The organism is Frankia sp. Mgl5, assembly GCF_023242985.1.
GTDB lineage: Bacteria > Actinomycetota > Actinomycetes > Frankiales > Frankiaceae > Parafrankia > Parafrankia soli.
This window is the reverse complement of record NZ_JALKFY010000010.1, coordinates 88,792-133,847: the sequence shown is the minus strand read 5'-3', so window position 1 is coordinate 133,847 and position 45,056 is coordinate 88,792. Positions and strand designations below refer to the sequence as shown.

The following is a 45,056-nucleotide window of genomic DNA, read 5'->3' as shown; positions in this document are numbered from 1 at the left end:
GCGTTGCCGAGGATCGCCGGATCCAGAGTGCGCGGATCACTCAGCGTGAGGATCCGCCCTTCGCCGCCCGCCACCGGTTTGGCGGAGACGCCCGTGGACGGGCTGGTATCACCGCCGCCGCCACATGCGGCCAGGAGGAGCGCCACACAGCATGCGACAGCGGTGACGAGTAATCGCGTCTTACGAATCATCAGGGGACCTTTCATCAGTGTTCGGGATCGGTAAAGCGGCAAAGGGCGCGGGGACTGGGGACGGCTAGCTCAGGTGGCGCCCGGCTACGGGCGGGTGGTCAGTCGTGCAGAGTGTGGCCGAACTGGTGGCGTGGTCGCCTGTTTCGTTGAGCGCGAACACGGTGAAGGAGATGACGGGGGGCGGGACGAACACCATGTGGAGGGCATCGGTTATCGCATCCTTGCCATCGGAGATCATCCCGCCCCAGCTCGGCTGCAGCGGCGGAATGCCCATGCCCAGGGAGCTGAACGGCCCCTCGGCCACGATTGGGGCGGCCATCACGATCGGCCGGTAGGCCCCCAACGGGGGCGACAGGTTGGGCAGGATCTCCCTTGACAGGATCCGCCGGCGGCTCTCGCCCATGTTCCGCTCGGCCATGACGAACTCCCGCGACGACCAGGCGAGGGTGGGACCACCCCGTCACCGCAGCCGGCCAAGCTGCATCGCAAAGACGTAGGTCAACACGGGACCCGCAATGAAGGCGGGTACCGAGAGGACCCGAGGACAGTGCGGTGATCGCCCGATCGATCGCCGTCCCGGGCCACGTCGCGGACACCACGGCCAGCGCCCCGGCGACGAGGAGAGCAAAAACAAGTGCCAACGCCGCCAGTTCCAACGTCATCGGCAGCCGCTCGACGATCGCCTCGACGACGACAGGTTGCCCGGTCACCGGCGAGGCGCCCAGGTCACCGCACACCGCATCCCAGAGCCAGTTCAGGTACTGCGACCACAGCGGTTTGTCCATGCTCAGCTTCGTGTTCAGTGCTGCGATCGCCTCCGGGGTCGCGTTCTCGCCGAGGATGACCGAGACCACCGAACCTGGCGCCAGGCCCGGCAACGCCACCGCGCCCATGGTGACGAGTAAGATCACCAGTAGGCTCCGTCCGGCTCGTCTCGCAGCAGTGAGCACGACGCAGCTCGCTTTCTTGGTCCTGGAGAGGGCATGACAACGACCGAATCGGTCCGTGCAGCGTCACTAGCAGCGAATACACCGAGATCTCTCAGAGAGGGTTATAGCCGCTGATCATGACGTTGCCAATGTTTACTCGGGAGTAGAACGACTCGCCCCTCGGCCTCGCGCCCCACTCACCCGACCACCACCAACCAGGCCAGGCCCGGCCACCAGCCCCACACAGGGTATTTATACTCAATTATCACCCAAATAGAGACATACAGAACATTCCGTCTCGCAGCCGGTTGGCAGAAATGGCTATAGCGGTTCCACTGACAAGGCTGGGAACCGCACGGTGGAGCGGCTGATGGGCGAGTTGGACCTGGTCGGCGCGGTCCGCGGTGACCACAAGCGGCGGACCCACAAGCGGCGGACCACGGTGTCGGATCCGGCGGCCGAGCGGCTCGCGGACTCTGATCCGACACAACTTCGCCGCGGACCGGCCGAACCGGCTGTGGGTAGCCGATAGGTCGCACCGATAATCACAGCTCCGTCCGAGGCTCCGTATCTAGACGCGACGGTGGCCTACTCGCTGCCCCGCGGGTGAGCGACGGCGAGCACCAAGCCGTCACGGTCGACGACTCGAACCGCGTCGATGGCATCCGCTGGGATCGAGCTCGCTCCGACGACATCAGCCTTCGTTGTCGGCGTCGACGACCAGCTGGCCGCTCGTTCCGTCGTGCCGTCGACGCTGGCGACCTCCGGTGCGAAGGGGCCGCTGCCGGGAAGGCTGTCGAACGCGACGGCCAGCGACGTTCCCCATGGTTTCGTGATGAGCGTGGCGCGGCCAGTGATCGCCGTGCCCGTCGCGGCGACGAAGGAGGTGGAGGGCCCACTCGGTGCCCTGGCAAAGGGACTGTTCACGACGAGACCGATTCCGGCGCACAGGACGAGCACAGCAGCGACCGCCGCGAGGCGCCGGGAGCGGGTTCGGTGAACCGACCGTCGTCGGCGCGCACCCGCTGGAGCAGCTTGTCCAGAGGGTTCACCGGCCCCCGCAGTGCCCGGCAGACGCCGGAGCAGCGTGGGAACCGACGCCGTCTCGTCGAGTTCGGCACGGCATCCGGCGCAGCCGGCGAGATGGGCTTCGACGGCGTTCCGGTCGTCGACGTCCAGACCGCCCAGGACGAAGGCCCCGAGCAGGAACCGGACCTCGTCGTGCTCGGGTGTCATCGACCGACCCCCATCTCCTCGGAGGCGTCACGCAGCGCGCGGATCGCATATTGACGGTGCCCTCTGGCAGTGCCAGGCGGGCTGCCGCCTCGCGTACCGACCTTCCCTCGTAGTACAGCTCTTGGACGACAGCCCGGTGCGCGGGCGAAATACGACCTAGCGCCTCCGCGACCACCCACTCCTCGATGGCCTGGCTCACGTCGTCGACGGCGGGGGCGGCCGCCACGACCTCGCCGCCGTCGTCGCCGAATGACGGCCGTCGCCGCTCGGCCCGCCAGGCGTCGGTGATGACGTTTCTGGCGATCGTGAACAGGTACGAGCGAACTCCGTCGGGCCGGAGCGACACGTTGCGGGATCGCACGCCGCTGGGCCAGCCCTGACCGCGCAAAGTGATCAGCAGCTCACCGATGTCGACCTCGCTGCGGTCATGGCCGGCCGGTGACCCCACATCGACCGGTCCTGATCCGGTCCTGACAAGCTTTCGGACGTTCTGCCCCTACTTGCCGAGGAGCGCCGGCGATGCAGGAACCGACATCGGAGCCCGACGGTACGAACCCGACCAGGCCGGTCTGCGGGAACGAATCCGGTGGCGAGCCGGCGGTGTCCCGTCCGGCCGGTGATCCTCCGGGTGGGCCGTCCTTGGCTGAGGTGGAAGATCCGCGTCAGGACCTGTCCTCGCCGCCGGGGACCGACGACGAGACGGGGCGCGGCGGCTACCTGCATCCATCCGAGGGGTATCCGCTCGGCGAGGACGAGCGCGCCCAGCCGTCGGTCGTCCCGCCAGCGAGCCCGGGGCCGGATGCGTCCGATCCTGTCAGCGGGGCCGCCGTGGGCCCGGGATCGGGTCCCAGCCGGCGCCGTAACGTTCTGCTTGTGGTGGCGGCCTGCGTGGCCGCTCTGATCATCGCGGTTCCGGTGGTCGTCTGGACCTCGTCGGGGTCGAACGGTTCGGGGTCGAACGGTTCGGGGTCGGCGGGTGGAAATCTCCGTGACGCGGACGGAGAGATCGTGGAGGGGCCGAAGGGGGTCCGTCCGGAACAGGACACGGCGGGATCCGCGTCCCAGCAAGTCGGCGTGGCAGGCAGCTCCGTGGCACCGGTCGCCCCGGAGGCCGGCGGGGAACCGTCGAGGCAGGTGCCCACCTCGGGTCTCGGTGGTTCGGGGTCCAAGCCCGACGGTTCGGGGTCGCTCGCGCCCGCCGACGCGCCCGCGCCGACGGTTCCGCCCGCATCCCAGGGTGCACGGGCCCCCGCGCCTCCGGCCGCGCCGGCTCCCGCTCCGGCACCTGCGCCTACGTCCGCACCCGCACCCGCACCCGCACCCGCACCGAAGCCGAATCCGTACTCGGCGACGCAGGTGTGTGGGTCGGGGTATTCGCAGATCGACCGGCATTCTCTGGCGGGTGACACGGCGGTGATCTATCTGCTGTACAACGGTAGTCGGAACTGTGTGGTGACGTTGAAGTCGGGGTCGGGTGTGGGGGTGGCCGAGTCGATGGGTGCGTGGGTGCAGGTGGAAGGTAGTTCGGCGCGGCAGTCTGATTCGGGCAGTTTTCAGTACTACGCGGGGCCGGTGTACGTGTACGCGCCGGGGAAGTGTGTGAAGTGGGGCGGTAGTTACGCTGGCTCGTCCTGGGGGAGCGGCTGGGAGCACTGCGGCTGAGACCGCCACGGCCGGGACTGCAAAGCGAAGTACGTCTCCCTGGCCTCGACGAGGGTGTTCAGCCGGCCGAAGAGCTCGAAGTTCACCGCGCCGAACAGGTGAATCCAACCGATGACGCCCCGCGCCAGCATGGATACGGGCAGCTCGGGGGTTCACCCGGCCGTTCGTCCTCGACTCGACCGCCACCATCGCCGTCTTCGGGCGCACCCCGAGGCCGGTCGACGAGGCGCTCTGCGAGGCGGCGCGGCACCTGCGCTGCTGAGGGCAGCACGCGAAGTCGGGGGGCAACGCCCGCGGATGGCGTGAGCCCCGATCGTGATGTTGGGGTCGTCGTTTGCAGGCGGTGGCTCTTTGGAGGGCTTCACCCCCTGTCTATGGGCGGCGTGAACGGAACGGCCGAGAGGCTCGCCGATCTCGCCCGGTTCGGTCTCGTACACGTCCCATGCGTCATGGAGATAGCCAGCCAGCCGATCCCCGACCCTGACCGCCTCCTCGACGACGTCGAGGAACTCGGCGGTCGGCGGCCGGACCGCGACAATCTCCAGTTCCGCCAGCATCGCTCGGCCCGCTTCGACCAGATGGTGCAGATCCCATCGCGGATTGCTGTCCGGGATCGCGCCGGCCTCCCGCACAAGCCGGCGAACCCGCACCAGTTCCGCGGGATCCGCCGGGTCGAGCCGGCCGGCCTGTCTCAGCAGCCTGGCCGCGAACAGCCGGTCCTCGAGAGCCCGAGCCGCGACGAGCTGAATCAGCTCGGCCCGGGTAAGAGCCGCCGCGGCCTCCTCAAGGAGGCGTTCCGCCAAGGACAGCTCGAGGATCGATATCACCTGCCGAAAGCGACCTGGCGTCGAGCCTGAAAGAACTGCGGCGTTCAGAGCGAGGTCCAAGCCTCAGCACCACAGCCGGTGCGTGGACGTCGCCCGTAGGCGTCGGATCGAGCGCGGCCGGATCGTGTTCCGGTGGGACGGTTCTGCTTGGCGCATTCACAGATCCGCGCGGTTCAGGCGGTCGAGGAGGCTGGGTTTGCGTGCATGATCCTGCCGGAGGGCCGCGCAGCGTAGGGCGAACTCGTCCAACCGGAAACTGCGTTGAGCCAGGATCCGCAGGTCGGTGAGGAGCGTGACGGCGGCAGCGTACCCGGCGGGCTTACGCTCGGCGATCAGCGCCTCGACGTGGGCCCAGGTGGCTTCTTCGTCGTGGGCGAGTTCGTCTAGCCGTCGCTCATAGGCGAGCGCCCTGGCTCGTTCGCGGCGGGATTCCTCCTCGGCCCGCTCCGCGACCTGGCGGCTCTGCCGTTCGGCGCGCCTGTGCGCCATCCCGTCGAGAAGCTCGGCCACCGTGCGCCGCGGCGGATCAGCGGCGACGCTCGGGGCCGTTTCGTCGTGGAACCGGCGCAGCATCTCCATCCGCACGGCTGCGGCCTCATCCTGGACGACGCGCAGGAGCAGCCTGTCCCTCTCCGCGGTGGACAGCATCGCCACCCAGGCCGCAAGGTGCGTGGGGTCGTCGACGGTCCTACCCAACGGACAGCGAGCCCTGCGGCTCGTAGTCCCAGTCGCCGGAGTCGTCCTCGCTCGTCAGGGCGAGGACGAGATGCCTGCCCGCGGTCCAGGCCATGACGTGGTCACCGACACAATACGGCTCGGCCGCATCCAGATCGAGCAAGCTGCGCGGCAGGCGGAACATGATGCGCCGCGTTCCCCAGTTGGCCAGGTAGAGGTGCGCGTCGTAGTAGCGCCCCATCAGCCGGTCCGGATCGCCGCGGAAGTCGCCCCAGTGGTACTCGTCGACGAAACTGCTGGCGGTGATCCGCGCGCGGGTGGACAGCGCGCGAATCTCGGCCTGCGCCCGTGCGTCGAGCGTCCGGTCGAGGGCAAGAAACTCGTAGTACTGGTACTGGCTCACTGCCAGTCCCGCGGGTTGGTGTGGGAGAACGGTGTCGCGCGGAACGCCGAGTCGTCGCCCCTGTGGATGAACAGGTGCCCGCTGAGCACGTCGCCGTCGCCCAGCACGGCCCAGCCGCGCCCACTGATCTCATCGCCTTCGTCGTCGCCGTCCCAGCTGAACTCGACGAGGGGCCGGCCGTCGCGCGTGCCCCAACGACAGTCCATCCAGCCGCGAACGGCGATGAACCCGAACTCGCCGGTCCCGTCCCGGTCGACCTCGATGTACCCGGGGCCGACGAGGTCGATGGCATCCTGGTCCCACAGGTCCATCTCCACGATCCGCCACCGCCCGGTCAGACGCTTCATCCGATCCTCCGCCCTCGCCGTGGTCGCTCTGTCGGACTGGTCCGGGTCGTGGGTCTGGTGGTGGTTGCCGTAGTGGCTCCCGACCGCGAAAGCCCACAGCCCCGACGGCCGTAGCGGACGGGGCGCTTACCGAAAACCCATCCGCGCAGGCCAGAGAGGTGAAAGTCCACCCACGGCGACGTCCTTCGTGGCTCGGGCCGGCGGCGCCGGATGTGGCATCATGATCTGCCGTGCTGCTGTGCCTGACCTATCTCGCCGTGATCCACACCTTTACGCTGCTACACCTCCTACCCATGAGCGATCGGAAGAAGGACACAGAGATCCTGGCGCTGCGGCACCAACTCGCGATTCTGCAGCGCCAGGTGGACAGGCCGGCATTCACTCCCGTGTGGACCACTTTCAGTGGTCAGTTGATTTGCCGGTTGCTGGTTCGCCGTGGAGCAGGGCGCCGAGTTGGGCACGGGAGGAGAGATCGAGTTTGGTGAAGATGTGAGTCAGGTGCCGTTCCACGGTTCTGGCGGAGAGGAAGAGTTCGGTGCCGATCTGCTTGTTGGTTCGTCCCGCTGCGACGAGCTCGGCGATGTCTCGTTCACGTGGGCTGAGCACCTCGACGCCTCGCCCACCACTGCCACGTTGCGCGCTGTGTCCGGCCTTCATGCCGATCTTGGTAAGTTCGCGCACCGCCTGGTCGTGGCCGCGCCAGGCGCCGGCCAGATGGAGTTCGGCGCGGGCCCGGTCGAGCATGTCGGTTGCCGCCGCATGCTGTCCGGCCGCGGCGAGGGCACGTCCGGCGAGCAGGCGGGCGCGGGCGGCGTCGAGGCGGGCGCGGATGCGGTCGGCCGTCCGGGCGGCGGCCAGCGCTGCCGTGGCGGCCTCCTCGTGATGTTCCTGCGCGAGCAGGACGTGACCCCGGGCGTAGTCGGCCAGCGCGGCGGGCATGCTGGGCGTGCCCAGCCGGGCTGCTGCTTGTTCGAGCCGCGCCAGCCACGCCTGGGCGTCGTCATACAAGCCGCGGTCGGCGGTGGCCCGGGTGAGCACCTGCCAGGTGTGACATCGATAGCCGGGTGTCATGAGTTGGGCTTCGGGACCGCCGACGGTATCGAGGATGACGGTAACGCTGCGTGCCGGGTCACCGGCTTCTAACAGCGCGTCGCCGAGTGCCCAGCCGGAGGCGGCGGCGACGGAGGACGGCCCGAGGCGACCCGAGAGGACGAGGGCGTCCTCTGCGGTCGCCACCGCCTGCTGGACGTCACCACGCCCGAGCGCGACCCAGCTGTCGGTCAGCAGCGCGAAGGCCAGAAGCTGGTCATGGCCGGCGAGCCGGGCGCTGTCCACGGCTTCCTGGGCAGCCTCCGTCGCTTCCCACAGGCGCCCCAGCTGGCGCAGGGACATGGCCTTGTTGATCAGTGTCATGACGAAGAACTGGCCCTGTCGGGACGTCCGGGCGACGGCGAGGCCACGGTCAGCGTGCCGGACACCCGACTCCCACCGTCCCAGCAGCCACTCGGCCCCGGCCAGGTAGTAGGTGGCGTCCAGCCGAGCGGACAGCTCAAGGTCAGTCAGCCCGTCGACGATTGTGGCGGCGGTGTCCAGTGATTGCACGCCGCGTTCGGGCTCGCCGTCGGAGTACAGGCCGACCGCGGCCAGGGAGTGGGCCGTCGCGGCGGCGGCGGGATCGTCGAGGCTTTCAGCCAGCGTGAACGCCTCCGTGGCGCGCTCGCGCAGGGCCGGCCAGTCCGCGCGCCAGAACCCGTCGCCGGCGAGCTCGATCAGCAGCGCGGCAGCTTCGGTGGACCGGCGCGAGGGCAGCTGGTCGAGCGCGGCCCGTAGCCGGTGATGGGCGTGGTCGTGTAGACCGAGGAAGTGCTCGACCCCGGCGCAGAAGGCTTCGAGCTGGACCCTCGTTCCGATCTGCTCCGCCGGCAGCTGCGCGAGCGCTTCCAGCAGTGCGCGGCGGCTGTCCTGGAAATGCCCGGCGGCGCCCAGCGAGGTGGCCAGGGGTACGAGCAGCTCCAGCCGCTTCGTCGTATGGCGATCGCCCGTGGGCGTCAGGCGGAGCGCGGCGTCGAGGCGACGAGCGGCCAGCAGCGGCGCTTGGCTGGTCACAGCGTGGCCGGCGGCGGTCAGGATAGCGATCGCGTCGTCGTCACCGGGCTGCGCCGATGCCTCCACGTGGTGAGCGAGCTCCACTGGTGGCGCCCCGCGGAGGCGCAGCGCCTCGGCGAGGCGGCGGTGCGCCCCGATGCGCCAGCCTGGCCCGGCCGACTCGTACACGGCGCGGCGGACCAGCGGGTGGCGGAAGGTAAACCGGCGCGGCACGTCGGTCGGCTGGACCAACCCGGCCGCCGCCAGCACGTCGACCAGGCCAAGTGCGTCCGCATCGGATATTCCCGCGGCCAGTGCGGCAAGCTGGACGTCGAACGGTTCCCCGGCGACCGCCGCACCCCATGCCAGGGTGCGTGCCGCCTCGGGCAGGGGGTTGATTTCCTGCCTGATCGCGGCGCCCACGAGCCGCGGGATCTCCCCTGCGCGCAGGCCGCCGCCGGGGAGGTGGCTGCCGCGGTCGGCCGCGCGCGCGAGCTCCAGCAGGTAGAACGGGTTACCCCCGGACTCTGCGTACACGGCCTCCACGGCGCCCGGAGGAGCCGTGTCCCCGAGGAGGAGCTCGGCGTCCGGTCGGGTCAGCGGGCCGAGTTCGATGGTCTCGACCTGCCCCGCCGAATGGCCGCGATCGAACGCCGCCCGTACCCGATCCGACAGCTGAGCCGGCCGGTGAGCGGCCGCGATCATCACCGGTCCAGGCGGGGGATGCGCCAACAGGTAGGTCAGCAACTCGCCTGACGCCGTGTCAGCCCAGTGCACGTCGTCCAGCATCAGGACCAGCGGCGCCGATTCGGCCAGCAGGCCCAGCAGCGTGCGGACCGCCCGGTGGATGCGGTACCGCTCAGCGGCCACGGCAAGCACCGGTCCGCCGGCCCGCCGTTCCAACGCTGGGACGACGGCCGCGAGATACGCGAGGGCGGCGGGCTCGAGCCGTTCGAGCCCGCGGCCGTCGAGCCCGACTAGATAGTCATCCAACGCATCCGCGAAGACGGCGAACGCTACGTCCTCCTCGAACTCCGAGGCCGTCCCCTCCAGGACGAGGAAGCCCCGCTGGTCGGCGCGTCCGGCCGCCTCTGCAAGCAGCCGCGACTTACCGATACCCGGTTCGCCGATGACCTGCATGACCATGGGAGTACGCGTCGCCTGTGCCGGCCCGCCAAGTTCCGCCAGGATGCGTTCGATAACAGCAAGCTCGCCTTCGCGCCCTACTAGCGGCATGGCCACCCGTCAAGGGTAGTGGCGGAGGTCCGCCAAGAACATGGCGGGCCTTCCCCATCAACCCGTACGTATGTGGCGGACTCCCCCGATGCCGGGCTTGCTCGCCATGGCACATGATCGTGAGCATGGCCAACTTCCGGCTCAGTCACCGGCACACCTCGCAGGAGTGTCGGGCGGCATTCGCCTGCTGGCGCGGTTTCGCTAGTCCGCTGCGCCATCACCCCACCACCGGAAGCTGCCACATCGACGACCACCAGCTCTGGTGGGACGTACAGGCAGACAACGCCGATGCGGCCCTCGCCCTGCTGCCTCCTTTCATCGCGCAGCGCACCAAGGCGACCCCCACCGGACAGGTACCAATCCCATGAACGGAGGCGGGTGTGCCACGGGGGGCCACATCCGCCTCGGTCCCGGCCGGTGACCCACGCTCACGCCGTGCCAGCTCCCATCGATGGCGAACACGGGTATGTCGCCGGGCGGGTCGGCGGCGGCCAGCCAACCGACGGGAACGGGAGACGACCGACGAGCGTACTGGAGATCCACGGCACGGCGGACAGCGAAGTAGCTTACGGCGGTGGGCCGCTCTCCAGCCGTGGCGGTGTGTCGGGTGTTTGGTAACAGCGACGTGTTGATGCTACGGCAAGGAAACCGGGGGTAATCGTGGTGGCGGGTGAAAGCCGCGTTCCGTTGCGGCCTTTGCAGGCCGCGGACCCGCAGATGCTGGGACGCCACCGGCTGGTCGGCCGACTGGGCGGTGGTGGAATGGGTGTCGTCTACCTGGCTGAAGGGCCGCAGGGCCGGGTCGCGGTCAAGCTGATCCGCGCCGATCTCGTCGACGATCCTGACTATCGGCTGCGGTTCCAGCGTGAAATACAGGCGTGTTTCCGGGTCTCCAGCGCACACACGGCGCGGCTGGTTGATTTCGAGCTGGAGGCGGACCGGCCATGGCTGGCCACCGAGTTCGTCGACGGGACGGACCTCCACCAGCGGGTGCGTACCGACGGCCCGCTGTCCCAGACCGCCCAGCTTGCCCTGGCCGTAGGGCTCGCCGAGGCACTGGCGTCCATCCACGCGGCCGGACTGGTTCACCGCGACCTCAAGCCGTCCAACGTGTTGTGGACAGCGAACGGCCCGCAGGTCATCGATTTCGGGATCGCGGCGACGGCCGACGCCCGCCCGTTGACCGCCGTCGGCCAGTTCATCGGCACCCCCACGTGGTTCTCCCCGGAGCAGGCCGCCGGCGGCGAGGCCACCGCCGCCGCAGATGTGTTCGCCTGGGGCGGACTGCTCTGCTTCGCAGCGACCGGCGTGCCACCGTTTGGCACCGGCCAACCCGAGGTGGTGCTTAACCGGGTCCGCTTCGCCCAGCCCGACGTCGACTACGACCGGGTCGCTCCGCCGCTGCGTGCCCTTGTCCGCCGGACCCTGGCGCGTGAGCCGGAGCGGCGGCCGTCGGCCCAGACGCTCCATGACAAGCTCGCCGACAGCGCCGAGGCAACCGCATCGACGGTCCGTCGGGTCGGCTTCGCCACCGCCGTTACCCGGGTGCCGCCACCCGGGCAGGTAGTCCCAGTCGAACCGTCCCCGCCGGCCCCGGCGATCCGCCCGGCCCGGACGCGTCGCCGGGGCCGGCGGTATGCGGGTTATGCGGTCGTGGCGACGGTGGTCCTCGCCGTGGCGGGAATTGTGGCCGGAACCCTCGCTGACGCGGGCGGAGACAGCTCGGACGGGAGCGGCTCCACGTCAGGGTCCTCGGCGCTTGAGGGCACTTACCAGGCGGATGGGCCGTGGCGGATCGTCATCCGCGACACGATCCAGAACACGGACAACAGCTGTGAGGTCACGCTGAAGAACGCCGACACCGGCGAGCAGATAGGGCAGGCCGTCGACCTCCAGGGGACGTGGTCCTTCCAGGTGTCGGCCAGCGGCAGCTACCGGTGGTACAAGAACGACCCCGATTGTCTGGTAGAAGCGCGTGCGGGCACGGGCACGGCGACGTTGCCCTTCACCCAACAGGCGAACACGGGTGACACCGACGCGTTCACCGCCCCAGCTCGAGTAGCGGTCGAGGTGATTGACTTCAACGGCTCCGAGGAGTGTTCACCCACGCTGCACGACGCCACAAATGGCGAGGTGCTGGACTCCGCATCGGTCAACCACGGTGGTGCCGGTCCGTTGTTGTTGGACCCGAAGGGACGCACCCAGGTGTTTCTCAACGACTCGAGTGATCATGCCTGTGGTATGCGGGTATCGGCAGCCACGGCCTGACCGATACACCCTGGTCGGGTGGCCCGGGGGCGCGATCCCCCCGGGCCACCCGACCAGGTGGAAGACGATGGCCTATGCCGCCCGGCACCTCCGTACCGGGCGGCACCAGAGTCTCGGGGGCTCCCCCATGCGTGGCTGGCTGATCGGTCTGGGCATCGCCGCCGTGGCAGTCCTGACCACCTGGGGCCTGCTCGTGCCGCTCGCTCGTCGGCTCCCACCAGATCTGGCCCGCGATCTGGCCGCGTTCATCCCCGGCTGCCTCACCACCGTGCCGTCACCTCGGCGGGGGTGCCCGCGGCAGCAACGTTGTCGACCATCTACTTGAAGTCCTCGCTGAAGCTGCCGCCCATGGTGCGGGCCGCCTGCTCCCGAGCCCGGTCACCATCGCGGTCGACGTTGACGAAGATGAACGCGTACCAGCCGAAGCCTTCGTCGGTAGACGTGAACAATCCCGAGGGACCTACCCCTCCATCGGGGAGTCACCAGGAGCGCGGGCCCCGCCCCTTCATCGCATCAACGCCGATGGCCCAGTTCTGGCACCCCGCAGGTGCTGTCGACGCCGTCCACGCCCGCGCGTTCTCGAATGGCAGACCCCGTTCATACGTGCCAGCACGACCATGAATCAATCGCTCACGGTATTTGACTGCTCCGATAGGTGGTCGTAGACACCTGCCCGGCCTGGTCGATATGGACAATAGTCAACTGGCCCCCTGACGGGTAGGGAGGCGGCGGGAAGGTTCCTGGCACAGATCGAACATTGGTCCGCACCCATCGTCAGGGTGGCCTGTTGGATTCCCTGTTGGTGCATGATGGCAGCGGCATGACCCTCGACGTGGGTGGCGATGTTCCCTTGGCTGGGGCTGCCCCCGGTGAATGCCTCGCCCCTCCCCCGTGGAATGCCGCCCCGCCGAGTGCCTCCCCACGGACCGTATGGGTGCCCGACACCTGTCCGCAGGGCTGGGGTGCGGAAATCTCCGCCAGCGGGTGAGCACGGCGGCCGGGGCGAGGAATCCGATCGAGGGCCCCGCCTGCCTACACGAAGCCGATCTTCATCTGTGCCGTTCGTTCGGTCAGCGCGCAGACCGCCGGAGCGGCAGACTATGTCAAGGCCAGCACCTACCGAAACGAGGACACAGATGCCGATAACAACAGGATTCAACCACATTGCCACGATGACGGCTGACCTGGACAGGATCGTGAAGTTCTATGTCGATGCGTTCGGGGCCACGGTGACCTTCGAGATGGCAGCTCGGGAAGGCCATCCGCGCATGACGATTCTCGACCTTGGCGGGGGCGCGGCGCTCAACGTCTTCGAGGTGCGGGACACGGACATCATCGGAGACAGGCGCCGCCAGGGCGGTCGTGGTCCTATCGACCACTTCGGCCTGGCTGTGGACTCCCTGAAGACTCTCGAAGCGACCCGCGACCGGCTGCGCGAACTCGGCGCAGACATCGGCGAGATCCAGCGACTCGGCTCCGAGTGGTCGTTGTTCTTCCGTGACCCGGACGGCATGGAGCTGGAGGTCTGCTGCCACGCCGGTCAGTGATTCCCGCCCGTACTCGTCCAGGTGATCGCTACCGGTGGCGGGCGCGGCGACCCAGAACCCATGCATCGCCGGAGTCACAGCCTCGCCACAGAACGCCAGGCCATACTGGCACCGCGCCATCGCCAGCTCAGTACGGCGCATCCCGCCAGTTTTCGACGGCCAGCAAGAAAACTGCCGAGCGCAGCACAGAAAAACCACCCACCAGGCCACGGAAAACCGCCCTGCCAGACAAATGATAACTATGGCTCCCACGCTCGCGCACCACCTACGAACAGGCAGTTCAGCATTCCGCACCAGCCTCAATTGCTGTACTCGGCACTGAATACGCCGCCCGTGGACGACGAACTCCTCGACGGCGCCGGGGGCATCCTCACCACCCTCTGCCTCGGCGGGCCCGCCGAGGACATCACCGACTATCCCGCCGCACCCGAAGTAATCAACCAGTACCTCACCATCGTCACCCAACGGCCTCCCACCGTCATCCGGGTCGCCGTCGTTCTGGAGCTGGCCCGCTTCATCACCTCCGACAACGCCATGAGCCTGAACTGGACGGACACCACCCGCGCGCGATTGCGCCGCACCTGCGACCGGCTGGTCGAGCGACCCGACTGGCTGTTCGCCGTCGACCACGCATTGGACAACCCGGACCTGTCCCAGTTCCGACGAGCGATCTGGCCAGCTCAGCGGCTGGGCATCCCGACCCGCACCCGCATCCGCGCCCGCGTGCACGCCCACCCCGAGGATGGCTACCTCTGGCAGGCACTCATCGACGACATCGATGACGTCCTGGTGTTGGCACCCCAGTTGCTGCCTCTGGACCGCCTCGGTGGCGGGCCCACCCTCGACATCGGGCTCGACGCCAGCCAACCGCACCACATTCTCGACCTGATTGTCAGCCGCCTCGACGCCCATCCCGGCAAGGGCTGGCCGCTGATCAGAATCGCATTGGCAAACCCCACCATCCGCAACCGCAACATGGCCATTAATGCCCTCACCGCCTGGCCCCAGGACACCATTCAGGACCACGTCATCGCCGCGCTTCAGCAGGCGATCACGCTCGAACCAGACCCCACCGTCCGCGACCGAATGTGTCAACTAATCGCCACCCGACAGTAAGCCATTTTCCTGGCCGCAGGAAGGCCTCCTGATGGTCCAGAATGCAACCGCCACGAGATGCCGACGCCGTGTGGCGGGAAGATCCGTGTCACAACGATCGCCAGCCAGAGAAACGAGAGGATGCCAGCGGGCACGGTCGACAAGGTTCTCATTCAAGTTCAATATTGCCGCATTCGCGGAAGAGGAACCGGATGAACGCGCGCCGCACGCCGACCCGACTCTCCCGATCCACCATGAATAGCAATTCACGTATCACCGATGCTCCGCGCAGCGCCAGAAAAAGCTGCCCATCGGCCAAGTTCGACGAGACCGGCACGGACGCGTTACCCAGCACCACCAGACTCCGCGCCCCTCGCGAACTAGTCTCCATCCACAGAAGGCCATTCTGCCTTCACACGGCGCCGTTATCAACGTGGTACAGCGCACCCGCCGAAGTTTCGACCGCCAGCAAGAAATCCCCGCTGCTCAGCGCTCTAATATTCACGGCCAGGCAGCTGATAACTATGCGCCCGACGCTCGCGCACCACCTGCGAACAGGCAGTTCAGCATTTCGTACCAGCCCCAATTGCTTCTAAGTACTGGGTCGCAGTTCGATCCCTGCCAGGACACTGCCGGGCGCACTGCCGGGCGCACTGTGTGATGTCTCAGGACATCGGCGCCCGAGTGCCCGTGCTGACGACATCTGCCGTGACCAGGAGTTGAAGGAGATTCAGATCCCGACCATGTGCGTCGCCGACATCGAGGTCGAGGCGGGCCCGATCGCTCATGTCCGTCCCGTTGGTCGGTCGCGCCCGGCCCCTGGCTGCCGCGTGCGGGCGGTGATGTCGGGCGGGCTCACGGCAGCGGGGACAGGGCGGTTGCGGCGATCGCGTCCAGCGCACCGGCGGTGCCGCCCCCCTTGCCCAGCGCCTCGATCCCGCGCGGCACAGCCAGGACGAGCCCTTCCCGTGCGACGGTGCGGGGGCGTACGGAGGGGAGTTCACCGGTCTCCTGCTGTCTGAATCGAGAGGATCAGGCAAGAGACGCAGAGGATCGTTCTTTCCGTAGGCCCGGCGCGGCGGTTGTCTGGGAGTGACGCATTCGTCGGAACTCCCAGACTCCCCAAGCCCAGGAGGCTTCACTGTGAAGGTAGCCGTCGTCACCGGCGCAAGCTCCGGCATCGGCCAGAGCGCGGCCCTCCAGATCGCCCGGCGTGGCGTCGGCGTCGTCCTGACGTACAGCTCGAACGAACAGGGCGCCAAGGACACCGTCGCGCAGATCGAACAGCAGGGCGGCACCGCCGCGGCACTGCGCCTGGACCTCGGCGACACCTCGGTCTTCCCCGCCTTCCGGGAGGCCGTGGCCGCCACGCTGTGCGAGACCTTCCAGCGGGATTCCTTCGACCACCTGGTCAACAACGCCGGATTCGCCGGCATGGCAATGATCGAGGACACCCGGGAGGAGGACTTCGACCGGCTCACACGCGGCCTGTTCAAGGGCCCCTTCTTCCTCACCCAGACCCTGCTGCCGCTCCTGGCCGATGGCGGCGCCATCGTCAACCTGACCAGCAACTCCACACTGCCCCAGGTGACCGCGCCGGGATACTCCGTCTACGCGGCTCTCAAGGGCGCCGTAGTCGTGCTCACCCGGTACATGGCCAAGGAGTTCAGCGCCCGCGGCATCCGCGTGAACTCGGTCGCTCCGGGAGCGACCATCACGCGTTTCGCCGATGACGCCTTCGGGAAGAACCCCGAGATCATCCCGGAGCTGGCGAAGACGTTCGCTCTCGGACGGGTCGGCGAACCCGACGACATCGGCATGGTCATCGCCATGTTGGTCTCCGAGGAAGGCCGGTGGATCACCGGCCAGAACCTCGAAGTCTCCGGCGGCCAGAACCTCTGACCCCGGCCCCGTGGTGAGCAACGACAAAGGCGTTCCCCCGTCGTGCGCCCGCCGCCCGCCGGGCCCGCGCAGAGGCCCGGGGGGCGGCTGCTCACCACGGCGTGCAGGATTCACGAGCCCGTGCACAATCCTGCTGCCATGAAGGTAGAGGTTGGCGCCCCGTGCAAGGCTGACACCGTGCCTCCGTTGGACGAGATGCGCGATCTCCTGCTCCGGCACGCGCGCCCCGACATGATCACACCGATCGACGGTATCCAGGCATGCAGGTTCGACCATCCAAACGCTCCCACGGCCGGCATGTCCGGGACCGTGCTCGCAGTGATCGCTCAGGGCGGCAAGCGTCTCGCCCTGGGCGAACGACTCTACGACTATGGGCCCGGCCAGTACCTCGTCGCTTCTGCCGATCTCCCCGTCACCGGGCATGTCCTCGACACCGGGCAGCCCACCCTCGGCTTCGGCATGACCCTCAGCCCCGCAGCCATCGCCGAGCTCCTCCTGGAAGCCAACCCCCACGATCTGCCGGCCCCCGCGCGCACCGCCCCGGCCGGCATCGCGGTCTCCACGGCCCCGCCCCCGCTGCTGGACGCCGTCGTGCGCCTGTTGCGGCTCCTGGACCGGCCCGCCGACCGTAAGATCCTCGCTCCCATGGTGAAACGCGAAATCCTCTGGTATCTCCTACGCGGCGAGCAAGGAGCCGCCATCCGTCAGCTCGGCCTCGCCGACAGCGGCCTGACCCACATCAACCGCGCGGTGCAGCAGATCCGGGAGAACTACGCCACCGCGTTCCGTGTCGAGGAGCTGGCAGGGATCGCGGGCATGAGCGTGTCCGCGTTCCATCGCAACTTCCAGACGGTGACCGGAATGAGCCCCATCCAGTTCCAAAAACACATTCGCCTGCAGGAGGCCCGGCTCCTTCTCGCCAGCCGCCCATCCGACATCACCGGTGTCGCCCTCAGCGTCGGCTACGACAGCCCCTCCCAGTTCAGCCGCGAGTACCGCCGCATGTTCGGAATACCCCCCAGCAAAGACGCCAGACTCCGCACTGCCTCAGCGTAAGTGTTGGTGACCCCGTGGCCTGGCAGCCAGCCGAGAGACCCCTTCAAGCGTGGAGAGCACGTACGCCGGCTCGAGTTACGTAAAGCTGGATCCTCTACTAATTGAAGTGGCCGATTCCTATCTGATCCTCCTGACGTTCGCATTGCCAACACAACCTGCCCCGCAGATCTTGGAGTGGGTGGGTTCGACGGACACGGTCGGGCCGGTTACCTGCAGGTTCAGGTTCGCATTAGTGCTGGTTGGGTGCACAAACCCCTGTGTCGCAGCATCTTTCACCTCGGCAGACCGTCGCCGTGAGCCCGATGGCGGCGCAGACAGCTGGTAATTATCCGTATCCGGCGGCGCCCGTCGCTCGCCCGCGTGACGGATGGAGACGCGGACGGACCGGAACGTCTCCGCCTGCACCTGACAGCGCCGGGCCCGGAACACATGCCGCAGCGCCTCAGCCTGCTCCGCCCACCGCGCCAGAGTCTGACCCGGCAGCAGCTTCCACCCGCAGCACGTCCACCGACCGCGACGAACAGATCTTCCGGATCCGCGGGAAATACTCGTCGAAGATCGACCTGGCCACCGGTCGACGTCGGCATGCGGATCGCCATCGTGTTGCCGGATCAGGCCAGCTGACTGGCCGGGTCGCGGCCTTTTCTTTTACACGCCTGTAGATGTTCGGGGGACGTGCGTGATCTACAGGAGACTCACAGCTTGGCCGCTGCTGTTTACCTAATCTTTGGACCTTGGAAATCCTATCGACCAGCTGTGCGCGGGAATAGGGTCCTACGTTCTTGACCCATGCCCGTGAGTCCTTCAGGTGAAGTAATCGGGTTTTTCGGCAAATCTCGTCGGGATATGACCATCGCCGAGTAGCACAAGTGGCTGCAGACGTACCTCCGCCGACGCCCGGTCAGCCGGCGCGGCCTGCTTCTCGGTGGCCTGGCTGGCGCCGGGGCCGCCAGCCTGATCGGCACGCCGTTCGACCTTGCCACCTACGCGGCGACGAACACCGACAACCCGCTGGTCATCGGTGGCCGGCACACCGCCTTCGGCGCTGATCCCTCCCACCAGCTTCGTCTCGCGGCGCAGCTCTCCCGCGACCCGGGATGATCCAGGATCCTGGTCGACTTCGGCACCGACCGCCGGCTCGGGCACACCGTCGAGGCAGAGGTCCGCCCGCTGCTCTCCGCGACCGCGGTGCAGTCCGTTCGCACCGGCCACCGCAAGGGACGTGACGACGTTTCTTCCACACGGGTGTAGAAGTTTCCGAATGGCCGTTACGGGCCGGGCTGACCCGGCCTGACCTGCGGGACCCGTTTCCCAGCCGCCGCGCCGGGAAACGACGGAAACGACGTCCGATATTTACCTGTGCGTCACCTCGCGATGATGGCGGGTGAAATAGACGTAATCTATTTGCCGGCACGTCCCCATTTACCCACTGACCGCACCGGAAGATCTCCTTAACCTGGCTCTCCTTGAAAGCACAAGGGCTCCTTCCTGCCCGGCTATCCCACGGAGGTCCGCCAGTGTCCGTACCTGCTGGAATCAGACACCCGCGCCTGGCGTTGGGCGCGCTCGCCGTCGTCGTGGCCCTGGCCGCGTCGTTCGGCGTGTGGCGTGCCGCGCCCGCCCGCGCGGCGTCGCTGCCCACCCCCGACCACGTCGTCGTGGTGGTGTTCGAGAACCACGCCTACTCCCAGGTCATCGGCAGCTCCAGCGCCCCGTACATCAACTCTCTGAAGACCGGTGGCGCCAACCTCACCGCGTCCTACGCGATCACCCACCCCAGCCAGCCCAACTACATGGCCCTGTTCTCCGGTGGCACCCAGGGCATCACCAGCGACAGCTGCTACACCCCGGGCTTCAGCAGCGCGGCCAACCTCGGCTCCGAGCTGATCGCCGCCGGTAAGACCTGGGGCAGCTACAACGAAGGCCTGCCGTCCACCGGCTCGACGGTCTGCACGAACAGCGCCACGAAGTACGCCCGCAAGCACAACCCGTGGTTCGGGTTCAGCAACGTCCCGACGAGCACCGCCTACACGTTCACCCAGTTCCCGACCACCTACGCGAACCTGCCGAAGGTCTCGTTCGTCGTCCCGAACCTCTGCAACGACATGCACGACTGCTCGGTGTCCACCGGTGACACGTGGCTGCAGAACAACCTCAGCGCCTACGCCACCTGGGCCAGCACCCACAACAGCCTGCTCGTCGTGACCTTCGACGAGGACAACTCGCTCAGCGGCAACCGCATCCCGACCGTGATCTACGGCCAGCACGTCACCGCCGGCAGCTCCTCGTCCACGACCTACAACCACTACAACCTGTTGCGGACCCTGGAGGACCTGGCCGGTCTGACGACGCACGCGGGCAGTGCCGCGAGCGCGTCGGACATCACCGGCATCTGGAGCTAGCCGCCCGTGTACCTTGCGGACGCGCGCACTGTCGCCAGACCTGCTGGCCCGGGTTCCGACCCGGGCCAGCAGGCCCCGGCCACCTCGCCGACCATCCCGGCGCCTGTCACGCCTGTCACGCCTGTCGCCGCGTCGACCTCGGCGCCGGGCACGGCTGGCCGCGGACGGCCGTTTGTCCGAGGCTCGCTCCTGCGGGCCGTGCCGGGCACCGTCCTCGTCCTGGGCACCGTCAGCCTGATCACCGACATCTCGTCCGAAATGATCACTGCTGTCCTGCCGTTGTACCTGGTGACCGAGCTCGGCCTCTCCCCGCTGGGTTTCGGCCTTCTGGACGGCGTCTACAACGGGGTGAGCGGTGTCGTCCGTCTGGTCGGCGGCCACCTCGCCGACCGTGGCCGCCGCTACAAGGCGATCGCGGCGATCGGGTACGGGCTGTCCGCGCTGTGCAGGCCGGCGCTGCTCGCAGTGCACGGCATGATGTCGATCGGCGTCGTGCTCGCCACGGACCGGACAGGCAAGGGCCTGCGAACCGCGCCCCGCGACGCGATGATCTCGCTCGCCTCGCCGTCCGACACCCAGGGCCGCTCGTTCGGTGTGCACCGCGCGATGGACACAGCCGGCGCGTTGCTCGGCCCGATCATCGCCTTCTTCGTGATGCGAACGACCGTGGACGGCTTCGACGCGGTGTTCACGGTGAGCTTCTGCGTCGCCACGACGGGTGTTGTGATCCTGCTGTTGTTCGTCCCGGGCCGCGATCACGCGCTGAGCGGGACGTCAGAACAGGCGGAACAGATAGAGCAGCCGCAAGCGCCACAAACGCCGGAGGAGCCGGAAGCGGTGACGGTCTCCGCCCGCGCCGCGCTCGGGTTGCTGCGCGGGCGCGAGCTGCGCCGACTCACCGTCTGCGCCGCGCTGCTGGGCCTGGCGACGGTCAGCGACTCGTTCCTCTACCTGTTGCTGCAGCATTCCCTGGGCGTGCCCGACGAATGGTTTCCGCTGCTGCCAGTCGGAACGGCCACGGCCTTCCTGCTCTTGGCGGTTCCGGTCGGGCAGGCCGCGGATCGTTTCGGCAGCTGGCGGGTTTTCCTGGTCGGTCACGGCGGGCTCCTGGCTGCCTACGGGCTGCTGCTGCTCCCGGTGCACGGCGACGGCCTGCCGATAGTGGTGCTCCTGCTGCACGGCGCCTTCTACGCCGCGACCGACGGGGTGCTCATGGCCGCCGCGGCGGTCTCGGTTCCGGTACCCCTGCGCTCCAGTGGGTTGGCGCTGGTCCAGACCGGGCAGGCCGCGACCCGTTTCGTGTGCTCGCTGCTGTTCGGCGCAGCCTGGACGGCCTGGGGCGACCGGACCGCGCTCACCGCCGCCATGGTCGCGCTGGCAGCCTGCGTCGCGCTGAGCGCTGCCCTGCGCCCGGTACGTCCGGTGCGCCCCGTACATCCGGTGCATCCGGGCCGTCCGGAGAGGAGTTCGGTATGAGCACGCGCGGTCGACTGGTGGTACTGGTCATCACGGTTCTGGTGCTCAGCGGGGTCGCCGTGGGTTCGGTGATGCACGCCTCCGCGCGGGCGGACCAACGGGACCACCAGCAGGACGGTGGCCCGCCGGTGTCGGCCGGTCCGGTGACGCTCGGCGTCTCCGGTGTCTCCGGTGACTCAGCTAGCTCAGGCGGTCCGGGTGATCCGGCGCGGCGGCTGGTGTTCCGGAACATGCTCTGGGGACCGCACCGGGACGAACTGGTGTCCGTCCCCGCGGGGGAACCTGCTGGCGCGCGGACCGCATCCGGCGTGCGCTGCCTGCGCTTCTACGCCGCCGGCGGCGAGGGCATCTGCCTGCAGCGGGTGTCGGGCGTGCTACAGGACACCTACCGCGCCGTCGTCCTCGACGCCGACCTGCACGAACGGCGTCACTTCGCGCTCACCGGCATTCCGACCCGTGCCCGCGTGTCGCCCAGCGGCCACATGATGGCCTGGACGGTCTTCGTGAGCGGTGACTCGTATGCCGGAGGCGTCTTCTCCACCCGCACCTCGATCCTTGACACCAGGACCTGGACCCTGGATCAGTCCCTGGAGGACTATCAGGTGATCAAGGACGGCGCGCAGTACCGCAGCGCCGACATCAACTTCTGGGGCGTCACGTTCGCCGACGACGATCACTTCTACGCCACGCTGGGCACTGGCGGCCGGACGTATCTGGTCCGCGGGGACGTGCGGGCGAGGTCGGTGACCACGGTGCGGGAGAACGTCGAATGCCCCTCGCTCTCCCCGGACGGCACGCGGCTCGCGTTCAAGAAGCGGATTCCGGACGCACCGGCGGACGCCCCGTGGCACGAGTACGTCCTGGACCTGACCACGATGCGCGAGACGGCACTCGCCGAGCAGCGCAGCGTCGATGACCAGGCTGTCTGGCTTGACGACCACACCGTCGCCTACGCCCTCGCCGGCGACTACGGCAGCGATCTGTGGACGGTTCCCGCGGACGGCAACGGCCGTCCGACCCAGCTGGCCATGGCCGCGCTCGCGCCGGTGGTGGTGGTGGTCAGCTGACCGGAGCGGCCCGGCCCGCCCGCGGGTGAGGACTCGCCTGCCGGGCGGAACGCTCACCTGCCGGGCCCTGATGGCAGCACGTCTGAGGATGGTCCGACGGCCAGCCCGTCGCCGATCGATGAGATCGTCCGCGAGGGTGCTCGGCGGATGCTCGCCGCCGCGTTGGAAGCCGAGGTCGACGCCTACATCGCCGAACTCGCTGACCAGCTGACGCTGGCGGTGGCCACGGTGAGGCCGGTGGCACCTGCCGCGCGTTGCAGGTCGGCGAGCTGCGGGGTCTTGTGGGTCAAGGAAGCCGCCGCCGAGGATCCGGACGACAGCGTCCTGCGGGTAGCCCAGGTCGCCTGGACGTCTCTCCCGGCATGTGACCGACAGGCCGCCTCGACCGCACCCACGAGGCGCACCCCCGAACGGGCCACCCGCCGGCCACGTCCACCCCAGACATCAACAAGCAACACCCCTGTGACTGTCCGGTCACAGCCGATGCTCCAACCAATCAGTCGGTCGTCCGGAGGCCAGGATTCGCGAAGGAGTCCGGCAACACCGACACGACCGGCAGGCGGACGATCGCCTGACCGGGCTCCGTCCAGGGAGGGGCACCCTCGGAGTCGTCGTCGCGGAGGATCTCCTCGGTACGGCGCTGCTCGATCTGGTGTCGCTTGCCGGCATAGAAGCAGGCTTCCAACTCGTCGAGCGCGATCGTGGACACGCCGCGGCCTCCCGGCTTGCGTTGCCACGGAAGCCAGCTGCGAGTGGTTGCCCACGTGGCGAAGCGATCAACGGCGCTGAGGAGAATCAGGACACAGACGAGTCCCGGAATGGTCATGAACCACACAAGCGCCACAGCCTGAAGACGATCCCAACCATCGCCTGGTTCCCGATGTTTGGACGCCTTCCGCCAGCCGTACCGGCTGTGGTCAGGAGACCGGCTCCTAACCGATTTTCCTGGCGTTGACATTACCGGCGTAGTCCGCTCGGCGGATCTTCAGAACCCGATGCGGCGATACCTACCCCGATCCTCATCGACGGGCCCGGGTCGCCCCTTCGAGGATTTTGGCGATCTTCTCGACGGAGTCGCATGTGCCGGACGCGATACTCATGACGAGGTCGTAGGCATCGTCGTTGGTCAGCGTCAGACGGCGGCCATTGACGCCGTAGAAGGCGATCAGACCGGCGAGAGCGAGTCGTTTGTTCCCGTCGACGAGAGCGTGGTTGCGGGCAAGCGAGTGCAGGAACGCGGCGGCCTTGCCGTCGAGAGGGGGGTAGGCGTCACGCCCGAACACTGTGGCCCGTGGGCGGGCAAGAACGGATTCGAGCAGGCCGTGGTCCCTGACCATCGGTTCGGAGCCGAGGGTCCGTTCGGCGATGTGCAGCAGTTCACGAAGCGTCAGGTAGATCATTCGCCGAGCCGTCGAAGCGCCTCGGCGTACCGCGGCAGCTCCTCGTCCAGCACCTGATCCAGCAGCTCCGCCCGGCTGTGTGCCTCGATATAGTCCCGGATCGCCTGCCGGGCGATCTCCTGCATCGACCGCCGCTCCAGCTCCGAGCGCAGGCGCAGAGCTTCCGTCTCGTCGTCGGTCAACCGCAGTGTCATCGCCACGACCCGATGGTATCAGCGCCGATACCACCAGGGTCGTATGCGGTTACATGCCGTCATCGCGCCGATCAACCACTATCTGATCTTCCTGGCGTTCGTGTTGCCGGCGTAGCCCGCCCGACGGATCTTCGCGTGGGCGGGTTCGACGACCACGGTCGGGCCGATGACCTGCAGATTCAGGTTCGCATTAAGTGCGAACCTCCATAGCGTGACCTTCCACATGCCGCGCGGGGCGGTCGACCCGACCGTGCTGCGCAGAGATGGAGCGCTGGTTCGACGCGGGCACCCGCGGTACGTACTCGACCGGCGCGTCGAACCTCCGTCAGTCCGATCGGCGTGGTCGTCCCACGCGCTGTCGAGGCGGCGGCCGACGCGGTGGCTGTGTGCCGCGAACGGGAGGACCCACCCCGACGAGATCCGCCGCTGGCAGCTGACCGTCGCCGACGTCCAGGCCGCCCTGCACTGACAGGGCGGCCGGCCTACGCACGGTCGGGCTGCTCATCTTCGAGCCCCGGGGCGGCTCAGCGTGATCGACACGGAGGGCAGGGGCGGGGACCTCGCCCAAGCCGCGCTGCACGACAGCACCGAGGCCGAGCGGGCCTGACCCGGATGGTGTCGCGACGTGCACGGCACGTCGAGATCATCCACGGTGCGTCACTGTCTTCCGGGACCGGACAGCGCGTCAGCCAACAGACCGAACGCCAGGGGAGCCGTCGCCGTGGCCGCCGTTCTCAACAGGATGTGGACGGCCTCCGCCCAGCCTCACAGCGGCGGCGACGTGATGTCGAGTCGCGCCGCGTCCAGGGGTGGGTTCGCCGCGCCGAGTCCGGCCGCCCCACAGCCGCGGCCGACAGGGCCTCATGCCGGTCGTCGTCTGCGGCTATCCGCTACCAGGACTGGAAACTCGACAACTCCGCCGGGCAGGTCATCGACGCCGTCCGCCTGATCCGCGACGCCATCCGCGCACCCGTCGAGAAGCTCCTCGGCGAACTCCTGATCGCCGACGACTGATCACTCGTCCGACACCGCGCCGGCGACTCCCTGATGCTCGCAGTCGTTCGAGGCCCGCGGCCGGCTCGCCAGTGCGGCCGGGTCGAAGGTCAGCTTTCCGAGCGCACGACCGCCCGCCCGGTCACCGACCCCGGGACGATCCGGATCCAGTACGGCCGCTCGACGACGTCCGCCCAGGGCTCCAGGTCCAGGCGCTCCAGTGCCGCGGTCTGGGCACCCTCGACGACGGCCCCGGCCACACCGGTGACCAGGACGCTCCACCCCGCCCTGGTCACCGGGTCGAACCAGTCGGCATGAAAGGAGACCGAGTCATGGTTCACCGCCGCCGACAGCTTGGAGCCGACGGCCGACCGGAAGACCACACTGTCGCCGTCCATCGCGTGGTTGACGGTCAGCAGGACGACCTCGCCGTCCGACACGAAGGCCACCCGGCCCACCGGCACCGTCCCCAGCAGCCGGATGCATACATCGAACGGCAGCACGGCGAGGCCGGCGTGATCAAGTGCGAACTCCTCGGAGTCGATCAGGTCCTGCAGCGACAACGGGTCCACGGCTACTCCTCGACCTGACCGGCGGAAACCGATCCGCCGACCACGCCGCCGGCGGCCACCCGCGTGCCCCGTCCTGTTCTTCGACGTCTCACGCTGGCGCACAGACCGTACCGTCGCGGTGTCGGCCGCGGCCACACGGTCCTCCCCCGACAGCGGTGGCGATGGTCTCATACGGGTCGCACACAGGGCGTCCTCGCGCGGCCGATCACGGTTCAGCGGCCCAGGCATGTCGCGTGGCCTGTTGCACGTCGCCGCAGCTGACGCGACCGCAGGCACGGCCCGTCGCAGTCAGTGCCTCTCACGGAGCGTGGCACGCGGTCACGACGCCGCGCCCGATGGGCCTCAGCGCGCATGCAGCCCTGAAGGTGGAAGAGGGTCAGACCGCACGCCACTGGTCATAGCGTCCGTTGCCGCGAGTTGGAAGGAGTCGGCAGAACCGTCCGGCGAACGGAACGTCCGGCGGACGAGACCAAGGAGCGCCCAGGGCAGGCACGGCGTCCATCCGCAGCCACGGCCCGCACAGGGCGCGTCCCGAGCGCGGTCCCCATCGAGTCGGGTACGAACGGAGTCCGATGCGGCGAGCCACGCCCGGATTACCTTGATCGCCAACGTCGTAAACTTAGCACTTGTCTTGGCTACGTTCTTTGCAACCAAAACCGAACTTCTTCCTCGCGATTTTCTTATTGTCGCGCCGCGTACAACATTGATCGCTGCACTGCTGGCAGTAGATCGCCGCACTGCTGGCAGTAGATAGCTTTATCAAGCTCCTGCCGGTGCCGACCGCAAGTGCAACGCCACCGGCCTCCACCGTCACGCGCGAGGACCTGCGAAACCATGCATTCGCCTCCTTCATGCTTGTCTGCGCCGCCTCCGTGGCCGTCGACTCTTTGCCGCCTCCGTGGCCGTCGACTCTTTCGTGCACAACTTCGTTCCCACTTCTCCTCGGGAATTGGCGGTCACCGCCGCCCCACAGGTCGAGGAAAACCGGCACTCCATCGAGGGAGTCGCGAAAGGGTTCGAGGACGGGACACGGGCCGCGGCACGGACAATGCGCCCACAGGTACGCCGCACCCCAGACCACGAAGACGTTAGACCCCTCCGTGATCTACAAGCGGCGTGCCTGCTTTTCTGTCACCATCACGTGGCCCGACCGTGGCTCCCCACCACCAGAGAGAGGGTCATCCTTCCACCACCAGAGAGAGGGTCATCCTTCCGGTGGATCAATCGGTCAAATCCCCAACATGCCGGAGCCCTGGGGTTCAGGTCAGAACGCGGGACTTCGCCCGCTGGAAATCCTCCTCGCTGATCTCTCCGGCCCTTCGGAGATCGACCAGCTTCGCCATTTCATTACCAACCCCCTGAGACTGCACCGCGGACGGCTGGAACGCTTGATACAAGGCCTGCTGCCGCTGTCGGTCCTCGACTGCCCGCTCACCCATCGAATCGCCACGGGATATGGTGTACGCCAGAACACCCAGAAGCGGGAGGATGATAACGGCGGTCAACCATCCGGCCTTTCCCCAGCCGGAGAGGTCACGACTGCGAAAGATGTCCGATATAATGATGAAGAGCAGGTACAGCCACAGGAGAAGCCCGAAGAACAGTAGCATTGTCCAGAAGGCGGACAGAAGTGGGTAATCCATGGCGAAGCCCCCCTACGCAGGCCGACATCGAATTTCAACGACGTCTCTTTGATGGACATCTACCCGAACTGCGCGTCACCACACGGTTCGTGGCCCTGACGGCGAGCGAAGGGGAAATCCGCTACGGCGCTGGCGTGGATCAGTGAACATCGCCGGTACGTCCGGTGACCCTGGGCGGCTACGGGCGATCACCTGAACAAAGATCTCAAACGTCGCCCGACTGTGCGAAGCACGGACAGGTCCCGCGCGTTGCACCAGGCGCCGACGGTCGCCCCGCCCGTGAGAACGACCCCGAGTCCGATCAGCCACGAAAGAAGCGTGAAGCGGACAGTCGCGGCCGCGAACCAGCCGCGACCGGCGGCGGGCTGACGACAGCTGCCGTGCTCTACCTCACCAGTCCCGTCACTGCGCGTTCTCGTTCAGGATCTCGTCCAATCCGAGCGCACGCAGGACGTTCCCCGCAGCCGACACGACCCGGGCACTTCCGACGATCGGTGCGATGGCGGTGGTCACGCCCTGCGCGTCGGCGGCAGTGAGACCTGCCTCCTGGGCGGCGGCGAGGTGCATCAGATAGGAGGCGGGCGCCGCGTCCACGGCGACGAGCGCCGCCAGGCGCACGAGATGGTAGGTGCGCTCGTCCAGTCCCGACCGCTCGAGCGTGTCCAGGTGCATCTGCACGATCTCTTCGAAGACCGGCGCGTCGCCGTGCGCGATCGCGCCGAGTGTCCGCTCAGGAGCCTGTGTCGTCATTGCTCTCCCCCTGTCTTGACCACTTTCATTCCGAGAATTATTTCCCTTGTATCGGATGCCCGAGACCGGCGATCCGCAAACGCATGACGTCGACGGATCGAGGCAGGATCGAGGCAGAGAAATCAGATCTCGATATTTCCGGAATTTCGCGGTGCCATGTTCCCGTCTCGCCCGCCGCCAGTTTTCGGCTACTCCACTCAGGGAAAGACGCGGCCGCGAGACCGTGATGGCGGCCTCACCACGCAGAAAGCAGGAGGGACTGCGCCATGGTTGCCAGTGCTGGCGGCAGCTCCGACGGCCCGGCGCGTTCGGACGACAAGGGTCCCCTGTCCATCGGGGAGCGGGCGGAGTACGAGCGGCTGCGCAGCGCGGCGGCGGTGCGGCACGACCGGCTACGAACCGTCGGGGCATCCCTCCTGATCCTGCTGGCCGTCGTGCTGGCGCCGCTCGGCGTGATTGCCGCCTGGGCGGACACGACGATCTCCGACACGGACCACTACGTTGATACCGTCGCCCCGCTCGCCACCGACCCCGCGGTGCAGAACATGGTGATCGACCGTCTGACCGACCGGGTCGTCAGTAACGTCAACGTTGATCAGGTCGCCGCGTCACTCGCCGGCGTCCTCTCGCGGAACGGCGCTCCCCCCGTTGTCGTGGACCACGCCGACGCACTGGCCGGCGCGCTGAAGACCGCCCTGACCAGCGCGGTGCATCAGGTGGTCCAGGGGGTGGTCACCAGCGACCAGTTCCCCCTGGTATGGGAGAACGCGAACCGTCGGGCGCATGCCGCCGTGGTGAAGGTTCTCACCGGCGAGGGCAGCAGTGCCGTGCAGGCCAAGGACAACACGATCGTGTTGGACATCGGCCCGGTCATCGACAGTGTGCAGAAGCGGCTGGCCGACGCCGGCTTCGAGAAGGCCGGCAAGATTCCCGACGTCGACCGACAGATCGTGCTGCTGCGGACGGACAAACTGACCAAGGCTCAGGGCGCCTTGCGTCTACTCGCCATCCTTGGCCTCTGGCTGCCGGTCGCCGTTGTGGCACTCGCCGCGCTGGGCGTATGGCTGGCGCCCTCGCACCGCGCCGGGCTCATGGCCACGGGCATCGGAATCGGCGTGACGATGATCGTGCTGCTCGTGGGACTGGCCGTCATACGCCAGATCTATCTGGACTCCGTCCCGTCCGACAGCCAGCCGCAGGACGCGGCAGCGGCCATCTACGACACTCTCGTCCGTTTCCTGCGCGACAGCGTGCTGACCTGGCTGACCATAGCCGTCATCATCGTGGTCGCTGGATATCTCTACGGGCCGGGACGCGGCGCCCGAGCCGTCCGCTCCGGCGCCGCCCACGCCACCGGGGCCGTCGGTCGGTCCGCGGCCCGGGTGGGTGTGCGTACCGGCGGCGCCGGCCGCTGGTTGGACAGGCATCGCCGTCTCACCAGCGGGATCGTCATCGGGGCCGGGGCGCTGGCCCTGGCGCTGTGGAACTCTCCGACCCCGTCTTCGGTCGCCCTCGTCCTCGTGGTGGTCGTGGTTGCCCTGGCCGTGCTGGGTGTCCTTGCCGCTGCCGGCAACGGCGTCGTGGGGCCGCCGACCACTGACCCCCACGCCGATACCCACGGGTAGGGTTCATGCCGGCGACCGGCCAACGGCGATGCGGATCAGCGCGGGGAGCATCCCCCAGACACCTGGCCGCACGGCCGGGACCCCGGGCGCGTGCAGTGGAATCCGAACGCGCGCAGCCGCCGGAAGCGAGCGGAGATCCAGCGGCGGCGGCAGGCGCAGCGCCTCCCCGTCCACGCCGACGCTGACCGGTCGTGCGGAGTCGATTCGCATGGTGGGGCTGGTCCACTGGTGGAAACCGCGGAATCGGCTGATGGCACCCATGGACTCGAGCGCGACGAGGGTGGGTAGGTCGCGAGCGCGATCGACACACAACGCCACCACGCCAAGTCGGCCGCCGTCGAGCCGGGGCCGGGTACCGAAACCACCAAGGCTGTGCAGCTGGTAGGCGTTGTTGGACACGAGCAGGACGTCCGCGGTCGATCCGGCGCGACCGTCCGGGCCGGTGAAGCGAAGATCCGACGGAGCACGGTCCACGCCCAGCAGGTCGGGCAGCATCGCGGCCGCCGTTCCCACCTTGGCGTCACGGTAGCTGTCGGACTGCACGATTTCGGCGTAGACGCCCAACGAGACATTGTTGACGAACACGCGGTCACCGAGCTGACCGAGGTCAACGCGCTGCTCGACAGCGAGGTCGAACGCGTCGAGCGCCCCCGCCACATCCTTCCGGTCGAGGCCGAGGTCCAGGGCGAAGTGGTTACGAGTACCGGCTGGGACGCAGACGAACGCCATCCCTCGCCGCCGCGCCACATCCACGACCAGTGCCTGCGAACCATCGCCGCCCGCCATGCCCACCACGTCGGCTCCGCGGTCGGCGGCGTCCTCGGCGAGGGAACGCAGATCAGCGCGTTCCGTGAGGGTGACGACCGCGATCCCGCGCCGGGCGGCCTCCTGAGCGAGATTGTGGCGGCCGGCGGCGCCACCACCGGAGCGCGGGTTCACCAGCAGGACGCCACGCCGGGCGGCCCCAACCATGAGCCCCTTTGGTCGGTGTCGTCCGAAGGCGCCGCGCGCCGCGGTTCCCGACGTCATGAGCAGGCAGGCGGTGACCAGCACGGTAGTCAGGCCGACCACCCCCCCGAAGGCGATCAGGCCGCCGAACGCGAAGGCCGCCACGACAGCCGCGCTCAGGCGGCGCAGCCCCCGTCCGACCAGCGCCGTCCAGCCCGCTACCAACGCGATCGTCACAGCGGCGACCGAAACCGGCAAGGCAATCGGCCGGTCGATCAGCCGGGCGAATATGACAGCGACCGCCGCGGCGAAGCTCACCAACGCCACTGACGCCGCCACCCTCCGGGAGCGGGACACCGGCGCTCCCGCACGCCGCCCCGGCCGGCGAACCATCCAGGAGAGCACGATCACCCATCCTTCCGAGCTTCACAGCCGCTCCGTCGTGATCAGGTTCTCCTCGCGGGGTGCACCCCATTCAGCCCCTGGTGTGCCGCACGCCTGCAGACTCACTGATCGCGGCGCCGGTCGGGCGCGGCTCGCTCACAACCTCCTCGTCGAGGGTTTCAGTGCAGGACCTTCTCCTGCGCGAGGACCCGAGAACGATGACCGCGAAGACCCCTGTGTCACTCACAGCCACCATTTGCGACGGCCGAGTGAGAACCTGCGTTCCGTACGAACCAGCGGCCAAACTGCCTACCTGCGCGTTTGGTATACCCCAGACTGCCCCGGTCGATAGATCCAACCTATTTATGCAGGTCAGATGCTAACTACGCGCGCGGTGAACCATTGGGGGCTCGAACCCAGACGCGCCAGCGACACTTCCGGGGCGGTCGACTACTCAACGTAGCTAGTCAGACAGAGTGCCGTCTCGAGCCCGGGACCTTCGAGTGACACACGGCCGCACCACTCAACCCCCATCCGATCTTCCTGGCGTTCGCGTTGCCGGCATAGCCCGCCCGGCGGATCTTCACGTGGGCGGGTTCGACGGACACTCCTGTACCAGCTCGCGAGTAGGCCGGCTGCCCGCAGGCGGGGCTGCGGCTACGGGCCCGGGGTGGTGACGGCCTGCGTGATCGGGGCCAGCAACGCGGCGGCGCGGTCGACGGCGGCCGGGCCGAGGGCGTCCCACACCGGGCTCGCGAGGCGATCCGTCGTCGCCTCCAACTCGTCGGCAGCGGCCAGGGAGGCCGCGGTCGGCGCGTCCTCGGTGTCGAGCCAGCCACGGGCCCGCAGCCGGTCGGCCGCGGCCGTCCACTCGTCCTCGGCCCAGCCCCGGATCCGCTGGTAGAAGGCCCGGTCGGGGCCACCCCGGCTGGTCCGCCAGACGAGACTCTCCAAGCCGTCGACACCGGCGGTGACCAGTGCGGCGACATGCCCATCGCCACGGTGCTCCCGCAGGATGGTCACCGCCTGCCAGACCGTGCCGATCGGGTCGTCAGGCCAGGGCAGCGCGGCGTTCGCGGCACCCAACACCCGGCCGGCGACCGATACCCGCTCAGCCGCCGAGCGCAACAGCGCGGCCAGCTCGGCCAACTCGTCCGCATCTGTCGCCGCGACAAACGGAGCAAGCGCCGCGCGGGCGCCGTCGAGCCGGACGGCCAGCGCCTTCTCCGGGGGGATCCTGGTCCAGAGTTCCGGCAACGCCCTGCCCACCATCGCGGGCGAGTACCCGAAGAAGGCCGCGACGACCGGCCCGGCCTCGACCGCCCCCAGCGGTGCCGCCCGGCCGGCGAAGTAGGCCCGCCACGGGCTGCGCAGCCCGGCGTCCGCCCACACCGCCAGACTGGCCGGCGCGGAGAAGCTGACCGCGTGTACCGGTTCGAACAACTGCCACATTCTCCGCGCCACGTTCATCTCGGCCATGGGCCCAACACAATCCCGCCCGTCAGGGCGGGGTCAAGAAGTGTGATGCCGGCCCGGGCCCCTCCCGGCCGGCATCACACGGAGTTCAGGACGGGTCCGGTCTCAGAACTTGGCATGGTGCGCCGGTGTCCGCGCCGGCCGGTCGCGCGGTGCCGACGGTCATCGCGTGATGACGCCCCGTTGTGTCGGCCGGGTACCCGGTACCCTGCCCCGGACAGCGATCTTCTGGCCACGCCAAGGGCGACGGAGCCTCTCACCGCCAACCAGGAAACCAGGAAACCAGACTGATGTTCTGGTGGTTTCCCTAGCGTGCCGGCGGCGGCCCGCGCGTATGTTCGGCTCTGTCGTTCAGTTTACGGTCCGCCTCGCGCTGAATTTTCCACATCACGGCATAGCGTTCAGGACGTAACCGGTTTTCCAGTCCATTCAGGGAGCCAGTTGTGAAAATCGCGTGGCGAATCGTCGATGTTGACCGGGGCGGCATGGTATGACGCGCTCGGGTTTCTGGTGGCGTGCCTCGCGCGTGGAGCAGGGGCGTCACCCGCGTGAGGGAAGCGACGGGAGAGCACGGGGGCGCGGCGCGGCGGGCCGCGGTGACAGCATTGACGTTCCCATTCGGCCGCTTACTCCGATGGACGCACTCATACTCGGATACCAGCGAGCATTCCCGAAGACGCCGCTGGCGGTCGGCTGCCTGTTGGTCGCCGACGGCCCCGTGCCAGGAGTCCAGGCGTTGCGCGAGCTTGTCGCGGACCGGGCGCACGACTTTCCTCCGCTGACCCATCGGATCGTCTCGGCCGGGCGGGGCCGGCCGGTCTGGGTGGCGGACCCCGATTTCGACCCAGCCCGGCACGTTCACGAGTACCGGCTCCCCGCAGAGTCGGGGCTCGCCGGACTGCGCGAGGCGGTGGGGCGGCTGTCAGCGGTCGAGATCTCGTTGGACGCTCCGCCGTGGCAGCTCTGGTTGCTCCACGGCCCCCGCCACGACGGCTTCACCCTGCTGTACCGCGCCAGCCACGTGTGGATAGACGGGACGGCACTGAACGTGGTGCTGGAAAAGCTGTTCGGCCTGTCCGGCCCAGGATCGGAGCGCGAACCTCTGCGGGTGTCGCAGGATCGCCGGCCCGGCCCCCGAGCCGTCTGTCGGGCCGCCGCTCACTCACTCGGATGGCTTACCCGGACGTCCACGATCGGCCCGCTCTCGGCGGCACCCACGGGATACCCGCACCACACCTGGCTGGAGGTGGACTTGGCCAGGCTACGGGCGATCAGCCGCGCCTACGAGGTGACCGTGAACGACGTCTTCCTGGCCGCGCTCGCCGGCGCTCTGCGCGCCTGGCCCCGCCCCGGCTCCGATCGGCCCGGCCGGCTCCGGGGCCAGATGCACGCCGCGATGCCGGTCAGTACCCGCCGTGCGGCCGAGCGGGACCACATGAGCAACTACCTGACCACCGTACGGATCGCACTGCCTTACGGTGAGGCGTTGGTCCACCGGCGTGTGGAGGCGATCCACCGGCAGACCGTCCGACACAAGCGGGGCGGGACTCCGGGCGTCGCGGAACGTCTCTTCCTCTGGACGATTCCCGCGCCGTTGCGACCGGCCGTGCTGTCCACCGGGATCATGTCCCACGTCTTCGCGCTGACCGCGTCCAACCCGGGCGGACTGTCCGGTCCGCTTGAGATCCTCGGTCGACGAGTCACCGCCGCCGTGCCCACCCCTCCGCTCCCCGCAGGCCAACGCCTGGCGGTCCTGCTCGGCGGGCTCGACGGGCAGGCGTGCATCGGTTTCACGATGGACGGGTCGGTGCGGGACTGGGCGCGGCTGCCGGAACTCGTCGAGGCCGAGCTGGACGCGCTCGAGGCAGCGGCCGGCCTCCGCCACGGCCCGGTCCGGAGCCCGACCGAGACCACGTGTTCGGCTGATCTCGTGGCGACGATGCCGATGGACTCGTCCGTCGCGGACCTCGCCGACACACGGGTTCGGTGCAGGTCGATCCCTTCCAGAGCCGCCCGATCGTCCAGCGGCCCGGATACCCGACGGCACGGTCAGCGCCAGCAGCTCCAGTCGCTTGTACAGCTCCTCGCGCGCCGCGGCCTCGCCACGCGTCCCGGCGAGGTTTACCAGCCAGACCAGCCCACTCCCGACATGACACACCGAAGTTGATCATCTTTGCGTGAGACGCGGTCCAGCGAATCAGGGAGGAGCCCTGTTCGGTGACGTGGCCACGGTGCACGGTGGTGTCGGACTCACGGTGCCGGGGGGGTGAGACCAGCCCAGATGGCAAGGTGACCGGGCGTGGGGAAACGGGTGATGTCCCCGATCTCGGCGAGGCCGTCTCAACTGCGGTCGGAGCGTCTGGCAGCAGCCGCTCGCCCGGGGTCGCTTGTCCCATACCAGCGCCGGCGGCAACCCACCGAGACCGACCAGCAGCGTCCACAGTCCGGCCAGCATGTCACCGGCCAGCCGCGACGGGATCACCCTCGCGGACAGCCAGCGGGAGTAGCCACACACCACACACACCATCACCAGCAGCCGGGAAGCCCATCGTCATCCTCCCAGGCGAGAGCCTGAGGCCCTGGGCGTACCGAAATGACAAGCAAGCTTGACTAGATGGAAAGCGAGCTTTACTTTTGACCCATGGTTGACGAGGCTCGGCAGGACAACGTGACGCGCGACGCCCGTAGGGCGATCATGATCGACGGCATCCCGGTCTCCCTCTTCGGGGCGGTCGCGCTGGCGCTGGGCAGTTCCCCCGATCAGACCACCGCCGAGAAGGGCTGGTGGCTCGGCGTGACCGGCGCCTTCACGCTCGCCGTCGTGTGGGTCCTGGTGCGGGCCTTCCGCCGCGCCGACGAGTATCAGCGCAAGATCCAGCTGGAGAGCATGGCGATCGCCTTCGCCGCCGTCCTCGTGGGCCTTCAGATCGCCGTCCTCCTCGATGCCACCGACATCGTCGGGCTGCGCCCCCTCAGCGAGGCGATCGTCATCGGCGGCGTGGGGATCTGGTTCGTCATCGCGGACCTGCGCACCCGCCTGCATCGGTGAGAAACCGGCTACGTACGCTGCGAGCCGAGCGCCGCTGGAGTCAGGCCGACCTGGCCGACCGATGCCAGGTATCCCGGCAGACCATCAACGCGATCGAGACCGAACGGTACGACCCCGGCCTGCCCCTAGCGTTCACCCTCGCCGACATCTTCAACCTGACCATCGAGGAAATCTTCTTTCCCGACCGTTCCGAGGGTCCCACCGACCCCGGCACGCGCCGATGACGCGGCCGTAACCCCGACGGGTCCTCGACGACCGCACACCGGCCGAGCTCTTCGCGGCGCTGCCAGCCTCCGAGATCAGTCCGCGTTGCGACGTTGGCTAGAACCCGCCAAACCCGCACAGGGTCAGTATTCGGAGAGCGTTGACAAAGGCAGACAGCGCGAGTTCCCAGAACGACGGGCCGGGCGGCGATGGCCAGATCGCGGCCTCCGAAGTGCCGGCCGTTCGGCGCGGACATGTCGCACGGCCAATGGTCGTGGAGCGCACCGGAACGAGGCGTGGATCACGCCGGGCCCCGCCGAGCGGGGAAAGCATTCTGGCCGCTCTGCGCACAGCGATCTGCCTGGACGCCCGGTACGAGGCCGCCTGGTGGTCTGGCGCGCGGACGCTGGCGAGCTCCACCGATGAGTTCCGCCAGCCCGCCCGGTCTACCAGGACGTACCCGTCGCACTACCGACCTGGAGGCCCGCCGTGACCACCCCCGCGCATCCCGGACGCATGCTGTTCGTGAACATCCCCGTAGCGGACCTCGAGCGCAGCAAGGCGTTCTTCGCGAAGCTCGGGTTCAGCTTCAACCCGAGCTTCACCGACGAGACCGCCGCCTGCATGCTGGTCGGCGAGCAGGCCAGCGTCATGCTGCTCAGCCACAACAAGTTCGCGGAGTTCGCGAAGCTGCCGATGGCCGATCCTGCCACACACACGCTGGCGCTCTACTGCTTCAGCGTGTCGTCCCGCGAGGAGGTCGACGCGGTGGCTGAGGCCGCGCTGGCCGCGGGCGGCGTCGAGGCGGATGGCCTGGAGGACTACGGCTTCATGCGCTCGCGCAGCTTCTTCGACCTCGACGGCCACGGCTGGCAGATCATGTGGATGGATCCGGCGGCGGTACAGAAGGGCCCCGAGGAGTTCGCGACCTCGACGCAGGACGCCGACCGCCCGGCCTGACCTGACACCGGCGCGGGGCCGGCGCCGCCCGCTCCTCTCCCGAAGCGGCGCGGCGCCGGCCTGTCGCCCGGCCTGGGAGACTGCTGAACAAATCGCAGGGTGGGACGCCGTGACGATTCCGGCGGCCCGGGCGGGCATCAAGCCCACCTTCCCTCAAGAATCAGCCGCTTCACGCCCGAGCAGATGACCGGTATCGACCTGGACGCCATGATGCGCGAGTGGGTCGAGACCTACCAAGGCGTGCCGCTACCCGACCCCGCCGCCGGGGTGCCGTCGACCAGGGCGAAAGGTGGCCGTCGGACGCCCGCACGGTCCCTGGCAAGCGGCGAAGGGCAGGCGAACTGGTACTGCTCGCCAAGCATGCGGTTCGCGCAACGGAAAGATGGTCGTCCGAACGGGACTCGAACCGGCCGTCGCGGTCCCAGCCAGCATCTATCCGACCGAGAGCGCCGAAAGAGATAGATCGTAAACCGTATTACCGCAGGTCAAGGACATGATCAATTATTCGGTGGGCCATCCGGGGCTCGAACCCGGACGCACCCACCCATGCAGGCGGCATCACCCCAAGCAGCCGGACACCCACCGTTTCCTTCTGGTAACTACCTAGCAAGGCGGATCGACGTTCCCGCCGGCCTCAAGAAGGTCCTGGAGCTCGGTGAGGGCCGTCCGCAGATGTCCGGCGAAGGAGTGCATCTGCTCAGCCACCATGCTCGGGGTGCTCAGGTAGACGTTGAAGCGGTCCGGCAGCAGCACGTAGGCGATCCCGATGCACCTGTTACTGGTTGATCCGAATCCGAAGTACTGGATGTGGGTGGACGGCGCCGAGCTCGTGCTCAGGTAGTCGTCCCGGGTGACCAGCCAGCCGGGGGTGTCGAACAGGTCGAGATGCTCGGTGATCCCCAGCTCCTCGCCGCGGCGGGCCTGGATGAACTGGAGCTCCCAGAGGTGCTGCTCCGGAGCACGTCCCGCCTGGCAGTCCCGCGCCCGCGTGACGTGTTTGTCGGCCGCGGCCCGCAGCGCGGCCAGCCGGGTGGCCGCGTCGGCGGCCGGGTCGTCCATCACCCGGACGAACGCCTGGATCTCCGGCGTGATGACCCGCATGGCCTCTGTGCGACCGCGCCGGTACTGCCGGGTCGCGATCGACTCGTAGGTGGCGCCGACCAGGCCCTTCGAGCGGTTGTGCGCCAGCTGGTAGGCGAGCTGGACGAACGCGTCCGGCGAGATCCGCAGGTTCTTCGCCCGGTTGGACCCGAAGTCGTCGAACGACAGCGTGGCCGTGGCCGTGGCGGCGGCGTATGCGCTGAACGCGTCACCTGCGGCGAGCACGTCCGCGCGCAGATCGTCGTCCAGCGTGAACGTGACCAGCCGGACGGCGGGCACGCCCTGGGATCGGGCGCCCGACCGGGCCGAGTGCTCGGCCGCCGGAGCGCCGAGCATGTCGTCGACGAGGCTCAGCACGGTCGTCCCGTCCAGGCCGCAGTGCTCGATGTTGATACCGGCGCTGCCGTCCGCGAAGACGATGAGGGACACCGACTTGTCGAACCAGCGGTTGCCGCAGTCGCCATGGAGAAGGTTGTCACACGCGTCCTTGGCACCGACGGGTGTGAGGTCGTCGAGGCAGAGGCAGAACAACGCGGTCTCGACGGTGTCGAGGGCAGTCTCGTTGCCCGGGTCGCAGGCGAGCAGCGCGTCCCTGCTCGTCGCCCAGGCGGCACGTGCCTTGGTGGTGAGCCGGCCGACCGACGTCTCCGGGGCGGCGCGCTCCGCCCCCGCCTTCAGGATCGTGTCCAGGCCGTTCTCGAGATCGTCGAGCGTGTGCGGATGCCCTTCGGGGCCCACCACGTCCATCCGGAACATGTGGCCGCGGTGGAAGACGACGATGTGGCGTGCGGTGGAGGGGCCTGGTGACGGCTCGCTGTACGGGGTGCGGACGGTGTCCTGCACCTGCCCGGGGATGCGGGTCGTCGAGAACAGGAACCGGTTCTGGTCCATCGACAGCGCCTGGCCGCGCTGGATGATCGGCTCGATCGCCTCCGCGTCGAGGCGCAGCTTGTAGTCCAGCGCCGAGGCGATCAGCCCCGCGGCCCGGGCTGTCTGACCGGCGTCGGATTCCTCGAAGAGGAAGATGAAGTTCGCGTTGAGGGCGATGCGGTCACGCCGCCCCAGGTAGCGCGAGGCCCAGAACGCGTCGAGCCAGCTGTGCACGCCGGGGGTGGCGTCGTAGCGCTCCAGCTCGGCGTGCAGGGCACGGCCCGGGCCGTCCGGGCGGGCGAACGCGGCGAGCGCCGTCTCGGTGGCTGCCAGCTCGTCCGGGGTCAGCAACGGTGAGCACCACTGCAGGAACCGGGCGCAGGTGTCGTCCAGGGTGGGCAGCGGCACCCGCGGGAGCCGGTCGTCGTTGACGAACGTACCGGTGGTCGACCATTGCGACCTGGCCTCGGATGCCACGGGGCTCGCCTGCCGGGGGCCCGCTGCCATGGCCTCGGGCGCGTCGCTGCTCGGTGACGGGGCGTTCGGCGTCATTCGTGACCTCGGGGGGCGTGGGACGGGTGGCCCGACGGCCGTCGGGCTACTGCTGATGACGGAACCAGCGCCGGGGATACCGATGCCGGAGTGCCGGTACTCGCGGTACTCGCGGCGGAGGTGCTGGCGGTAGCCGCGGCGGAGGCGCTGGCGGTGTGTGCGGCGAAGCTGCCGCGCGGGCGCGAAACGTACAGCTGGGCGTACATCCAACCGTCGCTCTCCAGACCGTGCGGGTCGATGCCCACCGTGGTGAGACTGTCCAGCACGAGCTGCTGTTCCTGCGCGGAAGCGAATCTGCGCTGGCGGAATATGCGGTCGAGCGTGACGGTCTCGTATCCCCTCTCCGCGAGACTCGCCCCGATGGCGTCGAACGGGAACATCCGCAGTACGAAGTGCGCCATCCACGGTCGCTTTCCGTCAGCCGCCTCGACGGCGTCGAGAACCCGGGAGATGGTTCGTTCGCCAACATAGCCGAGGCAGCCGGTCGAGATGACGAGATCGGTGCCGGCAAGCTGCCGGCGCTGCCGTTCGGTGGGATCCGCAGCCTCCAGGTCGGCGTGCACGGCATCGTCGAGAAAGCCTGCCGCGAGAGCGTAGGAGAGGGCCTCGTTCGACACGTCGAGGCCCACGAACACCGCATCAGGCGGCAGGGAGCCACCCGAACATCCGTCAGGGCTCGGACGCCTGGAAGTGGGTGGCGGGGACACTCTGGTGGAACGGACAAGTTCGCGGTCGCGGGCCAGCAGCTCGTCACGGGTGTAGCCGTGGGCCTCGGGTGCACCGTAGCGCTCGTACAGGTGCTCGAGGGTAACCCCGCAGCGCAGCAGTGCCGCGTTGATCCCGTAGGACGAACCGATGTCGAGGATCTTCAGTGGCGACGGGTGACGTCCGGGAGGATCGCCGGGCATCGGGCGGCCTGCTGCCCGGTAGTCGGCCACGGTCTCGACGAAGTACGGCCTGGCGATTTGGGGGACCTGATAGGCGAGCGTACGCAGCGTCGTGAAATACGCCCGCGGGTCAGGCTGGTCGTAGATGTGATCTAGTGAGATTTTGCCAGTGGCATCGAAATGCACAGGTCAGGCTCCTGCAGGTCATGGTCGGGACCGGACTCGCCGTCGCGAGGCCGGCTCTGGGATGCCAGATCCTATGAACGCGGACCAGCCGATCAGCACGCCGACACCGCGCCGGCGGGTCGAGGGCCACGGGTGGTCGGCCTGCGCGATCGGATCGCCGGTTCAATCGCCGGCTCAGTCGAGCAGGCGGTCGCCCCGCACGCGAGCCGCCTGCCCGGCGGCCTCGAGATGTTCGGGCAGCACCCGGCCGAACAGCTGCCTTGTGCGCGCAACGCTACCGATGACACCGGGGCGCTCGCAGTAGGCGAAGATCGCCGAATGACGGGCGGTGCCCCCCTGCACCGGGCTGACCCGGTGCAGCGAGAAGCGACCTCGAAACAGCTGGAGATCGCCGGGACGAAGCATGAGGCGCTGTGCCCGCCGGTCATCCCGACCGATGAGGACGTCACGTACGGCCTCGAGGTTCTCGGCCTCGGTGGACCGGATGTCGGGACAGTACTCGAAGACCCCGCCTGCCTCCGGCTCCTGGATCAGCAGGCTCAGCGAGAACTCGTTGGTGTCGAAGTGCCAGGGGTGCTCGTCTCCGGGTCGGATGACGTTGAGGCACAGCTGGGCCAGCGGATCCGCCAGCTCATAGAGGCGATCAAGTCCGCAGCAGGCTGCCACGAACCGCCGAAACGACTCGTTGGAATACAACCGCCGTATGCCCACACCGTCGGGGACGAGATCGGCCGCGACGAACGCGTTTCCGCGCCGCATGGCGATACGTCCGGGATGATCTTCGGGTAGCGGTGCCCCTATGTCGATGTTGTATGCGTTGACCGTCTCGGCCTGGTAGTACGCCGACGGAGCAAGCGCAGTGCATTCGGCGCGCAGGGCCTCACGGGCATCGGGGCGAACGAATTCAGTGAGGACGCTGCAACCCGTTGCCTCCAGCTCTCGACGGACTCTGGCCGCCAGGTCGTGCCAGGCTGCACTTGCCGGATGCGCGAGAGGATAACGGTCGGTGTCGACCAGGTCATCCAGACCATCGAGCGCGGTGGCGACGCCGGGGCCACTGAAGCATCCAGGTCCACCGGGGCTTTCACGCACGGCGACGTATCCAGCCGCGGTGGCGCGCTCGGGCCCGATGACACGTTGAGGAACACTGACACGTTCAGCAGCAGTGACACTGTTGGGCACGGCGCTGTCCACGGGCCCGGGCATACCCGGCAGAAGGCCCTGGTCCGTGGATCCCGCCGCATCATCGCCGCGGGTCAGAAGGCTGTCTGATCCAGCAGGGCAGGCCGCGCCGCCCGCTGCAGCAGTTCTCGAGCGGCTCACGAGATCCTCCCTACGCCGGGCGTGCGCACCTCACCATGGCGGGCCTGACTGGGTTTCCGAACATTCTTGCCTCGACTACCAGCACATGAACATGCCTGTGATATCCGACACTTTTATGTTCTTTCTGCGCTCAGGGCTGGTAATCGGGCTTCCCTCTCAGCACCCGTTTCCTCCCTTCCGGACGTGTGGGATGCCAGACCTGGACCGTCGGCGTTGAGTCGGGCTTTCAGACGCGCGATGCCGTTGACTTGCGGGTCTGGCAGGGGTCCGACCGCCCGGATGATCTGCACAGTTTCGGCCGGGCGGCGGATGGGTTGAGGAGGCCGTGGCCGTTGGGGGTTCCACGACGGGAAACGGGACATCTTCCGTTTTGCCTACCGGACCACGCGGCGGAGCCGACGCACAGGGTTGATCTCTTCCTGAAGCTCACGGGTAAGGTGAACGAGTTCAGCCGTGAGATGATCAGAGGGGAAAGCCCCGGGCACAGGGGCGGCACTGCGCCAGACCACCCACAGGGCGGCGGCGACGGACGCCCCGGTCGGGATCCAGCGGCTCGCCGCGGTTCACCACCGCGGCGTGCATCAGGACCCGCAGCCCGCGGTGTAGACCGCCAGGTGCGCGAAGATCTCCTGGAACACCAGCTCCGGGCTCCTGCTCCCAGCTGCAGCGGGCACGCGCCGACCGGCGCGAGATCCGGCGCCGGACCGCACGGCGTAGCGGCATCCAGAAGCGGCGCAGGTTGTCCGGCTCGATCGGAGTCCCGATCTTCGTCGTGAACGCGTGGCCGGTCTGCACTCAGGCGTCACCGGCAGCGTGCGTTCGGAGTCCTCCGTCTTCGGCGGGCACAACCGCAGCTCCCCGCCGACCCGCAGCAGCGTGTGACGCACCGTCAGCGTCTCCCGCTCGGTGTCGATGTCCGACCGCTGGAGACCGAGCAGCTCCCCGCGCCGCATCCCGAGGAACAGCGCCGGGACCAGCAGCGCGTACAACCGGTCGCCCGCGCAGCAACGCCGCTCCCCCTCCGGCCGGGCCTTGTCCACACCCCGCGCGCAGCACCGGCAGGTGCTCTCCGTCCGCCGGATGAACTGCCGGACATCCGCGCCGGTCAGCCTGTTCAGCCGCTTCTTCCCAAGACCCGGCACAAGGTAGATCCGGACCGCCTTCTCATAGGTGACATACGTGTTCGGCTGACGGTTCGGTTTCACGGTCTACGCTCCCCGGGCAGCCCGACCCGCAGCCTGCCAGCGGCGAGACCGTCTGTGGCCGATCCACACATCCGAATCTGGGTCCTGCGTGGAACTACGGGAACGAACCCCGCTATGCCGCCTTTCCGGACGAGAGTAGAGGCCGAGGGAGGAACGGGGACGACTTCGTAAGGTAAGGGTTAGGGCTCGAGTCCTCGTCTCCGCCGTCACCTTTAGGGCTTTCCTCCTCTCCCTCTCCGTCGATCAAGGGTGAAGCGGGGTGTCGACGTGACCCGTTGACGCCATCCTTAGAGGCTCGCACGGATATGAACGGCCGGACAGGGGAGAGGGGGTGGCCATGGTGGCAGACGAACAGAAATTCGACAAGATCATGGTAGATCGGTCGGAGGGGTTCGGCGAGCGACTGCTGGGTGTGTTGCTGGATCGCGCTCACGAGATGCCGCCGCAGCTGATCGCCCCCCTGGTAGCGGAAGAGATCGGCAGGATCGGTGGGCGGGACATCTCGATCCTTCTGCAGGACTATGAGCAGCTGATGCTGACGCCGCTGCCGGGCAGGAGCCTTACGGTCGGGGAGCCTGAGCCGATCGACGGCTCCCCGGCCGGCACGGCATTCCTGCGCGCGATGACCGTCGAACAGCCGCAAGCTGGCGGTACACGGATGTTCCTGCCGCTGCTGGACGGTAGCGACCAGGTGGGCGTGCTGGCCCTCACCCTCGACACCGTCGATGATGATGACCGGCGGTTGCTGCGGCGGCTCGCCGGCCTTGTCGCCGACATGCTGGTCACCAAAAGCAGCTACACCGACCAGTTCTTCCAGGCCCGGCGTCGCGAACCGATGAGTGTGGCCGCGGAAATCCAATGGTCACTGTTGCCTCCGCTGACCATGATTACCCCGCAGGTCGCGGTAGCCGGTGTCCTCGAACCCGCCTACGACATCGCAGGCGACAGCTTCGACTACGCTCTCAACGATGACATCCTGCACGTGGCCGTTATCGACGCGATGGGTCACAGTCTGGACGCCGCAGTGCTGGCAACGGTCGCGATCGGTGCCTACCGGCACGCCAGACGTGCCGACATCGGGCTTGCCGAGCTGTACATGTTCATGGACGCAGCCATCCACAGGCAGTTCGGACCCGACCACTTCGTCACCGCGCAGATGATGCGTTTGGATATCGGAACTGGTCACCTGCAATGGGTCAATGCAGGTCATCCGGCAGCGCTACTGATCCGCGATCATAGGGTTATCCAGGCACTGGAGAGCCCGGGAACCCTGCCGGTCGGATTCGGTGGTGACGTACCGCAGATCAGTAAGCAGACGCTCTTGCGCGGTGACCGGGTTCTGTTCTTCACCGATGGCCTCATCGAGGAGCACGAAAAGGGCGGAGAACAGTTCGGCGAGGAACGCCTGATCAACTTCGTTGAGAATATCCGGGGTAAAAGCATCCGGGAGATGGTCCGAGATCTGTCCCATGCGCTGATGCAGGAAAGGCACGGAATCACGACCGACGACGCGACTCTCTTCCTGGTCGAGTGGCGCGGGGGCACCGCCGACCATCTCGCCAGCATAGATATTTAACCAGGAAGACGTTGATCGCGCCGATAGTCTCAGGTTCCGCCTCAATCGTGCGTGTCCGCGGCTGTTCGCGGCGATGGGTGGAGCGTGCCCGACGCGCGAAACGAACGGCGACGGAGCACGGTAAACCCGCCACCGTGGCACGAAAAAGCAGACAGTCGGAGCCGAGTCTCCGGTCCGGTCCGACCGGCAGACCGTGGCCATTCGCGTGCCAGTAGCAACGTCGACAGAGGGCACAGGACCGCCGTCGACCCGGGCAGGGCTCCGTCCACGCCCTGGCAGGCGCCGCAAGCCGCACAGGTTTCCCAAGCTCGTGACGCGTGTAGGCCCGTGCTGCGCGTACAGCCATCCGTAAGGCCAAGCCCACGAACACCGGCGGACATGAGCGGAACCCGTCAGGGGGTTGTATCCGGGCCAGCTCCGCGTGGACCGCAGTCAGCCCTGGGTTTCCCGCCCCTACGGACGACTGCTGGCGGCGACGGCTGCTGGCGGCACTGCATAGCCTGACAGCACTGCATCGTCCCGAGTTGTGGCTCTGTCACAGGAACGCCAGCCGAGCCGGTCTGCGATGCGCCGGACCAGGCCCGGCCGGCCGTGGCGGTCGGGCGTCGATGAGCTGAGGTGGGGCGAGGCTCGGAAGGGATGCCGCACGCGACCCGCTGCACCAGAGGTCTTGCCCGTCGCTGACAGGGTCCGATAAGGTCCAGATAGGACATGGGACTCCGAGTTTCAAGTTTTGAGTGCCGCGAGGGGTGGG

General features: G+C 68.1%; 36 protein-coding genes and 8 pseudogenes. 18 read left to right on the top strand and 26 right to left on the bottom strand.

Annotation, left to right across the window (positions count from 1 at the left end):
* The 6 genes and pseudogenes from MXD62_RS07565 to MXD62_RS07545 all read right to left on the bottom strand — a co-directional run.
* Window positions 1–191, bottom strand: a pseudogene (locus MXD62_RS07565) (ABC transporter substrate-binding protein); the annotation flags it as partial.
* 64 nt (window positions 192–255) lie between these two features.
* Window positions 256–609, bottom strand: a complete 354-nt coding sequence (locus tag MXD62_RS07560; protein WP_248828706.1) for a hypothetical protein — start codon at window positions 607–609, stop codon at window positions 256–258.
* A gap of 286 nt (window positions 610–895) precedes the next feature.
* A pseudogene (locus tag MXD62_RS07555) lies at window positions 896–1,084 on the bottom strand (ABC transporter permease); the annotation flags it as partial.
* Between the two features lie 624 nt (window positions 1,085–1,708).
* Window positions 1,709–2,356, bottom strand: coding sequence for a zf-HC2 domain-containing protein (locus tag MXD62_RS07550; RefSeq protein WP_248828697.1), 648 nt, complete (start codon window positions 2,354–2,356; stop codon window positions 1,709–1,711).
* Window positions 2,357–2,447: 91 nt separating this feature from the next.
* A pseudogene (locus tag MXD62_RS40125) lies at window positions 2,448–2,531 on the bottom strand (RNA polymerase subunit sigma); the annotation flags it as partial.
* A 1,441-nt stretch (window positions 2,532–3,972) separates the two neighbouring features.
* On the bottom strand, window positions 3,973–4,149 hold the full coding sequence (locus MXD62_RS07545; protein WP_248828696.1) for a hypothetical protein: 177 nt from the start codon (window positions 4,147–4,149) through the stop codon (window positions 3,973–3,975).
* Between the two features lie 252 nt (window positions 4,150–4,401).
* Between MXD62_RS07545 and MXD62_RS07540 the strand changes: the two genes are divergently transcribed.
* Complete coding sequence (locus MXD62_RS07540) at window positions 4,402–4,875, top strand: hypothetical protein (protein ID WP_248828695.1); 474 nt, start codon at window positions 4,402–4,404, stop codon at window positions 4,873–4,875.
* Between the two features lie 126 nt (window positions 4,876–5,001).
* On the opposite strand, the pseudogene MXD62_RS40120 reads toward MXD62_RS07540, so the two are convergent.
* The 3 genes and pseudogenes from MXD62_RS40120 to MXD62_RS07520 all read right to left on the bottom strand — a co-directional run bounded on the left by MXD62_RS40120 (window position 5,002) and on the right by MXD62_RS07520 (window position 9,591).
* Window positions 5,002–5,923: pseudogene (locus MXD62_RS40120) on the bottom strand (hypothetical protein).
* The gene (locus MXD62_RS07525; protein ID WP_248828692.1) at window positions 5,920–6,270 is read right to left on the bottom strand and encodes a hypothetical protein; all 351 of its coding nucleotides are present in this window, start codon (window positions 6,268–6,270) and stop codon (window positions 5,920–5,922) included. The pseudogene MXD62_RS40120 and the gene MXD62_RS07525 overlap by 4 nt, the downstream one beginning before the upstream one ends.
* Window positions 6,271–6,669: 399 nt before the next feature.
* Window positions 6,670–9,591: a LuxR family transcriptional regulator gene (locus MXD62_RS07520; protein WP_248828691.1), complete on the bottom strand. Its 2,922-nt coding sequence runs from the start codon at window positions 9,589–9,591 to the stop codon at window positions 6,670–6,672.
* Between the two features lie 717 nt (window positions 9,592–10,308).
* Here MXD62_RS07520 and MXD62_RS07515 point away from each other — a divergent pair.
* Entirely contained in the window at window positions 10,309–11,859 is a 1,551-nt protein-coding gene (locus tag MXD62_RS07515) for a serine/threonine-protein kinase (RefSeq protein WP_248828690.1), read from the top strand.
* Between the two features lie 317 nt (window positions 11,860–12,176).
* Here the strand turns inward: MXD62_RS07515 and MXD62_RS39140 are convergent, their stop codons facing one another.
* The gene (locus MXD62_RS39140; RefSeq protein ID WP_285223986.1) at window positions 12,177–12,308 is read right to left on the bottom strand and encodes a hypothetical protein; all 132 of its coding nucleotides are present in this window, start codon (window positions 12,306–12,308) and stop codon (window positions 12,177–12,179) included.
* A 687-nt stretch (window positions 12,309–12,995) separates the two neighbouring features.
* Here MXD62_RS39140 and MXD62_RS07510 point away from each other — a divergent pair.
* Window positions 12,996–13,406, top strand: coding sequence for a VOC family protein (locus tag MXD62_RS07510; RefSeq protein ID WP_248828689.1), 411 nt, complete (start codon window positions 12,996–12,998; stop codon window positions 13,404–13,406).
* Window positions 13,407–13,709: 303 nt separating this feature from the next.
* The gene (locus tag MXD62_RS07505; protein ID WP_248828688.1) at window positions 13,710–14,522 is read left to right on the top strand and encodes a hypothetical protein; all 813 of its coding nucleotides are present in this window, start codon (window positions 13,710–13,712) and stop codon (window positions 14,520–14,522) included.
* A 148-nt stretch (window positions 14,523–14,670) separates the two neighbouring features.
* Here the strand turns inward: MXD62_RS07505 and MXD62_RS07500 are convergent, their stop codons facing one another.
* Window positions 14,671–14,859, bottom strand: coding sequence for a hypothetical protein (locus MXD62_RS07500; protein ID WP_248828687.1), 189 nt, complete (start codon window positions 14,857–14,859; stop codon window positions 14,671–14,673).
* Between the two features lie 785 nt (window positions 14,860–15,644).
* Between MXD62_RS07500 and MXD62_RS07495 the strand changes: the two genes are divergently transcribed.
* Together MXD62_RS07495 and MXD62_RS07490 are read left to right on the top strand one after the other, a co-directional pair.
* The gene (locus tag MXD62_RS07495) at window positions 15,645–16,403 is read left to right on the top strand and encodes an SDR family NAD(P)-dependent oxidoreductase (protein WP_248828686.1); all 759 of its coding nucleotides are present in this window, start codon (window positions 15,645–15,647) and stop codon (window positions 16,401–16,403) included.
* A gap of 195 nt (window positions 16,404–16,598) precedes the next feature.
* Complete coding sequence (locus tag MXD62_RS07490) at window positions 16,599–17,459, top strand: AraC family transcriptional regulator (RefSeq protein WP_248828705.1); 861 nt, start codon at window positions 16,599–16,601, stop codon at window positions 17,457–17,459.
* Window positions 17,460–17,828: 369 nt separating this feature from the next.
* Here MXD62_RS07490 and MXD62_RS07485 read toward each other — a convergent pair.
* Together MXD62_RS07485 and MXD62_RS07480 are read right to left on the bottom strand one after the other, a co-directional pair.
* Window positions 17,829–18,058, bottom strand: a pseudogene (locus tag MXD62_RS07485) (cell division protein FtsK); the annotation flags it as partial.
* A 205-nt stretch (window positions 18,059–18,263) separates the two neighbouring features.
* Window positions 18,264–18,671: a hypothetical protein gene (locus tag MXD62_RS07480; protein WP_248828685.1), complete on the bottom strand. Its 408-nt coding sequence runs from the start codon at window positions 18,669–18,671 to the stop codon at window positions 18,264–18,266.
* 305 nt (window positions 18,672–18,976) lie between these two features.
* Here MXD62_RS07480 and MXD62_RS07475 point away from each other — a divergent pair, with 305 nt between their 5' ends.
* From MXD62_RS07475 to MXD62_RS07460, 4 genes and pseudogenes are all read left to right on the top strand, one after another.
* Window positions 18,977–19,861 (top strand): alkaline phosphatase family protein, encoded by an 885-nt coding sequence (locus MXD62_RS07475; protein WP_248828684.1) that lies wholly within the window; start codon window positions 18,977–18,979, stop codon window positions 19,859–19,861.
* Between the two features lie 189 nt (window positions 19,862–20,050).
* Window positions 20,051–21,337, top strand: a complete 1,287-nt coding sequence (locus MXD62_RS07470; RefSeq protein WP_285223987.1) for an MFS transporter — start codon at window positions 20,051–20,053, stop codon at window positions 21,335–21,337.
* Window positions 21,334–22,404 (top strand): TolB-like translocation protein, encoded by a 1,071-nt coding sequence (locus MXD62_RS07465; protein ID WP_248828682.1) that lies wholly within the window; start codon window positions 21,334–21,336, stop codon window positions 22,402–22,404. Before MXD62_RS07470 ends, MXD62_RS07465 begins: the two co-directional genes overlap by 4 nt.
* 57 nt (window positions 22,405–22,461) lie before the next feature.
* Window positions 22,462–22,614: pseudogene (locus MXD62_RS07460) on the top strand (IS256 family transposase); the annotation flags it as partial.
* A 286-nt stretch (window positions 22,615–22,900) separates the two neighbouring features.
* Here MXD62_RS07460 and MXD62_RS39650 read toward each other — a convergent pair.
* The 3 genes from MXD62_RS39650 to MXD62_RS07445 all read right to left on the bottom strand — a co-directional run bounded on the left by MXD62_RS39650 (window position 22,901) and on the right by MXD62_RS07445 (window position 23,998).
* The gene (locus MXD62_RS39650) at window positions 22,901–23,113 is read right to left on the bottom strand and encodes a DUF6191 domain-containing protein (RefSeq protein WP_248828681.1); all 213 of its coding nucleotides are present in this window, start codon (window positions 23,111–23,113) and stop codon (window positions 22,901–22,903) included.
* A 310-nt stretch (window positions 23,114–23,423) separates the two neighbouring features.
* Window positions 23,424–23,804: a type II toxin-antitoxin system death-on-curing family toxin gene (locus tag MXD62_RS07450; protein WP_248828680.1), complete on the bottom strand. Its 381-nt coding sequence runs from the start codon at window positions 23,802–23,804 to the stop codon at window positions 23,424–23,426.
* Entirely contained in the window at window positions 23,801–23,998 is a 198-nt protein-coding gene (locus MXD62_RS07445) for a hypothetical protein (protein WP_248828679.1), read from the bottom strand. Before MXD62_RS07445 ends, MXD62_RS07450 begins: the two co-directional genes overlap by 4 nt.
* 211 nt (window positions 23,999–24,209) lie before the next feature.
* On the opposite strand from MXD62_RS07445, the gene MXD62_RS07440 reads away from it, so the two are divergent.
* Window positions 24,210–24,467, top strand: coding sequence for a hypothetical protein (locus MXD62_RS07440; protein WP_248828678.1), 258 nt, complete (start codon window positions 24,210–24,212; stop codon window positions 24,465–24,467).
* A 419-nt stretch (window positions 24,468–24,886) separates the two neighbouring features.
* Window positions 24,887–25,012: pseudogene (locus tag MXD62_RS07435) on the top strand (heat-shock protein HtpX); the annotation flags it as partial.
* Between the two features lie 89 nt (window positions 25,013–25,101).
* On the opposite strand, the gene MXD62_RS07430 reads toward MXD62_RS07435, so the two are convergent.
* The 3 genes from MXD62_RS07430 to MXD62_RS07420 all read right to left on the bottom strand — a co-directional run bounded on the left by MXD62_RS07430 (window position 25,102) and on the right by MXD62_RS07420 (window position 27,956).
* Window positions 25,102–25,563 carry a pyridoxamine 5'-phosphate oxidase family protein gene (locus MXD62_RS07430; protein WP_248828677.1) on the bottom strand — a complete coding sequence of 154 codons (462 nt, stop codon included), beginning with the start codon at window positions 25,561–25,563 and terminating at the stop codon, window positions 25,102–25,104.
* A 1,259-nt stretch (window positions 25,564–26,822) separates the two neighbouring features.
* Window positions 26,823–27,206, bottom strand: a complete 384-nt coding sequence (locus tag MXD62_RS07425; RefSeq protein WP_248828676.1) for an SHOCT domain-containing protein — start codon at window positions 27,204–27,206, stop codon at window positions 26,823–26,825.
* 402 nt (window positions 27,207–27,608) lie between these two features.
* On the bottom strand, window positions 27,609–27,956 hold the full coding sequence (locus MXD62_RS07420) for a carboxymuconolactone decarboxylase family protein (protein ID WP_248828675.1): 348 nt from the start codon (window positions 27,954–27,956) through the stop codon (window positions 27,609–27,611).
* Window positions 27,957–28,222: 266 nt separating this feature from the next.
* Here MXD62_RS07420 and MXD62_RS07415 point away from each other — a divergent pair, with 266 nt between their 5' ends.
* Window positions 28,223–29,581 carry a hypothetical protein gene (locus MXD62_RS07415; protein ID WP_248828674.1) on the top strand — a complete coding sequence of 453 codons (1,359 nt, stop codon included), beginning with the start codon at window positions 28,223–28,225 and terminating at the stop codon, window positions 29,579–29,581.
* Window positions 29,582–29,584: 3 nt separating this feature from the next.
* Here MXD62_RS07415 and MXD62_RS07410 read toward each other — a convergent pair whose 3' ends face one another.
* Both MXD62_RS07410 and MXD62_RS07405 read right to left on the bottom strand, forming a co-directional pair.
* Window positions 29,585–30,886, bottom strand: coding sequence for a diacylglycerol kinase family protein (locus MXD62_RS07410; protein WP_368862333.1), 1,302 nt, complete (start codon window positions 30,884–30,886; stop codon window positions 29,585–29,587).
* Between the two features lie 684 nt (window positions 30,887–31,570).
* Window positions 31,571–32,365: a hypothetical protein gene (locus tag MXD62_RS07405; protein ID WP_248828704.1), complete on the bottom strand. Its 795-nt coding sequence runs from the start codon at window positions 32,363–32,365 to the stop codon at window positions 31,571–31,573.
* A gap of 658 nt (window positions 32,366–33,023) precedes the next feature.
* On the opposite strand from MXD62_RS07405, the gene MXD62_RS07400 reads away from it, so the two are divergent.
* Window positions 33,024–34,556, top strand: coding sequence for a wax ester/triacylglycerol synthase domain-containing protein (locus MXD62_RS07400; RefSeq protein WP_248828672.1), 1,533 nt, complete (start codon window positions 33,024–33,026; stop codon window positions 34,554–34,556).
* 83 nt (window positions 34,557–34,639) lie between these two features.
* On the opposite strand, the gene MXD62_RS07395 is transcribed toward MXD62_RS07400, so the two are convergent.
* The gene (locus MXD62_RS07395; RefSeq protein ID WP_248828703.1) at window positions 34,640–34,705 is read right to left on the bottom strand and encodes an IS110 family transposase; all 66 of its coding nucleotides are present in this window, start codon (window positions 34,703–34,705) and stop codon (window positions 34,640–34,642) included.
* Window positions 34,706–35,030: 325 nt separating this feature from the next.
* Between MXD62_RS07395 and MXD62_RS07390 the strand changes: the two genes are divergently transcribed.
* From MXD62_RS07390 to MXD62_RS07380, 3 genes are all read left to right on the top strand, one after another.
* Entirely contained in the window at window positions 35,031–35,438 is a 408-nt protein-coding gene (locus tag MXD62_RS07390; RefSeq protein WP_248828671.1) for a hypothetical protein, read from the top strand.
* Window positions 35,435–35,662 (top strand): helix-turn-helix transcriptional regulator, encoded by a 228-nt coding sequence (locus MXD62_RS07385; RefSeq protein WP_248828670.1) that lies wholly within the window; start codon window positions 35,435–35,437, stop codon window positions 35,660–35,662. The genes MXD62_RS07390 and MXD62_RS07385 overlap by 4 nt, the downstream gene beginning before the upstream one ends.
* A 496-nt stretch (window positions 35,663–36,158) precedes the next feature.
* A complete protein-coding gene (locus tag MXD62_RS07380; RefSeq protein ID WP_251081406.1) occupies window positions 36,159–36,602 on the top strand; it encodes a VOC family protein in 444 nt (147 codons plus the stop codon).
* Window positions 36,603–37,205: 603 nt separating this feature from the next.
* Here the strand turns inward: MXD62_RS07380 and MXD62_RS07375 are convergent.
* The 4 genes and pseudogenes from MXD62_RS07375 to MXD62_RS07360 form a co-directional block, all read right to left on the bottom strand.
* A complete protein-coding gene (locus MXD62_RS07375; RefSeq protein WP_248828668.1) occupies window positions 37,206–39,125 on the bottom strand; it encodes a choline/carnitine O-acyltransferase in 1,920 nt (639 codons plus the stop codon).
* Window positions 39,122–40,198: a class I SAM-dependent methyltransferase gene (locus MXD62_RS07370; protein ID WP_248828667.1), complete on the bottom strand. Its 1,077-nt coding sequence runs from the start codon at window positions 40,196–40,198 to the stop codon at window positions 39,122–39,124. The genes MXD62_RS07375 and MXD62_RS07370 overlap by 4 nt, the downstream gene beginning before the upstream one ends.
* 174 nt (window positions 40,199–40,372) lie before the next feature.
* Window positions 40,373–41,404 carry a hypothetical protein gene (locus MXD62_RS07365; RefSeq protein ID WP_248828702.1) on the bottom strand — a complete coding sequence of 344 codons (1,032 nt, stop codon included), beginning with the start codon at window positions 41,402–41,404 and terminating at the stop codon, window positions 40,373–40,375.
* 819 nt (window positions 41,405–42,223) lie between these two features.
* Window positions 42,224–42,729, bottom strand: a pseudogene (locus tag MXD62_RS07360) (site-specific integrase); the annotation flags it as partial.
* Between the two features lie 334 nt (window positions 42,730–43,063).
* On the opposite strand from MXD62_RS07360, the gene MXD62_RS07355 reads away from it, so the two are divergent.
* Window positions 43,064–44,302, top strand: a complete 1,239-nt coding sequence (locus MXD62_RS07355) for a PP2C family protein-serine/threonine phosphatase (protein ID WP_248828666.1) — start codon at window positions 43,064–43,066, stop codon at window positions 44,300–44,302.
* Window positions 44,303–45,056: the final 754 nt, after the last annotated feature.

Coding starts and splice junctions, on each gene's coding strand:
- MXD62_RS07560 (WP_248828706.1), bottom strand. CDS start 609: ATGGCCGAGCGGAACATGGGCGAGAGCCGCCGGCGGATCCTGTCAAGG.
- MXD62_RS07550 (WP_248828697.1), bottom strand. CDS start 2,356: ATGACACCCGAGCACGACGAGGTCCGGTTCCTGCTCGGGGCCTTCGTC.
- MXD62_RS07545 (WP_248828696.1), bottom strand. CDS start 4,149: ATGCTGGCGCGGGGCGTCATCGGTTGGATTCACCTGTTCGGCGCGGTG.
- MXD62_RS07525 (WP_248828692.1), bottom strand. CDS start 6,270: ATGAAGCGTCTGACCGGGCGGTGGCGGATCGTGGAGATGGACCTGTGG.
- MXD62_RS07520 (WP_248828691.1), bottom strand. CDS start 9,591: ATGCCGCTAGTAGGGCGCGAAGGCGAGCTTGCTGTTATCGAACGCATC.
- MXD62_RS07515 (WP_248828690.1), top strand. CDS start 10,309: ATGCTGGGACGCCACCGGCTGGTCGGCCGACTGGGCGGTGGTGGAATG.
- MXD62_RS07510 (WP_248828689.1), top strand. CDS start 12,996: ATGCCGATAACAACAGGATTCAACCACATTGCCACGATGACGGCTGAC.
- MXD62_RS07490 (WP_248828705.1), top strand. CDS start 16,599: ATGCGCGATCTCCTGCTCCGGCACGCGCGCCCCGACATGATCACACCG.
- MXD62_RS07465 (WP_248828682.1), top strand. CDS start 21,334: ATGAGCACGCGCGGTCGACTGGTGGTACTGGTCATCACGGTTCTGGTG.
- MXD62_RS07450 (WP_248828680.1), bottom strand. CDS start 23,804: ATGATCTACCTGACGCTTCGTGAACTGCTGCACATCGCCGAACGGACC.
- MXD62_RS07445 (WP_248828679.1), bottom strand. CDS start 23,998: ATGACACTGCGGTTGACCGACGACGAGACGGAAGCTCTGCGCCTGCGC.
- MXD62_RS07425 (WP_248828676.1), bottom strand. CDS start 27,206: ATGGATTACCCACTTCTGTCCGCCTTCTGGACAATGCTACTGTTCTTC.
- MXD62_RS07420 (WP_248828675.1), bottom strand. CDS start 27,956: ATGACGACACAGGCTCCTGAGCGGACACTCGGCGCGATCGCGCACGGC.
- MXD62_RS07415 (WP_248828674.1), top strand. CDS start 28,223: ATGGTTGCCAGTGCTGGCGGCAGCTCCGACGGCCCGGCGCGTTCGGAC.
- MXD62_RS07405 (WP_248828704.1), bottom strand. CDS start 32,365: ATGTGGCAGTTGTTCGAACCGGTACACGCGGTCAGCTTCTCCGCGCCG.
- MXD62_RS07400 (WP_248828672.1), top strand. CDS start 33,024: ATGGACGCACTCATACTCGGATACCAGCGAGCATTCCCGAAGACGCCG.
- MXD62_RS07390 (WP_248828671.1), top strand. CDS start 35,031: ATGGTTGACGAGGCTCGGCAGGACAACGTGACGCGCGACGCCCGTAGG.
- MXD62_RS07380 (WP_251081406.1), top strand. CDS start 36,159: ATGCTGTTCGTGAACATCCCCGTAGCGGACCTCGAGCGCAGCAAGGCG.
- MXD62_RS07375 (WP_248828668.1), bottom strand. CDS start 39,125: ATGACGCCGAACGCCCCGTCACCGAGCAGCGACGCGCCCGAGGCCATG.
- MXD62_RS07365 (WP_248828702.1), bottom strand. CDS start 41,404: ATGCCCGGGCCCGTGGACAGCGCCGTGCCCAACAGTGTCACTGCTGCT.
- MXD62_RS07355 (WP_248828666.1), top strand. CDS start 43,064: ATGGTGGCAGACGAACAGAAATTCGACAAGATCATGGTAGATCGGTCG.